At 43.4% G+C, this 41190-nt stretch carries 37 protein-coding genes and 1 pseudogene; 18 read left to right on the top strand and 20 right to left on the bottom strand.

Annotation, left to right across the window (positions count from 1 at the left end):
• The first annotated feature begins 863 nt into the window (after positions 1-863).
• From ACPK8D_RS12780 to ACPK8D_RS12760, 5 genes are all read left to right on the top strand, one after another.
• A complete protein-coding gene (locus tag ACPK8D_RS12780; protein WP_424718240.1) occupies positions 864-1484 on the top strand; it encodes a hypothetical protein in 621 nt (206 codons plus the stop codon).
• Positions 1485-2574: 1090 nt separating this feature from the next.
• Positions 2575-2697 carry a desulfoferrodoxin FeS4 iron-binding domain-containing protein gene (locus ACPK8D_RS12775; RefSeq protein ID WP_424718239.1) on the top strand — a complete coding sequence of 41 codons (123 nt, stop codon included), beginning with the start codon at positions 2575-2577 and terminating at the stop codon, positions 2695-2697.
• Between the two features lie 110 nt (positions 2698-2807).
• Positions 2808-3038, top strand: a complete 231-nt coding sequence (locus ACPK8D_RS12770; protein WP_424718238.1) for a DUF2180 family protein — start codon at positions 2808-2810, stop codon at positions 3036-3038.
• An 11-nt stretch (positions 3039-3049) separates the two neighbouring features.
• Positions 3050-3271 carry a DUF2180 family protein gene (locus ACPK8D_RS12765; RefSeq protein WP_424718237.1) on the top strand — a complete coding sequence of 74 codons (222 nt, stop codon included), beginning with the start codon at positions 3050-3052 and terminating at the stop codon, positions 3269-3271.
• Between the two features lie 123 nt (positions 3272-3394).
• Positions 3395-3742: a carboxymuconolactone decarboxylase family protein gene (locus ACPK8D_RS12760; RefSeq protein ID WP_424718236.1), complete on the top strand. Its 348-nt coding sequence runs from the start codon at positions 3395-3397 to the stop codon at positions 3740-3742.
• 350 nt (positions 3743-4092) lie between these two features.
• Here ACPK8D_RS12760 and ACPK8D_RS12755 read toward each other — a convergent pair.
• A pseudogene (locus ACPK8D_RS12755) lies at positions 4093-4206 on the bottom strand (type I restriction-modification system subunit M N-terminal domain-containing protein); the annotation flags it as partial.
• Between the two features lie 785 nt (positions 4207-4991).
• On the opposite strand from ACPK8D_RS12755, the gene rnhB reads away from it, so the two are divergent.
• Entirely contained in the window at positions 4992-5654 is a 663-nt protein-coding gene (gene rnhB, locus ACPK8D_RS12750; RefSeq protein ID WP_424718235.1) for a ribonuclease HII, read from the top strand.
• Positions 5655-5870: 216 nt separating this feature from the next.
• Here rnhB and ACPK8D_RS12745 read toward each other — a convergent pair whose 3' ends face one another.
• The 4 genes from ACPK8D_RS12745 to purS form a co-directional block, all read right to left on the bottom strand.
• Positions 5871-6932 carry a right-handed parallel beta-helix repeat-containing protein gene (locus ACPK8D_RS12745; protein ID WP_424718234.1) on the bottom strand — a complete coding sequence of 354 codons (1062 nt, stop codon included), beginning with the start codon at positions 6930-6932 and terminating at the stop codon, positions 5871-5873.
• 430 nt (positions 6933-7362) lie between these two features.
• Positions 7363-8556, bottom strand: coding sequence for a right-handed parallel beta-helix repeat-containing protein (locus tag ACPK8D_RS12740; RefSeq protein WP_424718233.1), 1194 nt, complete (start codon positions 8554-8556; stop codon positions 7363-7365).
• A 349-nt stretch (positions 8557-8905) separates the two neighbouring features.
• Positions 8906-9604 carry a phosphoribosylformylglycinamidine synthase subunit PurQ gene (purQ, locus tag ACPK8D_RS12735; RefSeq protein WP_424718232.1) on the bottom strand — a complete coding sequence of 233 codons (699 nt, stop codon included), beginning with the start codon at positions 9602-9604 and terminating at the stop codon, positions 8906-8908.
• A 62-nt stretch (positions 9605-9666) separates the two neighbouring features.
• Positions 9667-9918 (bottom strand): phosphoribosylformylglycinamidine synthase subunit PurS, encoded by a 252-nt coding sequence (gene purS / locus ACPK8D_RS12730; RefSeq protein ID WP_424718231.1) that lies wholly within the window; start codon positions 9916-9918, stop codon positions 9667-9669.
• A gap of 413 nt (positions 9919-10331) precedes the next feature.
• Here purS and ACPK8D_RS12725 point away from each other — a divergent pair, with 413 nt between their 5' ends.
• The 3 genes from ACPK8D_RS12725 (at position 10332) to ACPK8D_RS12715 (ending at position 13305) form a co-directional block, all read left to right on the top strand.
• Positions 10332-10586: a hypothetical protein gene (locus ACPK8D_RS12725; protein ID WP_424718230.1), complete on the top strand. Its 255-nt coding sequence runs from the start codon at positions 10332-10334 to the stop codon at positions 10584-10586.
• Between the two features lie 214 nt (positions 10587-10800).
• Positions 10801-12303: an asparagine synthetase B family protein gene (locus ACPK8D_RS12720; protein WP_424718229.1), complete on the top strand. Its 1503-nt coding sequence runs from the start codon at positions 10801-10803 to the stop codon at positions 12301-12303.
• A gap of 213 nt (positions 12304-12516) precedes the next feature.
• Positions 12517-13305 carry an AAA family ATPase gene (locus ACPK8D_RS12715; RefSeq protein WP_424718244.1) on the top strand — a complete coding sequence of 263 codons (789 nt, stop codon included), beginning with the start codon at positions 12517-12519 and terminating at the stop codon, positions 13303-13305.
• 324 nt (positions 13306-13629) lie between these two features.
• Here ACPK8D_RS12715 and ACPK8D_RS12710 read toward each other — a convergent pair whose 3' ends face one another.
• The 3 genes from ACPK8D_RS12710 to ACPK8D_RS12700 form a co-directional block, all read right to left on the bottom strand.
• Positions 13630-14238: a tetratricopeptide repeat protein gene (locus tag ACPK8D_RS12710; RefSeq protein WP_424718228.1), complete on the bottom strand. Its 609-nt coding sequence runs from the start codon at positions 14236-14238 to the stop codon at positions 13630-13632.
• A 396-nt stretch (positions 14239-14634) separates the two neighbouring features.
• Entirely contained in the window at positions 14635-15990 is a 1356-nt protein-coding gene (locus tag ACPK8D_RS12705) for a tetratricopeptide repeat protein (protein ID WP_424718227.1), read from the bottom strand.
• Positions 15963-16481, bottom strand: coding sequence for a PASTA domain-containing protein (locus tag ACPK8D_RS12700; RefSeq protein WP_424718226.1), 519 nt, complete (start codon positions 16479-16481; stop codon positions 15963-15965). The genes ACPK8D_RS12705 and ACPK8D_RS12700 overlap by 28 nt, the downstream gene beginning before the upstream one ends.
• A gap of 427 nt (positions 16482-16908) precedes the next feature.
• On the opposite strand from ACPK8D_RS12700, the gene ACPK8D_RS12695 reads away from it, so the two are divergent.
• Positions 16909-17205 (top strand): DUF169 domain-containing protein, encoded by a 297-nt coding sequence (locus tag ACPK8D_RS12695; protein ID WP_424718225.1) that lies wholly within the window; start codon positions 16909-16911, stop codon positions 17203-17205.
• Between the two features lie 9 nt (positions 17206-17214).
• On the top strand, positions 17215-17526 hold the full coding sequence (locus ACPK8D_RS12690) for a DUF169 domain-containing protein (protein ID WP_424718243.1): 312 nt from the start codon (positions 17215-17217) through the stop codon (positions 17524-17526).
• Positions 17527-17537: 11 nt separating this feature from the next.
• Here the strand turns inward: ACPK8D_RS12690 and ACPK8D_RS12685 are convergent, their stop codons facing one another.
• From ACPK8D_RS12685 to ACPK8D_RS12670, 4 genes are all read right to left on the bottom strand, one after another.
• Positions 17538-18938, bottom strand: coding sequence for a tripartite tricarboxylate transporter permease (locus ACPK8D_RS12685; protein ID WP_424718224.1), 1401 nt, complete (start codon positions 18936-18938; stop codon positions 17538-17540).
• A gap of 698 nt (positions 18939-19636) precedes the next feature.
• Complete coding sequence (locus ACPK8D_RS12680) at positions 19637-19888, bottom strand: hypothetical protein (protein WP_424718223.1); 252 nt, start codon at positions 19886-19888, stop codon at positions 19637-19639.
• A gap of 86 nt (positions 19889-19974) precedes the next feature.
• Positions 19975-20280, bottom strand: coding sequence for a hypothetical protein (locus ACPK8D_RS12675; RefSeq protein ID WP_424718222.1), 306 nt, complete (start codon positions 20278-20280; stop codon positions 19975-19977).
• Between the two features lie 172 nt (positions 20281-20452).
• On the bottom strand, positions 20453-21154 hold the full coding sequence (locus ACPK8D_RS12670; RefSeq protein ID WP_424718242.1) for a pirin family protein: 702 nt from the start codon (positions 21152-21154) through the stop codon (positions 20453-20455).
• 429 nt (positions 21155-21583) lie between these two features.
• Here ACPK8D_RS12670 and ACPK8D_RS12665 point away from each other — a divergent pair, with 429 nt between their 5' ends.
• Entirely contained in the window at positions 21584-22492 is a 909-nt protein-coding gene (locus ACPK8D_RS12665) for a TIGR00269 family protein (RefSeq protein WP_424718221.1), read from the top strand.
• Positions 22493-22507: 15 nt separating this feature from the next.
• Here ACPK8D_RS12665 and ACPK8D_RS12660 read toward each other — a convergent pair whose 3' ends face one another.
• Positions 22508-23467 carry a hypothetical protein gene (locus ACPK8D_RS12660; RefSeq protein ID WP_424718220.1) on the bottom strand — a complete coding sequence of 320 codons (960 nt, stop codon included), beginning with the start codon at positions 23465-23467 and terminating at the stop codon, positions 22508-22510.
• A gap of 338 nt (positions 23468-23805) precedes the next feature.
• On the opposite strand from ACPK8D_RS12660, the gene ACPK8D_RS12655 reads away from it, so the two are divergent.
• Positions 23806-24315, top strand: a complete 510-nt coding sequence (locus ACPK8D_RS12655) for a hypothetical protein (RefSeq protein ID WP_424718219.1) — start codon at positions 23806-23808, stop codon at positions 24313-24315.
• A 12-nt stretch (positions 24316-24327) separates the two neighbouring features.
• Here ACPK8D_RS12655 and ACPK8D_RS12650 read toward each other — a convergent pair whose 3' ends face one another.
• The 3 genes from ACPK8D_RS12650 to ACPK8D_RS12640 form a co-directional block, all read right to left on the bottom strand.
• A complete protein-coding gene (locus ACPK8D_RS12650) occupies positions 24328-26406 on the bottom strand; it encodes a COR domain-containing protein (RefSeq protein ID WP_424718218.1) in 2079 nt (692 codons plus the stop codon).
• A 245-nt stretch (positions 26407-26651) separates the two neighbouring features.
• On the bottom strand, positions 26652-27323 hold the full coding sequence (locus ACPK8D_RS12645) for a molybdenum cofactor guanylyltransferase (RefSeq protein WP_424718217.1): 672 nt from the start codon (positions 27321-27323) through the stop codon (positions 26652-26654).
• 68 nt (positions 27324-27391) lie between these two features.
• Complete coding sequence (locus ACPK8D_RS12640; RefSeq protein ID WP_424718216.1) at positions 27392-28243, bottom strand: molybdopterin synthase; 852 nt, start codon at positions 28241-28243, stop codon at positions 27392-27394.
• A gap of 183 nt (positions 28244-28426) precedes the next feature.
• Here ACPK8D_RS12640 and radC point away from each other — a divergent pair, with 183 nt between their 5' ends.
• From radC to ACPK8D_RS12615, 5 genes are all read left to right on the top strand, one after another.
• A complete protein-coding gene (radC, locus tag ACPK8D_RS12635; protein ID WP_424718215.1) occupies positions 28427-29116 on the top strand; it encodes a RadC family protein in 690 nt (229 codons plus the stop codon).
• Positions 29117-29521: 405 nt separating this feature from the next.
• Positions 29522-30481: a methanogenesis marker protein 11 gene (gene mmp11, locus ACPK8D_RS12630; RefSeq protein WP_424718241.1), complete on the top strand. Its 960-nt coding sequence runs from the start codon at positions 29522-29524 to the stop codon at positions 30479-30481.
• A 264-nt stretch (positions 30482-30745) separates the two neighbouring features.
• Positions 30746-32491: a thiamine pyrophosphate-dependent enzyme gene (locus ACPK8D_RS12625; protein ID WP_424718214.1), complete on the top strand. Its 1746-nt coding sequence runs from the start codon at positions 30746-30748 to the stop codon at positions 32489-32491.
• A 374-nt stretch (positions 32492-32865) separates the two neighbouring features.
• Positions 32866-33030, top strand: a complete 165-nt coding sequence (locus ACPK8D_RS12620) for a hypothetical protein (protein WP_424718213.1) — start codon at positions 32866-32868, stop codon at positions 33028-33030.
• A 417-nt stretch (positions 33031-33447) separates the two neighbouring features.
• Positions 33448-35841 (top strand): DUF3160 domain-containing protein, encoded by a 2394-nt coding sequence (locus ACPK8D_RS12615; protein ID WP_424718212.1) that lies wholly within the window; start codon positions 33448-33450, stop codon positions 35839-35841.
• Positions 35842-36008: 167 nt separating this feature from the next.
• On the opposite strand, the gene ACPK8D_RS12610 is transcribed toward ACPK8D_RS12615, so the two are convergent.
• The 4 genes from ACPK8D_RS12610 to ACPK8D_RS12595 all read right to left on the bottom strand — a co-directional run bounded on the left by ACPK8D_RS12610 (position 36009) and on the right by ACPK8D_RS12595 (position 40533).
• On the bottom strand, positions 36009-37226 hold the full coding sequence (locus ACPK8D_RS12610; RefSeq protein ID WP_424718211.1) for a homocitrate synthase family protein: 1218 nt from the start codon (positions 37224-37226) through the stop codon (positions 36009-36011).
• A 468-nt stretch (positions 37227-37694) separates the two neighbouring features.
• Positions 37695-38522 (bottom strand): NAD(+)/NADH kinase, encoded by an 828-nt coding sequence (locus ACPK8D_RS12605; RefSeq protein WP_424718210.1) that lies wholly within the window; start codon positions 38520-38522, stop codon positions 37695-37697.
• 1 nt (position 38523) lies between these two features.
• Positions 38524-39330, bottom strand: coding sequence for a bifunctional fructose-bisphosphatase/inositol-phosphate phosphatase (locus ACPK8D_RS12600; protein WP_424718209.1), 807 nt, complete (start codon positions 39328-39330; stop codon positions 38524-38526).
• A 195-nt stretch (positions 39331-39525) separates the two neighbouring features.
• On the bottom strand, positions 39526-40533 hold the full coding sequence (locus tag ACPK8D_RS12595) for a type II glyceraldehyde-3-phosphate dehydrogenase (RefSeq protein WP_424718208.1): 1008 nt from the start codon (positions 40531-40533) through the stop codon (positions 39526-39528).
• Between the last annotated feature and the right edge of the window lie 657 nt (positions 40534-41190).

Below are 41190 nucleotides of genomic sequence, written 5' to 3'. Positions count from 1 at the left end.
CAATTTTGATTTTGGTAAAAAATAAGATGTACTTTTTTTGGGAAAACTACCAGTATCCTTAATTAATGGAATAAAAGAGAAATAGCCTTCAGTTTGATGATGAATTTAAGAGGACCCTAAAGAGAAAATAACAGCTTAAACGAAAATGCGGCACAGATTGGTCTGGAACGCGTCTCCGAAAGTCAACTTCAGACTACCGTTTGTCTGCAGGGTCGTTGCAAAGATCTGCTAATACTTCGCTGATTATTGTAAAGTTGATCTCTGGAGTTAACGAGATATTAAGCGCCAATAATATGGATAAAAACTTTTCAGTTATTCGACAAAGGCGAACTTTCTCCGCATCTTATATTTCTCCCAGTTGGGAACGGTAAGGCACGAAATTCTCCACGCCAGGCGGGAAGCAGAAAGCCTTCTAAAATTATTTTTCCTTATCGCTAAAAGCTACATAAAATAGCTTCTTCAGACTTGATGGCAATATACAGGACAGATAATCACGGGAACCTGCTGGCTGCTCGACCAGCAAGATTTCGCTGATTTGCATTACTACGGGCATAAAAGCAGCCGCAAGTAACTGGTCTATTTGAAAATACCATATAAGGTAATCTGCAGAAAACAATTCAACAGCATATCCTAATATATTAGACACATATAATTCTAAGCATATTTTCAAGTGGCATTATAATATATTAAAACCCATAAGTGGCATTATAATATATTAAAACCTATAGAAGAAATAAATAAAGTAGATAGTATACAAGCGCCAAATTATCTTACAATTAAAGCTATGAATAAACTTGAAGCTCTTGATCTCTCTTTTCAAGTGCGTAAATCTTATATTAAATATAATTTGTGGGGAAGACGAGATGGTTACGGGATTACTTTGTAAGTTGCACAAAAATGGCTCGATCTGGGTATACTCGGAACTGGCTCCTTTAAGTGATAAGTGGAGGATGCTCGATAACAATCCGAAAACTACAGCAATTGCAGCAAATGAATGGGGTGAGCTATATCAATTGCGCAACGATGGCACTATATGGAAACTTACGGCAACACCAGCTATTGGATGGCAGATGCTCGACAACAACCTTACAAACACTATAATTGCAGGTGCTATAATTCCTTCAATTTCAGCGGAGGGACTATATCAGTTGCGCAAAGATGGAACGATCCTGGCTTTTACGGGGATACCAATGACAGGATGGTTGATGCTCGACAGCAACCCGGCAACCATTGCACTTGCTGCAGGCAAGAAATTCTACCAGTTGCACAACAATGGCAAGATCTGGGAATTTACGGGAACACCAATGACCGGGTGGCAAATGCTTGACAACAATCCGGCAACCGTTGCAATTGCGACAAATGAATTAGGTGAGCTATATCAGTTGCACAACGATGGCAAGATCTGGGAATTTACGGGGACACCAATGACTGGGTGGCAGATGCTCGACAGCAATCCTAAAACAAAGGCGATAATCACATCATGACCAGAAAAGTCTGAACGAGCCATTCCTGTATATGGTTTATATGGAAGAAGATAACGCTCTATGGATTCCATAGAGCATCGTCAATTTTATGAAAAGAAAAGATCTCAAAGTAAATTTATAAATCAGCCTAATTTTTGTTTCTGGATAGGCTCGAATATAAAACACGTTGAAATGTACACAGCAAAACACAACATAGAAGCTGGATAGAAGTCTGGCTTTCGATCTTCTAACCAGAAATGATATCAAATTAGCCTATAAAAGAGTATTGCTTATTGCAACTTTCTCAACGACCATAGAAAGGAATTTCCCGACATTTTCTAAATTTGTGTTTAAAAAATAGTGCTTTAAATCTAAAGGTTTCCAGGAAATCACAGGTTGAATATCAAATGCTTCCCGAAACTCAATTCTTATTCAATTAAAGATCCCTTTGAACTGAATGGATATTGCTTGTAGCTAATGTGGTAAATAGGCTTCAAGCTATGAGAATCTTTAGATATCGTATCTTAAGTTCACTGCTTTTGACCTGGCCTCTCTTCGCAACATAGAAGAGTAAACAGGATTGAAGAATCAATGTAAAACGTTTCCGACTTCAAGACTGTAAAACCCTTAAGAGCCTCTACAAGGAAGAAAGAGCACGACAGGGAGTTATTTTTAAATAGCTAAAGTGGAAGGGTGAGGCCTGCAATCCTCCTGATCCTTACCGGCTTGAAATTGACGATATCAGGGAATTAAGCAGAGAGGCGCAGGAATTCCTTTCTCTTTCGGCTGAAGGGCAGGCAGGGCAATAGAGCAATATACGCAGGCTGTTTGAGATTGAAGCGGGAGAGATTAAGGACTGCCTGCTGGGAATTCCTTTTCGTACTTTGATTGGAAGCTGGTTAGAGGAAGGTAAGATTTACGCGGTTGAGCGGAGAAATCAATAGCATTCGAACCTGGGACTTTGCAGATTTTAGTTTCAACTGCAACGTTTATAATGTTTGATTTTATATATAAAGTGAGAAACTTCTGTTGACAAAAACTATGAGTGAAATTGAGCAACAGGGAACAAAATTGCTTTTAGAGACTAAAATTGAGGAGGAGGTGGCCGTTTATGGGTGTATCTGCTAAAGGAGAAAGATACCGCTGTGAGATCTGCGGCAACGAGGTTGTCGTAGAAAAAGTAGGGGGCGGAACTCTTGTTTGTTGTGGGGAAGATATGACTCCTGTAAATTAATAATAGGTGTATCCGTAAGACCCTGACTATAAAGGATAAAAGTATATGCAGGTATTTTAGGCCCGTAAATGCTCGGACAAAGAAATGACTTTATGAATGGAGGAAAACCGATGAAATGCTATGAATGTGCCAGCGAAGGTAAAGATACAGACGCCGTTGGAATTTGTATTGTATGTGGGAGAGGCGTTTGTAAGGAGCATCTTCTTCATGAGGAGACCCCTGTGTGGGAAGGAAACTATCCAATAGAGCTGAAACCCGACGTTGAACATATCAAAAGAATTGTCTGCCTTCCCTGTCATAATTCACTGAAGGAGAACTGCCTGTTTAATGAGGTTTGTTGAGGTGGCCAAAAATGTTAAAATGTTTCGATTGTGCTGAGAAGAACGAAGTCAGTGAAGCAGTAGGTGTTTGCATTGTCTGTGGAAAAGGCCTCTGCATGGAGCATATTAAACAGGTAGAATTCCCCATGAAAGGAGGATATCCACTGCCCCATGTGACACTGAAGAAAGATCTTCCCAGGATGATGTGCCGCGAGTGCATTGAATCTACTCTTGGAGAAGACTTCTGCGTTTAAATCCAGAAAGTCTATTGAAGAATACTGCAATTTGTAGAACCCGTAAATTTAGCAGTTGATACTTGAATATTAACTGGAAACAATTAATATTGGTACTCATTCTGTAATGGTAGGTGACCTGATTTGGAAGAAAATAAAAAAGTCGTGGAGAGCATAGAAAAGAAAATGGGATTCAAGCCCCATATCCTGGAAACTCTTGAGGAACTTGACCCTGAATTTCTAGGAAAGTACAGGCGTTGTGATGGAAAATTATTATCTGATGGAGCTCTTTCCGCAAAAACAAAAATCCTTATGGCTCTTGCAGTTGTGGCATCCAAACAGTGTGAAGCCTGTACGGTAGCGCAGATGAAAAGCGCTCTTAATCATGGAGTGACTAAAGAAGAAATCATGGAAGCCATGGATGTTATCTTTATTACTTCAGGAGCCCCCGCTGTTGCTGCTTGCAGAGATGCACTGAAGTTATTGAAGTAAGATATTTAAAAAAGCAATTTCTTCATTTACTTTTTTTGCGTGGAATATTTCTTCAATACTTTTTTTGTGTGAAATTATACTTTCCATCTGGCTCGTTTAGCCAGCCTTTTTATCGGTTGCTTCTTCAGGAAATGGGCGAGTCAAATTTGTTGGAAAGTTTTATAGGCACCCTTTTGGAATCGTCGTGACGGTCTTACCCGCTTCCATGCATATTATTTCAATCCACACACCAGCGAAGGGTGCGACTGTGGGCGCATCACTACAACCAATTATAATTGATCTGGTTTCTAAACTCGAAATTGTCAAGAATATCCTGAACATTGGGGGAAAAACCGTCGAGATAAGCTTCGAATTATGTCCAGGCGTCTCAAAACAGTCATTGGCAGGACTACATCACGGTACTTGCCACGGACATAGAGATCTCGCAGAACGTCATCTGCAATTCCCCAGATGAAGTTGATGATCCAGTTTAAGTGTTTTCATTCATTTTATAGCCTTAAAGTATGTCCTCAGTCCTTATTTTCAATGAAAATTCCATTTAACCTTTGACCTTACTGTTTGAGGATTTCCATTCAGGTATATCCAGTAACCGTTCTACTTTTACTTTATTTTATTGATTTCCGGAGTTCAGAGCATATTCTTTATCCGAAACACTTTATTTCTTCAATAAATTTCTAATGCAGATTATATCAGAAATACAGATTCCTTTAATTTATCCCTTTAAATTTAGGGAAGATTGATCATATATAAGCGGAAGGCATGAGACCCGAAATGGATAGACTCCGACAGCATGACCGAAGAGGAATATCAGGCAGCTATGGATAAAATGTGGCCGTAGATGGCCGAACTCGGCAAGGAAGGTATAGATCTTAACCCGAAAGACCAAAGACGGCAGTTTATAGCAACCAGCTAGGGCGTAATCTTCACCCAGGACGAAACGGTTACTGGCAAGAAGAAGACCGAAGTTGAAGCCATGTGGGAGAAAATGACCGGCGGGAACTACAGCCCGGAAAAGAATAAACAGCCGGGTAAAAACTAATAGTGCAGGGGGTAATTATCCTAAAACCGGCCATACCCTTAAAACAGAATTAAGGGGTGGCATTCGAACCCATGAATAAGTCGTAAACGGATTTTCGTTATTTTAAAGATTCTCTGTAGAATCCTGTTTAATACTTTGCGAGTAAAATACTTCACCTACTTTTATAAATGATAAAAAGCTCTTTTATCTCAATCAGGAGGCAGCCGGAAAATGATGATCGCAGGAATAGACGAAGCCGGAAAAGGTCCTGTAATCGGGCCAATGTGCATAGGAGGCGTAAAAATCGAGGAGTCCAGAGCCCATATCCTTAAAGTGCTCGGGGTTGCGGATTCCAAAAAACTGGCTCCAAAAAAGAGGGAGCAGCTCGCAGCCCAGATCAAAAAACACGCAGATGGTTTTTTCGTACTTGAGGTCAGCCCCTCTCAGATCGACGAACTCCGGAGGATCATGAGCATGAACGAGATCATGGTTGTCTGCTTTGCAAAAGTGCTTGAACAGCTGAAACCGGATATCGTGTATGTAGATGCTGCTGATGTAAAAGCCGAACGTTTTGCCGAAAATGTTTGCAGGCAGTACTCAAAAACCTGTCCCGACCATGCAAAGGAAATAAAGATAATTTCCATGCACCAGGCGGATGCAATCTATCCTGTAGTCTCGGCAGCCTCGATCATTGCAAAAGTACGCCGGGACGAACTCATCGAAGAGCTCAAAATAGAATGGGGCGTGGATTTCGGCAGCGGTTATCCCTCAGACCCGAAAACAAAAGCATTCCTGCTGAAATGGGGAAAAGAACACTCAGGAGAGTTTCCCGGGATAGTCAGGCAGTCCTGGCAGACTGTAGAAAATATCAGGGAAGAACTAAAAAAGGCCTAACCGAATGAAAAATCGGATAATCGTAAAAAAGAACTAAGAACTGAAGAATGGGAAACGTTACAGGATTATTTTTGAGAAAAAAACATTTTTGAGAAAAGAATATTTTTGAAATGAAAACGTTTTTAAAAAGATCTTAAAAAGGTTCTTTCTCTTTTTAAGATCTTAACAGTAAAAGTTTAACAGATCGCTTTATCGAATCACTTATTATGACATTCATTATGGCGTTCCGGAACTAGTGTTGTCACTCTCGTTCTGGGTATCGCCTGTGGAAACATTCTCTACGAGAGGCATGTAATCTATGCTTCCGGTTGTCTGGTTAACAACATAAGGCGTGTCTCCTATACCGTTTCCGTCAGTATCAGTTCCGTTATAATCACTCCAGGTATTGCCTGCTGAACTGCTGTTCCAGATATTCGTTCCTTCGTCCTCGGCATTCAGGAAGTTGAAGAACGAGTTCAGGTAAATTGTATTGCCGGATGATCCGTTAAGGTACATCCCAAGCCCATTCATGTACAGGCTGTTATTAGCCAGAACATTGGACTCTGCCATATTAGCAAGGATTACCCCGTTACTGTTTCTTGAAATAAAGTTGTATTCAAGCATGTTCATTCTGGATGTGCCCAGGAAGAGCCCTATTTCGTTTGAGTCTACAGTATTGTTCATAAGGGTGTTGTTAGTGGAATTGTCCATCCAGATTCCTTTGCTGTTTGTAACTACAAAGTTATTTGACAGCAGATTTTCATTAGATCTGGAAAGGAAAATTCCGCTGGTTCCCAGGCCTATTACATTGCTGTCAAAGATATTACGTTGAGAATTGTTAAGTCCAATGCCCACATCATTCAATACCAGGGTATTGTTACTTAATGAGCAGTTCTGCACACCTTCAAGATAAAGCCCGGCTTCCTGGTACGTATCCATTCCTGAGGGGCCTCCTACAATATGGAAACCACTTATTCTCACGTTGTTTGACCTAATGCTGAAGACGTCGTTTGCCGGAATTGCGCCTATCACATAGGTACGGTTCAGCGTGTCGCCCGAGAGGTCAGTGCTCGAGATAATAGAAAGTTCCTTATTCACGTTTACGTTTTCCCTGTATACGCCAGGGCTTACAAGGATTGTATCTCCATTCTGCGCATTATTGACAGCTTCCTGAATGGAAGTATAGTTTCCCTCCCCATTACCGCCTACGGTAAAAACCGCAGCACCCGCCTGAGTAGCTGTTGCCCCAAGCACAAGAAGAAGAACCATGCAAATACTTTGGATTGATTTTCCTTTCATGAGCTAATACTCCCCTTAATTTTAAGTTATATAGACTGAAAGACAATTGTTGTTTTTATAATAACTCGTATGAATAATAATCTGAGATAATAAAAAGATTTTGAAATATATATTCTGAAAAATAAACCTGAACTTATATTTATCTGCATTGTCAATAGGTCCGTCTGCTATTGGAAATTCCACACCGTAGCAGAAACCTGAGACCTGAAGCCCGGTAAAACTGTCTCAGGAAAAAAAGAGAAGTTATAGGAAGAAAACCGAGATAGATAAAAAGAGATTAATATGAAATGTGGAATAAATTATCCTATATAAAGTGCCAGATAGAATATACGAAATGTAAAGAATAAATTATCCTATAAAATGCCAGATAGAATGTCAGATATAGATTTGCCGGAAGAAAAAATAGAAAAAAGAAAGGCTGGCATTGCTGTTACCAGTTTTCTATCTCTGAAGAGATTGCTGAGAAATTATCGACCGAAGTCGGGAAATAGTCTATACTTCCGGTTGTTTCATTGACAACGTAAGGTGTGTCTCCTATACCATTCCCGTCAGCATCTGCTCCGGTGTAATTATTCCATGCATTGCCTTCCGAGCTGCTATTCCAGAGATTCGTCCCTTTGTCCATGGCGTTAATGAGGTTAATAAACCTATTTTTGTAAATTGTATTGTTAGACGAACTGCCGGAAAGCCCCATTCCAATACCGTTAAGGTACAGGCTGTTGTTGGACAGAGTGTTCAACCCTGCCATGTCGCCAAAGATCCCAATATCATTTTTTGAGACGAGGTTGTCGGCAATCGTGTTTCTGTCAGAGGTATCCAGCATAATCCCCAGTTTATTTGCTTTTGCGATATTATTCATAACGAAATTACTGTTAGAGCTGTTAAGGCCTATTCCGATTCCGTCAGCGTTTGAACTTGCGATATTATACAGAAGGCTATTTCCTTCGGATACGTCCAGATAAATCCCTATCAGGTCTGACCTTGCAGTGTTATTTACGAGGGTATTGTTAGTAGAGCTATTCAGGAGTATCCCGATTCCTTCGGAATTTCCATCTGTCACTGCCAGGTTATTTGACAGTATATTTTCCGTAGAGCCAACAAGCACAATCCCGGAGCCAGGCCCTATCATACTGTTATTACCAATATAATTTCCCTGAGAATTGTAGAGGCCGACACCTATATTGTTCAGTACCAGCGTATTTTCACTTAATGAACAGTTCTTTACTCCCGCAAGAAGGATACCAATATCGTCCGGATCTGCTGTTGCTGAATATCCTCCTGAAATGTAGAAACCGCTTACTGTCACATTGCTTGCATTTACGCTGAAGACCTGACCTTCCGGGATCACACCTATGACATAGGCACGATTAAGCTGGTTCTCGGAAGAAACGGAATTGGACAGAATTGTGAGTTCTTTATCAACTACTACATTTTCCTGATAGATCCCCGGGTTTACAAGGATTACGTCCCCGTTCTGTGCGTTGTCGACAGCTTCCTGAATAGAACTGTAATTTCCTCCCCCATTTTTATCCACGGTAACTATTCCGGCACCCGCCTGGGTTACTGTGGCCGCAAGCACGAGGAAGAAAATTACACAAATACTTTGTACTCGCTTTCCTTTCATGAACCAATATTCCCCCTGATTAACTGGCTTATATAGTCAAATTTATACATGATTTTTTATAGCGAACTATAACAACAATATTTACAGATAATTAAAAATTGTGAAATACATATTCTTAAAAATAAACCTTAACTTTTTTCCCTATCAATCTAAGTATCTCCTGATGTCAAAAATCCGTCAGGTGAGAGAACTGAAATCCAAAAACCCGTAAAATGTCTGAAGAGTAATAAGTTAAAAGGAGAAGGGAAAAGTATAGGGATTAACGAATGGTGAAAAATAAATTAAAGAAAAAGTAAATTAAAAAAAGTAAGTTAAAGAAAAAGTAAATTAAAGAATAAAAGCGGACGAATCAGAAATTCTCAGTGATATAATCCGCCATGGACTCGAAAACCCGCAGACCATCATCAGAGCCCAGAATTGATTCGGAGGCTCTTTCCGGATGGGGCATGAGGCCGAAGATGTTTCTTGAAGGATTTACTATTCCTGCAATGTTTTCAAGGGAACCGTTAGGGTTAACGGCATCCGTTACTTTTCCGGCTTCATCAACATAGCGGAAGACAACCTGTTCGTTCTCGTCAAGTTCTGCCAGGGTTTTTTCTTCGGCGTAGAACTGTCCTTCCATATGGGCAATAGGCATCCTGATAACCTCGCCCTTCCTGAACTTCGAGGTAAAAGGCGTATCAACGGTCTCTACCCTGAGGTTTGTCCAGTGACACCGGAATTTCGGGTATTCATTGGTTGTCAGGGCTCCCTCAAGCACCCGGGCTTCCGTGAGAATCTGGAAACCGTTGCAGATTCCAAGGACAGGCTTGCCTTCGGCTGCAAGTTTTTTTACTGAGTTCATTATCGGAGTCCGGGCTGCAATTGCTCCTGCCCTGAGATAGTCTCCGTAGGAAAAGCCTCCAGGGACGACAACTCCGTCAAAACCTGTCAGATCTTCCTGTTTGTACCAGACAGTCTCGGCATCCACACCCACGACATCTTTAAGGACATGCAGGACGTCCAGGTCGCAGTTTGTGCCTCCGAACTGGAGAATGGCAATTTTCATTTTTTTCCCTCAATTTTCAAAGCTTTAGCTTTTCTGACACCTCAATCGTCTATCTACCACAGTTAATTAAGTTCTTTGAGCTCGATTGTGTAATTGTGGACGATTGGGTTTGCAATAAGTTTCTGGCACATTTCATCAACTTTCTGCTCTGCAATCTCGGCAGATTCGGCCTCAAGCACGATTTCGTACAGCTTTGCGGTCTTTACGTTACTGACCTGGTATCCGAGTTGTCCGAGAGCCCTTTTTGCGGTAGTGCCTTCAGGATCGAGCATACCTGCTTTCTGTTCAATTCTCACTGTTGCCTGGTATTGCATCTTTATAAGCCTCAATGTTAAATTTTGAAATTAACCGGATGTTCCCGCTTTCATGGGTTCCGAATGTGAGATAAAATGCGATTTAAAAGTAAATAACTATGAGTCTGCACCATAATAATTATAAGATGCTTAAAAACGTTGCGTATATTGTAGAACACGAATAAAAAGTTTCCTTAATAACAACTATTACTGTTTTCACAACTGGCTGCAGATTGAACATTCAGTTTTCTCTATTCTAATTCTCTCTATTCTGGTACATTCATCCCGTGCATTATAGAACTTTACTATTATAAAAATGAAGTACAAACCCAGAAGTTTTAAAAGTATATATAACGTAATATAAATGGGGTGAAATTCTGGATTTCAATGAACCGAACAGCCAGAAATACAACCAGGACAGCCTTGAATAGGAATTGCACCTTACAAGGCAGCTTGTCCTCTGCAAATACGGAGTCCTGCGAGGAAGTAACTGCTGCAGCACCTACAGGCCTGAAAATAACCTGTATCTGACTCGCTGCTGCTGTATTAACTGCGTAAACTCAATCTGGATAGGGGACGAGAAAAGCGCAATGAACCCTTTTGCCGCCCTGAAAGGAGATCCTGTATATGCAATAGAAGTTTTAAGGGAAGAATCTCCGGATGAAGCAGGGATAAAGGCCAGGATCTGAGATTAAAAAGCGGAAGTTAAAAAACGGAGTTTTCTTTTTTAAATCGCACTTTTTACGATTTTTGTATTCGCATTTTTACTATTCTTAATCCCAATTTTTATTATTCTTAACCCCAATTTTTATTATTCTTAATTCGCAGTTTTTACTATTCAGGGCCTGGTGTGCTCTCTTCAAACGTAAAAATGATAAAAAACGATAAATAGAGATAGAGCGCGTGTATACACCGAACAGAACGAAAAAAGGAGTAAAAATGTGCGGAATAGCAGGAGCAGTCGGAACTCCTGATACGAATGAAGAAGTAAAAAGAATGCTTGCAGCCCTTGGGCACAGGGGGCCTGATGCTTGCGGAACCTATCAGGCCGATGGACTCAGTACAGGAAATACCCTGCTTAAAATCACGGGTGACATGCCCCAGCCCCTTGTTGGAAAAGGGGCTCTGGTACTCAATGGAGAAATCTTCAATTTCAGGGAACTTGCAGCAGAGCATAGGATAAAAACCGATTCTGACACTGAAGTGCTTTTTACCCTCATAGAAACGAAAATTGAGCAAGGAGATGCGCCGATAAACGCGGTCTTTTCCGTGCTCTCCAGAGTAAACGGAGATTACGCCCTGGCCTATGCCCTGGATAGCGAGCTTGTACTGGCCAGAGACCCTGTCGGAGTGAAACCTCTTTTTTATTTCCTGGAAAAAGCGGCTGAAAAGCCGAAAATTGCCTTTGCCTCTGAAAGAAAAGCTTTTTCCATCCAGGGAAACGACATAAAGCCTTTCCCGCTTGGCAGCATAATGAGTTTCAATATCCGGAGCGGAAGGCTTGAAGAAAAATCCCTTGTGATTGAGCCTCCACAAGAAAGGATCACGGAAGAGCACGAAGCCGTTTCCCGCCTGAAGGCGGCCCTTGAAAAAGCTGTGGAGATAAGGCTTACGAAAACCGCAGGAATTGCGTTTTCCGGAGGCATTGACAGTACCTTTTTAGCGGCCCTTGCAAAAAGGATTGATCCTTCGATTTCCCTTTATGCTGTCGGGCTTCCGAATTCCCATGATCTTGCCCAGGCTGAGCGTGCGGCTGGAGCTGCTGGCATGAGGGATTCCCTCAAAACTCGCACTCTTTCTCCCGAGGAAATCGAAGCTGCAATCCCGGATGTGATCTATTCAACGGAATCGACAGACCCCATGAAAATTGCAATCGGGCTTCCTCTCTACTTTGTTGCGAAAACTGCAAAAGAAGACGGGAAACGGGTCCTTCTTACAGGTCAGGGCGCTGACGAACTCTTTGGCGGTTACAGCAGGCACGAGGGTTTTATTGATCAGGGGCCTGAGGTCCTTGACAGTGAGATCTACTCAGACCTCAAAAAGATTTCAACTATTAACCTTGAAAGAGACGATATGGTTACTATGGCCAACTCCGTGGAGCTAAGGGTGCCTTTCCTGGATAAGGAAGTAATAAGAACAGGGCTTGCAATCAGCCCCGAACTTAAAGTCCTTAAAAGAGACAGCCTCAACATAAGAAAGTACATCCTTAGAAAAGCTGCAGATGGCCTGCTTCCACCGGAACTTCTCTGGAAGGAAAAGAAAGCAATCCAGTATGGGACAGGAGTTCAAAAGGTACTTGACAGGCTTGCCCGCAACGCAGGGTTTTCAAAAAGTGAAGGAAACCATATCGAGAAGTATCTAAAACAGGTTGCTGCAGACCAGGGGTTCGATTTCATAGCCAGGTAAACGAATCCTTATTCGATAGACAGGTAAATGCATTTTAATTCACAGTCAGGTAAATTAATTCCTCAATTCACATAAAACGAAAAGACTTTAAATGATACTATATAAGGAATAACGGGATGAAGCCAGGGATAAATGAGTAAGTATAAACAGTTTGATGCTTATATCCCTGCTTAGAAAACCACTATAGTTAATCTGAATAAATGTTCAGGGGGAATCCTCATAAAGATAGCAATTACCGGAAAAGGCGGCGTTGGAAAAACAACTCTCTCAGGCACTCTGGCCAGACTGCTTGCAAGGGACGGATACGAGGTACTGGCAATAGATGCGGACCCGGATATGAACCTGGCATCTTCGCTTGGGATAGAAAATCCCCCAAAGCCCCTGACAGATTTCAAAGACCTGATTCAGGAAAGGGCAGGTGCCGAAGGCGGAGCCTTCATCTACAACCCAAAAGTCGATGATATTGCAAGTAAATACGGGGTTATAGGGCCCGATGGAGTAAGAATGCTTGTCATGGGCACCGTGGACCGTGGAGGAAGCGGGTGCATGTGCCCTGCCTCGGCTTTCCTGAGGGCTCTTCTCAGGCACCTTATGTTCAGGGAAAAGAGTGCAGTGATCCTTGATATGGAAGCCGGGATAGAACATCTCGGAAGGGGCACTACAAGAGGAATGGACCTCATGATTGTGGTAGTTGAGCCAGGGGCAAGATCGCTTGAAACGGCTGAGAGAATAAAAAGGCTCTCTTCCGAAATAGGGATAAAACACCTTGCCGCCGTAATTAATAAAGGAGGCTCGGGAAAAGTTGACGATAAGCTTGAAGAGCTGGGCATCCAGGTTCTTGGAGAAATTCCCTTTGACCCTAAACTGATGCAGGCTGACCTGGAAAAGCGGGCTCCCATTGAGGTAGGCGGCGAAGCTGTAGACGCCATAGTAAAAATTAAGGAAAAACTTATGGAAATCGTAGAAGAGATCAGGAAGGAAGAAGAAGCGAGCAAAAAGTAAAGGCCGGTTCCCGGCCCTGCACTCTCTTCTCACAGTTTTTCAACCTTTTTTGACAATATCGCATTTCTCCTGGCGATTCCTGCAATTCTTTCTTACCTGCAATTCTTTCTTATCTATGCAGGCCTCTTTTGACGATGAAACCATTTTTTTGACGCAGTTTTTTGACGCAATTGTTTGACAATTCCCGTAACTCTTTTTTAACAATACTCCATTTATTCTGGTGATCCCGTCAATTATTTTTTGACCTGCTTCGACTTATCTCTGATTAGAAGTCCTTTTTATCCATCTCAGATCCCTTCTCTAAGATCCTTTAGATCTTTAAGTTCAGTTAAAGCCGCTGTCTGGAGAATCCACTAAAGTTCCTTTTTTATAAATTAATTCAAGAAGTCTCATTTGCTTCTCTCTGATAAGAACGTCAGTCGGATCGATCTCAAGCGCGCTATCATAACACTTCATAGCTTCCCCATATCTGCCAAGGCTTTCCAGAGCCATGCCTTTCTGATATAGTGAGAATACATCGTCAGGTTTTACTCTCAGGACTTCGTCGTAAGACTCGATCGATTTTTCAAACTCCTTTAAGTTATTGAAGGCAAAACCCTTGAGGCACCTGATACCCAGATTTTCAGGATCGATTTCTAGAGCCCTGTCATAGCAGGCAAGAGCCTCTTTTGATTTTCCCATCCTGTCCAGGGCGAAACCTTTCTGGATCCACGCATCGAGATATAAAGGGTCCAGAGCTATGGCTTTATCATACAGCCTGAGTTTGTCTTCGTAATTGTCAGTCTCGCCAGCCTTTATAAGGAGCTGCCTGGGATCCTCTGGTTCTCCGGTTATTTCTGCCGCTTCCGACTCCTTTTGCTTCGCCTTCTCCATTTTCGCACTCGCATTTTCTTCTGTCATATCGGAATCCTCGCTATTCCAGTGAAAGCTCATTCCGGACCCCTTCCGGGCTTTTACCACACCTGGCCATTTTTACATTTCACGCATGGAACCAGAGCTAAAACTGGTATTCTGCACTTTTGTTTTCAATGAAATATACCTTTTCTGATTCGAATTTTACCGAATATGAAAACTGCCCTTTAATAAAAGTACAGTTCATCTTAAGCTTAAAGCACTAGGGACAGCACAATATTGCGGACAGTACAATATAAAGGGTAGTAAAGTACAGGCCAAAAAAGAATATAAATGAAAGGTACACAACGGCAAAAACAAAGAAATTAAGGAAAAATGGAAAGAAACGGAAAAAATGGAAAGAATTGGAAAAAATGGGAAAATGAAAAAAATGGGAAAATGAAAAAAAGAATGGCGGGAAAAATATTAAAGAAGATGTTACTGAGAGGATGGAGCCTTCTGCCTGCGGATTTCCGAAAGGATTTTTACCTTGGTTTCAAGCGCAGGAACGAAACCGGGTTTCAATTCGAGGGCTCGGTTGCAGTTTTGAAGTGCTTCTTCCTGTTTATCCATCTCGGAAAGGACGAAACCTCTGGCTGCCCAGAGGCGGGGATCTGTTGGAGCGAGCTGAAGTCCCCTATCATAAGTTTTCAGGGCTTCTTCAAACCTGCCGATCCCTGTAAGCAGGCTTCCTGCCGATGTAAGGGCTTCAAGGTAATCGGGCCTGATTCGGAGGGCGGATCGGTAGGCTTCAAGGGCTTTTTCTTCTCTGCCGAGGGTCGAAAGTATAGAGCCTTTTCCTGCCCAGGCTTCAGCGTATTCGGGATATTTCAGAAGGATTTTTCCATAGGTTTCGAGGGCTTCTTCAAACCTGCCAAGCCTGGCAAGAGCAACCCCTTTATTGTCCCAGGCAACTTCAAAAGCCGGTTCAAGTTCAATTGTCCTGTCATACGCCGCAACCGCTTCTTCAAGCCGGCCCAGTTCCGAGAGGATAACACCCCTGTTATACCAGACACGGTGATCATCAGGAGCAATTTTTAGAACCTGCGCAGTAAGTTGCAGGGCAGTTTCAAACCGCCTGGCTTTATACATGAGCACAGCCTCCTGAAAGAGGGCTGTGGCATCCTGAGGATTCGTTTCAAGCCGCTCAGCACAGGCCTTAAGTTCTTCGAAGAACGGGAGGGAGGCATAAAGGTCTCTTACAGACAGGAAAAGAGGCAGAATTTCATAGTTTCTCCCATGAAACGTAAGTAATTTTGTTCCCATATTATATGAGAAAGCTGCCGACTTTCTCTCGTCGGTATCTCCTTCCGGTACACCTTCCTCTCTTTCGTCCCTGAAGGTTTTTTCTATTCCTCCAGTTCTTTCTGTCCCTACAGTACTCGGTACTCTTTCAGCTTTCTCTATTCCCATATTCTTTTCTTTTTCTACTCCTTTACCTGCAGTTTTTTCTTTCTCAACTCCTTTAATCACAGCTCTCAACCCGGAGAAAGCTGCTGGAGAAAGAGCAGAGTTGCTGGAGATCAAGAGTACGGATCTGAGATATTTCCCGAGTCTTCTGTCGCTGTTGTTCCATAAGACTGCTGAAGCGCCCTGGCATTCGTTGAGGAATTTCCCCCAGCAGAGCCTAAGGGATGCCGGGCTTCCGGATTGTTCAAGCGCGCTAAAGGCTGAAATTGCTGCTCTGCAGTGTTCCCGAAGTTCGTTCAGGGAACTGTTTATTCTGGATGAATAAGCCTCCGTTTTAATCCCTCCTTTGCCTTTGCTCAGATGCGGTCGGAAAAGGTTTCGCACAGTGAGTCTTTATTAGGTGGCACTAACTTGCCTTTTACCGCAATTACGAGTTTTACGGCCGACCCTACCGGAGATTTTGTCCCTGGCCTTGGCTCCTGCCTGATCACTCCTCCAATCGTAACCCCTATTGGAAAAACTCCTTTTTGCTCGACAATCTCTCCTGCTACAAGCCCGGCTTCTTCCAGAATTTTCACGGCTTTTTCAGGGAGCTGTCTTATAACATCCGGAACCTCTACACTTCCGGTTACAATTCCGGACTCTTCCCTAGTTTCTGGCCCTGCCCTGGTTTCTGGTTCCTGCGTATCCTTTTTCCTTTCCAGCACTTCTTCGAGCAAGTCAATTGCTCCGCTAATGCGGAGAAGGGTTTCGTTCAGGCTCTTTTTCCGGTCTTCGAGTTCTGCAAGCTTTAACTCGATGTCTTTGAGGATTTTCTGCCCTGATTCGTATTCTGCCTTGAGCTCAGTTAAACGCTGTTCAAGTTGTGTTTTCATACTCCTGCAAACCCCTTGGTAAATTGTCCCATTTATTGGAAAGTTCCCATTCTACTCGCCATTCTACTCGAATTCAATACCAGTTAGTTCAAACCAGCTGTTGTCTACTTATTTAATTTATTTTTTACTTTTACTGGCTGGCTTAATACTTTTAACTTCATAGCCTGGTTTTACCTTTTTAACTTTGTCTATTGTTTTATTTGTTATTCTCCTCTTTATATAAAGCAGTTTTTTGCTTTCTGTATAATTCCAGCCCAATACATTTTAAGTTTTATATTTTTACACGCCATCGGATTAAAGAAGTCAAACTTTTGGAGTATGGGAAAAATCTTTCCGGATGTGAAGAGGAAAGAGAAATATTGCTTCGGAGTCCTATTAAGCCATCAGGGTTACACTATGTATAATAAGGTTATATGAGGGTGATTTTGTGGAAACAGCCAGTCCCGAGCAAATTAAGGAAATCAACGAGTACGGTAGAGAAATGATTGAGTTACTTAAACTGGAAACCTATCCTGTAGCAGTTGCCCTGGTTCCAAAAGATGCAGAAGTTCCGGAGAAAGTCCAGAGGATTGACAAAGATATGAGGCACTGTCAGATGGTGGACCGTGTGCGCAAAACCGGAGAGGAATTTTATGCCACGCTTGAAGACGAGACCTGCAAAGGAGGAGCCTCAGCCCTTGGCTTGGGAAAGATGCCTCCCAAAGTTGCAAGCGGAGAGTTCTAATACGAAACCCTGAAGCACTTCAAGACCCTTGAGGCCTCCAGAAAGACCCTGGAGAAGGTTCCCAGGCTCGAAGCCGAATTTGCAGGCAAGCAGAGTCTCTGTTCAGATGCCGTTGTCCAGCCCTACCTGACAGGCAAGATGGGGATAACAGTGGGCTGTTCAGGGAGCAGGACCTATACGGGCATTGAAGAGTCGGAACTGACAGTCGGAATTCCTGTAAATCTGCTCAAAAACCTGATCGAAGGCTTGAGGGGATTGCCGGAAAAGCCCCTGCAAAATAATTATGACTTTAATAGGCTTTGTTGTCGGATATATAATTGAAAAAGTTATTTTTACAAAAAATACAGGATCACAGGCAGTAAGATAACTCCCATTGCATGCGATTTCCTGACATTCATAAAGGAGGCGAGCATGCCTATTGGAGTCGATATCACAAAAATAAAAAACCCGAAGAGCCCTGTGAAGAGGTAAACCATTACTGCAAGCCCGATAAGGACACCTGCACAGAGTTTACTGTAATCAACTTTTTTTAAAATAAGATGGGCATTGTTTCCTATCCAGACTGTAGAGAAGTAGGAAAAAAGGGCAGTCAATACCATGGCAGCAAAAAAGAGCAGCAATACAGGCAGATCGAGTGTATTCGTTCCGAGGATATCTTCTACGGCAACCATTGCCCCGCTTCGGGTCCTTCCTATCACCACAAAAGCTACCAGCCCGAAAATTGCGTTAGAAGTGTTTACTCCGGAATTTGAAACTATGAATTCCTTCGAACTTTCAAGTGTCTCAGGGTTACTGGCATAAGGGTCAGAGTAAAGAGAGGTTTTTAACCTCCCCAGCTCAGGTTCGGGAGCTTTTTTCTTAAGGGGAATCCTGTCAAAATCGACTTTTGCAACGAGACCTGTGAGAAGTGCCGCAATTGCTGAAGAGAGGCCTGGCAGCCATGCTACAAGCGAACCTGCTGCGCTGCCTGTCAGGATTCCCCGTAGAATTCTCTTTCGGGAAAGCTTTAGTGCCGATACGGATTCCTCGGGGATTTTCGAGCTTGTGAGAAGGCTTATAATTAGCTGGGATGCTCCGAAAAGCCCGCTCAGCAGGGGCAGGAGTATAGAAGGCTCCCCAAAATTAACAATCGGAACCATAAGTGATTCCCTGGCAAAAGCGAAGAGCCCAAGCACACCTGTGATCAAAAACAAAACCAGGCCAAAAGCTTTGTATTTATATTTGGCAAATGGGCTTTTTTTCTCTGAATCCTCTCCTTTTTCACCTTTTTCAGTTGCAAGCATCAGAAAGACGATTAAAATCAGAATACCTGCCATATGTTCTTCAATATACGGATAAACAGCCTTGAAGAAAAGAGAAAAGGGCAGCACGAAAACCAGGGAAGCAACTACCGAGCCTGCGCTTCCGAGTGCTGAAAGGCGTACTGCCTCAGCTCCTGCCCCCTCAATCAGAAGCCTGTGCCCTGGAAGGACCGTGAGCGCGGTATCCCCATCCGGCGCCCCTAAAAACACCGACGGAATTATATCATGAAAAGTTTGAGAGAGTGCATTTGAGAGGATAATCACGGCTATATAAAGAGGAGAAAGCCCTTTTTCAGCCAGGAAAGGCGCAAAGGCTACGAGAGCAAGAGCAAAATTATTATTATGTATCCCGGGCAGAAGCCCGGAAATTATACCAAGCAGGTAACCGCCTAAAACTGAAAAAAGAAGTAAGAGTAATGAGAGATCTTTCATTCAGCTAACCGCCAAGAACTTATCTAAGACTTTAGAATTTATACCCAATAATTACAATTATTTCTATTTATAGATATTTTAGATCTTAGTGTGAAAAGAAATTATTTCTTACTCAAGATTAGCGTTGATGTGTTGGCATTCGACATAGCATTGAGAATTTGAGAAAAGAGATAATATGAGAAAAAAGATAACAGTAGAGAGAAAAGGCATAATATAAAAAGACTGTCTGTGAAAAAGAAAAATGTTGGGCAAGGACAAATGAGAAAAAGAAAAAGTAATAAGTAATATGCCATAAAAATAGTGTACCGGTACAAAATCTGTATTTTATTTTGTAAAAGAAGGTATTACATTGTAAAAGAAGGGAAAAATTAAGTCAAAAAAATTAAATTAATCTAAATAATGCAGAAGAATGTAACCTAACTGCTTTGAAATTTATAGCATAAATAGTTTCTGCCCAAATTCGGACAATTTTCATAGATATTGACTGCTCGGGACAATTATAGTCTGCCCGGACGATAAGCCGCTTAAAAATTTTGAGTGCCTTTTATTACATCAAAGTAAAAGAAAAATCATTTCCACTTATGTTTTATATGTGACCGATATTCTATATCATGCAGTTCTAAATGCTAATTTTGAATGGGGTTCATGAGTAGCATTTAGCGAAAACGCAGAGCAAGGGAAACGAGGTTCGCCATTCCTCAACCCTGCCCTCCATAAATCCGAAACCCCGCCTGAGTAAGAAGACATTGAGGTTTTTGCCATTCCTCAAGCTTTAGTTCGGGAGAGGTTTCAAAGAGGAAACGGAAATGAGGTTCGCCATTCCTCACTCCGGATTCCCTGAATATCAGAAGCAAAAGAGAAGTGAGAGGCAAATCCCTCTCTAAACTATTTTTACCTCTCACTTCAATTACTTCTAACTTTAACTGACTTCTAACTTCAACTCTTTTCAAATGCAGTCCTGCCTGCAATACTATCGTTTCCTCTTGAGTCTGCCTTTGATTTATAGCCAATTCTCTCTTATGGCTAATATTGTCTATCAGCCACTCCCTCTTCCTGGTTGTTCTTGTTTTTTGTCACTCCCTCTTCCAGGCTGCTCTTCTTTTTTGTCACTTCCTCTCTCAGGCTGTTCCTGTTCATCCCCTTCCGACTGCTCCGACCTCCCGTCACTTCCTCTCTCAGGCTGTTCCTGTTCAACCCCTTCCGACTGCTCCTGCCCCCCATCACTTCCTCTTCGAGGCTGCTCCTGTTCAACCTCCCCAGATTGCTCTCGCCTTCCATTACTTCCTCTTCGAGGTTGTTCCTGTTTTTTGTCACTTCCCCTCTCAGGCTGTTCCTGGTCCATATGATGCCTCTTTTTCTTTGTTTTTCATTTTATTTTTATTCTATTTTTACTATATTTTTTACTACATTTTTTATTCTATTTTTTATTCTATTTTTCATTTTATTTTTATTCTATTTTTTATTCTATTATTTCCATGATTTTTTTCCGTGATTTAGCTTTCTGTGACTCACTTTTATATATTTTCGCGATTTGCAGGTATATCAATCAGCACTAATTCCGCAGAAGAAGCGGTCTCCAGGTGAATGGTTTTTTCCTCATCAAGACGGGCCTGGTCGCCCTGCCCGAGCCTTTGCCCATTGACAGAAAGTTCTCCAGCCGAGATATATATGAAAACAAATCGGCCTTCTTTTGAATTAAAGTGGAGCATATGCCCTCTTTCAAGGCTGGCACGGTAAATGGTTGCATCCGCGTTAATTCTCAGGGCACCCTCGAACTTCTGTCCTGACGCCAGGGGAAGCAGCCTGTTATTCCAGTCTGAGGGCTCGAACTTTTTTTTGGAGTATGCCGGTTCCAGATGGGTGCTGGACGGAGAAATCCAGATCTGGTATAAACGCAGAGGTTCTTTTCCCCTGTTAAACTCCGAATGTTCGATACCCGTGCCTGTGGTGATGCACTGTACATCCTCTTTCCTTAGAACTCCCCTGTTACCCATATTGTCTTCGTGAGTAATTTCTCCTTCAAGCACTATAGTTGTTATTTCCACTTCGGCATGCGGATGAGACGAAAATCCCTTGCCTGGCTCGAGAATAAATTCTTTAAAAGCGCGCAGGCTCCCGAACTGAAGATTTTCCGGGTCGTAATAGTCCGAATAGGAGAGAAGAAAATAACTTTTGACCCAGCCCTCATCCGAATAGTACCTTGCTTCTGCCGGAATAATTCTGATTTTAAAACCCCCTTGCTGCTGCCTAAATATTATATAGTTATTTGAATAATAAGTAGATTTTACTGGCTGAAAAGGATAATACCCCTGGAAACAGAGATTCTGAACAACGTTTATAGCGCCTCAAAGGAATAAACAAAAAACAAATAGAAAATGGATAGGAAATAAACAGAAAATAAACAGGATATACCTAAAAAGGATATACCTGAACAGAACATACCTAAACAGAAATACCCAGAAAATAAGCAAAAAAGCTGTAAAAACTGTTTTTCTGTAAAAACACATAAGAAGCCATATATACGAGCGGTTCCTTTCCTAAAAGAATTCTGGCACAGTACAATTAAAAATAATTTAGTTATATATCCGTTTATCAGGTTTCAATTTTCAGTTATTTCCAGTTAATTGGCAGAAAAAAGGATTTAAATGACAATCAAATGCAAAAAATGCAATCACGAAGCTATCATTTTTCAGAAATATTCCGGGATGCACCTTTGCAAGAAACATTTTGTGGAGGATGTTGAGAGGAAAATTAAACTGACAATCCGAAGAGAGTACAGCATCCGCAAAAATGAAGTAATAGCTGTCGCCCTGAGCGGGGGTAAGGACAGCTCGGTTGCCCTCTATGTGATGCACAAAATTCTGGGAAACAGGCCTGACATCGAAATTGTGGCAATTTCGGTGGATGAGGGAATACACGGGTACCGTCCGCATTCCCTCGAACTTGCAAAAAGCCTCACTGAGACGCTCGGGGTGCGGCATGTTATAAAGTCCTTCAAAGACATGCACGGAGTAACTATGGACGAGCTGGCAGCAATGGACCGGGAAAAAGGCACATGCAGCTACTGCGGTGTCCTCAGGAAAAATATTCTCAATAAGGTCGCACTTGAAATAGGGGCAACAAAACTCGTTACAGGGCATAACCTGGACGACGAAGCCCAGACAATCCTTCTCAATCACTTCCGGGGGGATATGGAGCGCATGGTCAGGCTTGCTCCGCCGGCAGCGGTTGAGGGGCTGGTCTTGAGGGCAAAACCCCTTAGGAATATCCCTGAAAAGGAAGTTGCACTCTACGCCCTGGTAAATTCCCTGCCTGTAGACTTCAGCGAATGCCCGTATGCAGGAGAAGCCCTGCGAGGGGAGATAAGGGAACTTTTGAATAACTTTGAAGCGAACCATCCGGGGACCAAATATTCCCTGCTAAGGGGTTTTGACAAGCTTGTGGGGGCTCTTGCAAAGGAAATGCCTCCCGCAAAAATCGAAAAGTGCAGGGTCTGCGGGGAGACCTGCACCGAAGAGTTATGTCAGGCCTGCAAATTGCTTGGCCGGGCTTAAAAAGAAACCAGCCTTTTAGATGCTATCCGGGTCGGAAAGCAGATCTGAAGGGTTATAGAGCTTTTTTCCTTTTCTGGTCAGATAGAGGCGTGTCCACAGGACTGCTGTGAGAGGCTGCAGAACCACAACCGGAACCAGAGATGTAACTGCTGCGACCAGAATGTTTCCCGAGCCTGCTAATTCGCCGACGAAACTGTTGATTAAAGCCAGCCCTATAGTGATTACCCAGATAAAGAAAACGTCCAGCTTATTATTCATAAAGAAACCAAAACCCGTACTCAAAGCCTCAAGAGGCCCAAGCTCATCGATCACAAGGGCATATGTGCTGAGGGAAAGCACGAGATTGACAATTATTATGTACACTGCCCAGAGAACGGCTCCTATAACCAGCGCGGTCATGCCGTGCACCGAAGCTTCCGGATTTTCGACCAGCGAACTCAGGCTCCCTACTGCTAGGGCTCCGGGCACCAGAAATATGATCCCTACAAGCAGGAGCAGGGCAATTAGCAGGACTGCCATGAAAAGCCTGAAGATATTTTTCGAACCCGAAACCAGCATGTCCGAGAGTACGGTATCCCCGGTCTCGGAGGCCTTTTTCGCCATTCCAATTGCTCCTGCTGTGAAAAAGGACTGCACGAGCATCGCAAACAGGAAAAACCCGAGAAGCAGAGATACGGATAATGTGAGGTTCTCAGAAAACCCTCCCCACATCATGGCAAAAATTTCCTCGTCGGAAAGAGAAGCAGGGTCTATAATCGTTCCTGTGCCTGAAGTAAAGAGCAACAAGCCCATCAGCGCAAAGAAAAGGAAATAAAGAATCAGGTTAATAAGGAAATTAAGGATGTACGGAATACAGATATTTAAATTTCTAACCCAGCTTTTGAATCCTCTGTTAAGTAATGTTCCAAACTCTTCATGCATATGCCGTGACCTTCCAATGTAAAGGCAGTGCTCCTGCACCTCTTTTGCAATCATATCCTAACAGGTAGCAAAAGTATAGCTGGTATGCAGGCTCACAGATACCATTTTCGAATACATATGCAGAAGATAAATATAAAATCTCTTGTTTTCGTACAAAGAAATATACAGGTGGATACCAGGTGGATACCAGATTAATGTCAAGTTAATACCAGAGCTGAATAGAAGGTGGCCAGCGAACGTGTATAAGGCGAAGAATAAAAGTGTACCAGGCGACTGGTAGACATATAGAAGGCGAACAGTAGACATATAGAAAGCCAACAGTAAACATATAAAAGGCGAACAGTAAACATATACAAAGTAAATACAGGCAGAAGCCGAATACAGGTGGTGACATGAAAAAGCTGGAAAACTGCGAATATCCCCAGGCTGCCGAAAATCCCGCTGCCGGCGACGATAAAGAAGAGGTTCTGGTCATAGGCCACTGCCTGCTTAACCCCCTTACAAGGGTGAAAGGCGTAAAACCCGCCCGGCCTATCGACACGCAGGGCGCGAACGTTATCCAGCTTCCCTGCCCGGAAGCCATGTTTTTCGGCATGAGGCGTCGGGAAATCACTAAAGACCAGCTCGACCACCCTGCCTACAGGCGCTTTTGCCGGGAAATCTTTACCCATATTGCAGACCTGCTTGAAGGCCTTTCAGCCAGGGGCGTGAAAATTAAAATTCTCGGCGTTCCGAAAAGCCCCTCATGCGGCGTGGAAATCACATCCGTCGGCGGAGAGCCAGGTAAGGTAAAAGAATTCCACCATAGACATGAGCCGGGGCCCGGGGTGTTTATGGAAGAAATTATTAAAGAGCTTAGGAAGAGGAATGTAAAGTTTGAGATAGAGGATGCGGGGAAATAAGAATAAAGAATATTACTTTTTATGTTTTAAGTACAGTCTGACTATCTCATTGAAATTAATACCTAATCCGTTCCAATTGGGATTCAATGTAATAACACTATTTATCTTTTCGAGTAAAGTATCTTCTGTATCAAATTCGTTTTCCATTTCCTGAAGAGCCATCAGTATATTCAAAATCTCTTTCTCATTACTTCCATTAGCTTCTGTTATTCGCAATATTTCTTCCAGTAATGCCCTCTCTCTGGTTCTATTGATAACGGTTCCGAGAAGGTCACTTACCCTGTACTCATAATCAGAGCCATCAGGCATATACTCCTCGACTCCTTTCAGTTCTAGCTTGATAAGATGCTTATAACTAACAGTTACTTCAGGTTTATCAGAAAGCGGAATTTTTTCTGTAGCCTTTAGTTTTTCAAAGCTTTTATTTATTTCCCGGAATTTTTTAAGGATAACGGCAAAATAATCTCTTCTTTGCTTCCCATTAACGTAAATACTTATTTTCTTTGCCTCATTATCAGCTCTAACCACAGCAGAAGAATTTAAGTTCTCATCTCCCAGAACCACACCTGTACGCCAGCGAAGATCGTCTTTTATGTCCCTGTTCATCTTCACGATGAAACGCGGCATTACTGAAGGAGGAAGGAAATCATAGTCAATTATAAACCTCAGAGTTCCTTCATAATCAAATTCAAAATTAGGCTCCTGAATTTCCAGTAAGCTAGGGAGGAGTACAGTTTGATCATCAAGACCATAAGAAAGTTCAAACTTTTTCATTAAACTAATAATAAAACCGTATTGGTTTGGCGGATAGAAGAAATCACCTTCGTTTCTTTGTTTCAGAATCTCAGGCAGCATATTAAGTTTTAAAACTCCTCTGGACTCAACAATATCCTTAGAATTGACAATTTTATATACGGCATTAGTTACCCATTCAGGTTCAAGAACATGTGTGTTCAAAAGTGGTATATCTCTAAAATGGACTATTACGCCTAAATCATGAAGGAAATCGACAAGAGTATCTTGTTCTGATTCGCTTTTGATCCCCTCGTCATCACATATTTGCTTATATTCTTTATATTCTATAAAATTAAAGTACTCACAAGCATTTTTATCCTCAAAATTAGATGAACAATTTGGACATATTTTTTCAAGCTTGCTCTTTACGTTGAACCAGCTTTTAGGCCACTTGATCTCAAGGTGTTTTACCTTCGTCAGCTCTTCTTGCAAAGATTTTGAGAACTCTTCAACCCCTTCGTTCGACTTGCAGGACAAACGGTAAAAACCTCTGACAGATGGGTACTTTTCCTGAAGGAATTTCCTGTTCAGTTCAAACGCTGGATTTTGATCTATTTTATTGATCACAACTAAAACAGGGGAATCTCCACCGAAATTTTCAATTAGCTTAAGCCAGTATTCGGGCTTCTCATCCTTTCTTCCATCCAACACCAGAATGTAAAGGCTCCTTTTTGACAAAAAAAATTGGTGAGTGGCATGCATGATCTCTTGCCCGCCAAAATCCCAGAAATTAGCCTTGATTTCCCGATCTCCATTGTTTACTATCAACTTCCTGATATTGATACCCTGTGTTTGAGGCTCATTTCCATCAACTTCTTCTCCAAAAATCCGCTTCATCAGCGAAGTTTTACCTGCTTCACCATCCCCTACTAGCAAAACTTTAACTTCATTTAATGGTTCTTTCCCATATTCAAGAGAGTTAAAATAGTTGATAACCGCCTCTCTGCCCTTTATTACAATCTCCACAGGAGGAATTTCAAGAGGGTTTCCTTCTAAAAATATTCCTTTTTCTCCCAATTGATACTTCCACGTAATATACAGACCTAATTCTAAGATTTCCGGCGGCAGCGAAGTCAATTGATTATTAGATATGTCAAGTGTCGTAAGATTTTTCAACTCTGAGATTTCCGGCGGCAGCGAAGTCAATTGATTATTAGATATATAAAGTGTCGTAAGATTTTTCAACTCTAAGATTTCCGGTGGCAGCGAAGTCAGTTCCTTGAACGAAAGGTCTAGTGTAGTCGCGTTATTTCTTTTAGCCTCTCTAATCAGATCTTTGATCTCATTCAGTTCCATATGATCCCGCCTTAAGCAAAAAATAATCGAAAACTCAATAAGCCTTTGAAATTACCGTCAATGAAGCTTTATTAAGCAGATGACAACTGATTCTAAAAATAGAAGGTATTGTTGTCTAAATAACTTTCGATTTTATGATGTCGGAGAGAAAAAGCCGCGCAAAGCGCGGACATGAACGGTAAAAGATGATATTACGGCTTTTCGGCAATTAAAAAACGATCAACAACGGTTACAGGAACTTAATATTATTTTTCGTTTCCCAATGTAGATCCGATTATAAATTCAATGTCCTCAACCGTATTAATATTCACAAAACTCCTTAACTCAGGATCAATCTCCCGAATTTCCGAAACCCCGACAAACACCACATCCTTCATTTCAAAAACCGGCGCAAGCACAGACCTCTTTCCTCTCTCAAAGGCTTTTTCGATTTCAGGGATCAGTTTTCTGGAATAAACTGCATGCAGAGGTTCAAAATTCCCATCTTCCCATTTCGGAAGGGCAGCATCATGTCCGCTTGCTTTCTCAAACAGCAGGTCTACAACCCAGGAATCCACAAAAGGCATATCGCCCGCGCAGACAAAAGAATATTCTGCCCTTGATTCGAGCAGCCCCGCCCGGATGCCTTCAAGGGGGCCGGCATCTTCCAGAGTGTCAAAACAGAAACGGATTTCACGGGCAGGGAACTTTTCAAGCACCGGCCTGAGCTTTTCTTCCTGGTTTTTGTCCCGGACCGAGAGAATAACCTCGTCCACAGCCCGGAAAAGGCTTTCAAGCAGGCGTTCAAGGATCGTTTTTCCTTCGAATTCGAGAAGGGCTTTTTCGACCATGCCCATCCGCCTGCCCCTGCCGCCCGCCAGGACGATAGCGCTTCTGAATTTCATTTGTTCTCGGTCTGGTTCTGTTTTTCCGCCCATCTGACCATTTCCGGAGTTTTTTGTAATTTCGGTTTCCTTTCTGCTTACCTGAGTTTTTCCTTTCGTTTTCAGGCATGTTCCCTGTCGTGGACCCAGAATTCCTCTTTTTCCGTGAATTCCTTCTTCCAGATCGGGGCTTCGGCTTTTATGCGTTCTATGGCCTCGCTGAGGGCAGGGAAAAGTTCGGTCCTGTGGGCGGCTGCGATAACGATGTATACTATGTCTTCTCCGGCTTTGATGATGCCTGTTTTATGGTGGATCAGGACTTCAAGGATGCCTTCTTTTTGTTTGAGCTCTTCCCGGATGCGGTCAAGGGCTTTTGAGGCTTCGGGTTCGTATTTTTCAAATTCGAGCCTGGAGGTTTTCTCGTCACCGGCCAGCTCACGGACGATTCCGGTGAAGGTGCCGATTGCGCCTGCTTTTCGGATGGCAGGGATTTTCCTGGCTTTTTTGATAAGGGCTTCCAGGGTGTAGCGGTCAGGCTGGGCAAGGGTCATTCCTACAAGGGAGGCTATAAGTTCCTCGTGCATATCGACATCGGGAGGCATTCTTAAAACAACGTTGGAAACGCCCTGGAGGTCGCCAATCACGATTTTCGGAAGATTGCTTTCCTTAAAGCCTTCCACCACGGCAAAATCAAGCCCCTGGTCACAGAGCAGGTCAAGCGCGTGCTCAAGGTCAGAGTCCCTGGAGAATGTGACAAGCTCGGTGCCGGTTGCTTCTGAGCCCGTTAATCCAATTACCATATCAGCTCCCGCATCGAAGTGCCTGCCCGTATCGGTATCTGCGGGATTGAGGCGTTGCTCCCCCATGTGTTTTACAGTGCCTACGGTCCCGAATCCGGAAAGATTCCGGACGAGCGCTGAAACAAGGGAGGTCTTGCCCGATTTTTTATACCCGACAACTGAAATGACTTTCATCAAAGAGCGTTATACACTTTCCGGTATAAGTAAGGGCCGGCACTTTTTATTTCTTATTTAATTTTACAGGGCGTTTTGTGAAGATTCAAATATTGAAACTTTGATATTATCTATAGAGAGTCGACATTGATAGAATCCATGGAGAGTTTGAGAAATTTAAACATGAGAAAAAGAGGGGTTAAATTGGAAATAAATAAAGTCAGGATTCATGATATACCTGAAGAAGAACGCCCAAGGGAGAGGCTTATTCGAAACGGGCCGGAATCGCTTTCAAACGCGGAACTGCTTGGAGTTATCCTGAGGACAGGGTCACGGGAAGAAAATGTTGTCAGCCTGTCCAGCCGGATATTCACAGAATATAGCATCAAACAACTCAGTCTTGCAAATATTTCAAAGCTTATGCAGGTTCATGGAGTAGGGAAGGCAAAGGCTGCCCAGATAGCTGCAGTTTTCGAGCTTGCTCGCCGGCTTGAGACTTTTGCGGAAGAGCCCAAAAGGAAAATCTGCTCCCCAAGGGACGTGTATGCCCTGATGTACCCTAAAATGCGTGAACAGAAAAAAGAAAAATTTATAACACTTTGCCTTGATACAAAAAACCAGATCCTGAAAGAAGAAGTCGTATCCGTAGGCAGCCTGAATGCGAGCATTGTTCACCCGCGCGAGGTTTTCAAGTCCGCCCTTCTGGAGTCCTCAGCATCGGTAATCATGGTCCATAACCACCCTTCGGGGGACCCGAGCCCTAGCCGGGAGGACATAATGGTCACCGAGAAAATGGTAGAAGGAGGAAAACTCCTTGGAATTGACGTGCTTGACCATATTATTATCGGGGACGGCAGGTATGTGAGCCTTAAAGACGAGGGCTTTGTAAAATAAAAGAAAGACTAAAGCGCCAGAACTCGAGAGATAGCTTTCAGATCGAAAGCTCTTAAAGAGCCACAAGGGCCATAAGAGCCATAAAAGCCAGATCTGCCCGGTAAATTCATAATATATGCTTTATGGGTTAGTTTATTCTATCAGAAGTGTTTATCGAAAGTAGCTTTATTTAATCAGAAATCAGGCTGAATATCACTTCCAGAGATTATAGTCAAATATATAACTGATAGTTTGTATTCAGCCTATTTGCACAATAATAATCCGCTTATATAACTTACAATATTACGATATTTATATATATTTACAAGAAATGGGCTTTTCGATTAAACAAATTTTTCCCTCCCAGTTCCTATTCCCTTTAAAAAGGAGGTTTTTTGAATTACAAAACATATAAATGCCTGTGCACTGGACAACAGAAATATTGAGGAAATAACCCTGGATGACCCGTATACTGTACCTTATAAGGGCATTTACGCTATCTGTGACGCGGCAAATGAGTATGCGGAGATCATTGAGCACTCCAACTGTTATAGTGGGGCCGCCTGGTCCCTTTACCATTATGCAAAAGCGCCCCTTGTCCTGAAAGCCCGTTCAACCGGAAATATGATCCGCTATTTCATGAAAACCGGGACTTCAAACCTCGAACTCAAAGCTTCCGTCGCAGCCGCGGGCATTGAATCCGTAATCGTGCAGGGGGACGAGGTAGAAATCACCTATGCAGGACTGGGAGGCGGAGGCGTGGGCGCAACCCGCTGCAGGGCATTTGCAGATGGGGTGCTTCGATACAACATCTCCGAGTCCGGGGGCGAGAAATGCGCAAAGGGGACGATTGTAGTTCCGCGCAGGGACCGTGTCCTAATAGGCATAGATGATACCGACTCAAAAGAAATAGGAGCCACCTGGACCCTGACTCACAATATTGCAAAGGAACTGGACTGCCAGGAAGCCGTTTATCTTTCCCATGCTCTTGTCCAGCTTTTCCCGGTTCCGGAAAAGACCCAGAACTGCATGTCTACAGTACTTGAATTCGGCTGTGTGGATGAGAAAGCAAAATCAAGGCTGACAAATGCTTTCAAAAAAGCGCTTGAAAAATACAGTGCCTCAGCCCAAACCGGAATGGTTGTCCTTTCGGATTTCTATGCAAAAGGGCTATACGAGTATAGCAACCGCGGTCGGACTGAAAGGATCCTTAAAGCCGAGGCTTTGCAGTGCGCCAGAGAAAACGGCGTGGAAGTCCTGCTTGACGGTAACGGGGTAATAGGTGCACTTGCTTCTCTTCCCTGGTTCGGAAGGCCTGAAGAATCTATAATTCCTGGCACTCAGATCAAGCCCCTTGAGATGGAAAAGATTAAAAGTGGCATTTAAGAAAACAGGGATCAATAAAGCAGGAATCTCGAATTAGAAACCTCAAATCGAAATTTAAGTAATCGGAACCTTAAATTATCGAATCTCAGGTTATACCGGGCTTGATTTGTAAGGATTTTAAATTATATGGAATCTTAAGTTATACGGAACTTTAAGTTATCCGGATTTTGAGTCATAAGGAATTTTAAGTGAGTCATAAAGAACTTTAAATTATACTGAACTTTGAATACGGCATCCTTTGAATTCCAGCAGCGGGGGGTCAGTTTGAAAGAAGAAAAAGAAACACCAGAGTGCACCGGGTTTGAAGCCCTTTACCTTGCAGCCCTTGACAGTGATATCAGCCTCATAACAGGCGTTCCCGGGTATCCTGTTACCTCCCTTATGGAGCTTTTTTTGAGAAAATCCGGGGAAAAAGAGCTTTTAGAAGCTTCAGAAGCAGAGGCCCCGCCCTCTGGGGCAGCAGTTTCTGGAATAGTGCGGGATTATAGCGCCAGGTGGCTAACAAACGAAAAAATTGCCCTCGAAATCGCTCTCGGGGCGTCGGTTTCCGGCAGAAGGGCACTTGTGCTTGTAAAGCACGTCGGGATGAACCTGCTTTCGGACCCTCTTATAACCTCGGTTACACACACCATCGGGGCTGGCCTTGTCATAATTGCAGGAGACGACCCCGGCGCAAAAGGCTCTCAGAATGAACAGGACTCCCGATGGTACGGCCGAATAGCAGAGATAGCTGTATTTGATCCGGCTAGCCCCGATACTGCATACAGGGCTTTGAGACGGGCTTACGAGCTTTCGGAAGAAACCAGAACGCCTGTTATACTGCGGATCACCGCAGACCTGGAAAAAAGCAAAGGGAAAATAAGGCGCCTTCCGGAAGCTTCAGCTCCCCATCCTGAATTCGATCGCGCAATCTGGAAGAGCCGGATGGTGGAAAAACACCGGCTCTTTCACTCCGAAACCTACCCCCTGCTGGAAGAGGAAGCTGAAAATACGGACCTGAATGAGGTAAAGGAAAAGACGACCGAAAAAACAGGATACGGATCAGATTCGGGGCATGGAAAAATAGGTATTATTTCCTCAGGTTTCATGTCCTCGGTAGTTGAAGAAATACTGGAAAAAAAGAAAGAGTTTCTTGTTGAGATTTCTTATCCCGAAATCTCCCACCTGTCCCTCAACCTTGTGAACCCGCTTCCTCTCGGCAAAATAAAGGCTTTTCTGAAAAGTAACCAGAGGGTACTCGTTGCCGAAGAGTCCGAGCCTTTTATAGAAGAGCAGATCCGGATTGCGGGTAATGTTTATGGGAAAAAAACAGGGCACCTTCCGTACGGGCAGGTCAGGCCCCAGGATCTTGAATTTGCCCTTGAGCATATCGGAGAAGAAATTCTAAAACCTGCAGGTGCTGCCTTCGTCAAGGCCGGAAGCAGGGCTTTAATCTGTAGCGATTGCCCTTATCTTCCCCTTTACCGTTTGCTCAGCACGCTTGAGGTGAGGGTTGCAGGGGATATGGGCTGTTCCGTCCGGAGCGCGCCCGAGCCCCTTGCGGCAGTAGATGTTAGCTTTGCTCTCGGCTCGGCAATCTCGGTTGCATGTGGTTTTGAGAAAAAAGGCATAGCCGTAATAGGAGATTTCGCCCTGGCACATTCGGGCATTCTAGGGCTACTGAGTGCCGCGACTACAGGTTGCAATGTGCTTGTGCTCGTGCTCCAGAATGAGGTTGCAGCCATGACCGGAGGGCAGGCTGCCCCAGAGCTCAGGAAAGTGGTTGAGGCAATAACCCCTGATGTTTCAGTTTTCGATATCGACACTGATGAAGAAAAAGTGCCGGATGAAACTGAGAAAGTAACAGATAGAACTGAAACAGCGGCAGATATAACTGGCAGTGAGAGAGAAACACGGTCTGAAATAGAAAAGCAGATCCTGAATCCCAAACTCTCGGAGCTGATCCGGGCAAAACTTGCGCTACCCGGGCTTTCCGTAGTATTTATAAAAGCGAAGTGCAGGAAATATTGATCCCGGCACCTCCCCTTTAATTTTATTCTTTATTTTTTAAATTCAGCAGCTTTTATTTCTTTTTAAGCCGATTGTTATTTTTTTAATTCTCGACCGGAGATTTTAATTCGATCCTGTCCCGATTAATTTTCGCGTTGCCTCAAGATATGAAATTAAAACCTTTCGTTTTACGATTGAGAAATTTATCATTCCAGGTATGCGAAATTAAAAATTTCTGATTTTAAAACTTTCAGGATTTATAAAATAAACATTCTGTGAAAAAATAAATAACGAAGAAAGATCAATTAAAAGTATGGAAAACCGGTTGGTGCTTTTTAGCACCTTAGCTGATGTTTGAGAGTTAACTACTCAAAAGGGAAATATGGGGGAAAAAATTGGAGAGAAAATTTCAGATATTACTGACAATCGGAGCTTTACTGCTGGTAATGGGCACGCTCCTGAATCTTACCAAAGACCCGCTTTTATGGGGAACAGGGACTGTAACTGCATTATTCATGATTCTGCTTTTTAGGATAGATCCTCTGAGTCCGAACGACTAACTGGGAAAAAGAGAAAAAAGGGAAGAAGAAAACGGCCCCTCTTTTCTTCCTCTCAATATAAAAAATCCAGCTGCTCGGATCTTAATTCTTATTATCGGATCGCTTCAAGCCTGTCTTAATTTTTATTTTCATAATGCTGGGAACGAATTAATTAACCGGCTCCGAATAAGTTAAAATATTTTGCTGAGATAACTATCAAAGGAAATTGATTTTTTAGATGTTTTAACCCTTTATGCAGGTCTTCAGTCACAAAACAGGAATAGTCTGAATCAATCGTAGAAAATCCTAATCAGTAGCAGAAAGCCTGTATCTGTAAAGGAAAGATCCGAATCAATAAGACTGAGAAGATAAAAACCTCACCTTCCGGGCAGGCAAGCTCCGGTTTAACATAGAATCTAAAGCGAGGGGAATGAAATAATGAAGCATCGAACAAAGCTAGTTGTGACTCATTTAATTCTTCTAACTATTTTAGCCTCTTTCCTTACAGTAGGATGCCTGGAGCAGAGTTCCGGGTTAAGCGGAGAAAATCGGACAGAAACGAAAGGAGAAATTAATTCCAGCGTATCCTCTCCAGTGAACCGCCTGGAAACCGAAGAAGTAAAGCTTTCCGGCACTGAGGCAGGAAACTCCGCCGTTGCAGGAAATTACAGGCTTGAAGCTCTCGATATTGAGTTAAAAGCGCCTTCTTACGAATTACCCCTGCAAAGGGAAGATATTTCGAATTATGGAAACTTTTCCGGCAGAATTCCTCTGAATGAGTCAACCCTCAAAATATTGGAAAGTAATGGTTTCGTGGTAATCGAAAATCCTTACAATCCCGAAGAAGAGGACATAACTTCAATGTATGCGACCCTTAAAGAACATGAAATCCCTGTTTTCATTACCACGGATTCCCTGCTGCATCTCTACCACATTCAGTTTGATGAAACCCTTCGCCAGATCGAAGAGAAGGAATTTTACGATACTCTCTGGGAGACCGATCTTGCCCTGCTGAATGCTTCTGTCGAGAAATATAATACCGCCGCAGGAGAAGAACAGGAAGCTGCAAGAAGAAACGCAGCCTACTTTGCTGTCGCCCTGAGCCTCCTTCAGCCTAAACCCGCACAGGTACAGGGAGCAGAAGATCCTTACGGTTTTATTGACGAGTCCCTTTTCCCTGCAGGTTCGGAAAAGCAATATCCGTTTGAAGTTCCCGGATTCGTTAAAAAAGACGTTGAAGCCGAACTTGCCCTGATCGAAGCTCACGAGGGTTTTAGACTTTCTCCGATTTTCCTTTATGAGGAAGATTATTCTCAGTATGTGCCAAGAGGCCACTATACTCGCTCTGAGAAACTGCAAAACTATTTCAGGGCGTTTATGTGGCACGGCAGGATGAGCATGCTCCTGAAAGGTGAACTGATTAAATCCGAAGATCCTGCAAAAGATGCCCGCATCCAGACTATCCAGGCAAGCCTGATTTCTTCCCAGTTCCAGAGCGAACCTGAACTTCTTGAGCACTGGGACCGGATCTATGGGGTTACGGCTTTTTATGTGGGTTTTTCCGATGACCTTGGGCCCTATGAGTATATGGAAGCTTTGAACTCGGTGTTTGGCAGCGAAGAAAGGGAATTTAACGAAACAGCAGTTGAGGAACTGAAAGTTAAGCTTGCAGAGTATCCGGGGCCCCAAATTTATGGAGGTACCGGAAATTGTGTTCTTGAGCCGCCCTTTACCCCCGAGCAGGCAGACCAGTGCCTCGAAAATACCACAGGCTTCCGCTTTATGGGACAGCGCTTTATTCCTGATTCCTATGTATTTTCAAACCTGGTCGGAGCTTATACGGGTGAATATATGGGAGAATTAGAGGGAGAATATACTGAAAATAAAACCACGTTTACTCTGGTGATTTCAGGAGCCGGAAGGCCGATTCGCGGATTCCCGCGCGGGCTTGATGCGATGGCCCTCCTTGGGTCGGAAAGGGCAGTTTACTGGCTCGACGAACTGAACGATTCCAGTTATGAGAACTACAGTGCCCAGTATGGAAAAATAAAATCGGAATTCTCGAACCTCAGCGCAGCCGAATGGAACAGGAACCTCTACTGGTCCTGGCTTTACTCCCTCCAGCCCCTCCTGAAAGATGAATGGGCAGGGTATCCGACCTTTATGCAGACCGCTGCCTGGCAGGATAAGGCATTGGGTACTTCACTGGCTTCCTGGACCGAGCTCAGGCACGATACTATCCTCTACGCCAAACAAAGTTACACCATGCAAGAAACCTCATGTATGCTTCCTGAAGAAAAACCAGTGGTCGGTTATGTGGAACCTGTCCCTGACTTCTACGCCCGCCTGCTTGCCTTAACAAGAATGACAAACCAGGGCCTGGACGAGATGGGCGTGCTTGACCCGGTTTCAAAGACAAGGCTTGCAAACCTTGAAGACGTCCTGTCGAGGCTTCAGGCTATCTCTGAAAAGGAACTCGAAAACCAGGAGCTGACAGCCGAAGATTATGAGTTTATCAGGACTTTTGGGGACCAGCTTGAAGGCACCATAGAGGATGTTGACGAGAAAGCCAGGAAAACCACAGTCGTGGCTGATGTCCATACCGATGGAAATACGGAAGCCGTGCTTGAAGAAGGAGTCGGGTATGTTGACATGCTGGTGGTCGCGTATAAGCTTCCGGACGGCAGGATCCTTATGGGAGCCGGGCCGGTTATGAGCTATTACGAGTTCAAGCAGCCCATGTCCGACCGCCTGACCGATGAAAAATGGAGAGAAATACTTGAGGTGAACCCGCCGGAGAGGCCCGAGTGGGCTTCCACCTATATTTTTTAATTTTTACTGAATGGAAATGGTATAAGGAGAGTGAGAAAGAAATAGAAAAGAATGCAAAAAATAAAAAGCGACAGGAAATAATTAAAAAATAAGTAAAAAAGTAAGGGTTTTCAAATAGGTAAGGAGTTTTTAAACAGGCAAAGAGTTTTCAAACAGGTAAAGAGTTTTCAAACAGAAAATTTCTCCTCTCCTTTTTCTGTTATCTTCTGTTCCTGCCTGACCTGGGTAATCAGCCTTTCAAGCTGCTCCCGTGAGATGCTTTTATGCTTTTCTTCGGTGCAGACCTTGACTTTTTCGATCAGGGCGCAGAGTTCCTCCCGTTCAAGGCAGAGGCCTATGCTGTTAATAATGCCTTTAAGGGCTTTTTTACCTGTGTGCTTCCCGACAACGAGGTTGCGCTTTCCGCCAACCATTTCCGGGAGGAAGAGTTCATAGGTGCGCGGCTCTTCCAGGATTGCGGCAACGTGGATTCCGGATTCGTGGGTAAAGGCATTCTGTCCGACAACGGCTTTGTTTACAGAGGGTGTGATGCCCGAATATTCCGAGACCATCCTGGAAAGGGAAGTCAGCTTTGTAGTATCATAACGGTCTATGCCGTACTGCACCCTCAGGGCTACCATTACTTCTTCAAGGGAAGCGTTTCCTGCTCGCTCTCCGATCGCATTAACGGTTGTATGGAGCTGCTTTGCCCCGGCTTCGGCAGCAGCAAGGGTATTTGCGGTAGCCATACCAAGGTCATCGTGGCAGTGAATGCATATTGCAGTGTTCACTGATTTGTAAATCTCACTCACAAGGTACTGAGTCGTGGTCGGGTTCAGGATACCAATCGTATCCGCAAGACTTACATACTGTACCTTATATTCGGTTTCAACTTCCTTAAAAGCCTGCTTGAGACGGTCAATTGGTGTCCGGCTTGAATCTTCAGCTGCAAAACGTATTTTCAGTCCGTGGTCAGTTGCGTACTCAATGGTTTCCTTGGCGCAGTGAAGCATTTCCTCAAAACTTCTGTGATATTTATATTTGAGGTGCAGATCGGACATAGCAATGAAAATGCTCACAATATCAACATCACATTCAAGGGCGGCATCCACATCCCCCTTTACCGCTCGTGAAAGGCAGCAGATTCTTGATTTAAAACCCTGATTTGCAATTTCCTTTACAATTTCCTTTTCGTTTTCCGAAACCACAGGAAACCCGGCTTCTATAACCTCAATACCCATGGAATCAAGCTCACTGGCAATTGCCAGCTTCTGTTCTTTTGTAAATGCAACGCCTGGAGTCTGTTCCCCATCACGGAGAGTCACGTCACAAATTTCGATATCCAGGGGACGATATTGTATAAGATCCATAAGATTATTTCTGGAATACTGCTCGCTCTCTAACATGGTTAGCTTCCTTTAGTTTCTTATTACCGTGAGATTTTTGATTATTTTTAATGATATATAGGTAATACAGCCAGAGACCAGCTCAAGGCTTGAATAAGGAGGTACCAGGGTTCAAAAGCCCCTAAAAATCAGAAAATCTTGTATCTCGTCAAAATTAAGCATAGCTTTACCTGCACATGTATAAATGTTTTCCTTGGAGGAAAAGAATTTCCGGCAACGGCGTCTTGAAAATTAAATAGAAGATAAACTTAAATTCGATAACCTGATCTCTACCAAGAGACTTCATATTGAAGCCTGATTAAATGATTTGAAGTTATTCAGATAATAGAAAAATATTGAAATTAATGGAAAAACTGAACTTTAAGTAAAGGCATTTTTCAGGTGATAAATAAAGGCTTCTTTCAGATAATGCATAAGGCTTCTTTCAGATGATTCATAGGCTTTTCTCAGATGATTCATAGGCTTTTCTCAGGTAAGTTTCCTCTGGACCCTTTCATAAAAGCAGGTGTCCGAAATCTTAACAAAACGGGCAGGAAATTTGGATTTTTTAAGTTTGACGATATCATCAGGCCTGATCCTGTAGGATTTCTGTCCGTCAATTGCAATGACAGCCTCTTTTTTCGGAGCCGACAATCTTACTGTGAGCTCGCTGTCTGACGGAATAACCCAGGGCCTTGAGGAGAGTTTAAAAGGAGCGACAGGGACAACTACTATTGCATTTACCCTGGGGCTTATAATGGGGCCGCCTGCACTCATCGCATAGGCGGTAGAGCCTGTAGGGGTTGCAAAAACCACACCATCCGCACGCATCGAGTCAAGAAGGCAATCCCCCACATAAACTTCAAACTGGATGATCTTAGCGGGCTTTGCAGACATTATTGCAATCTCGTTCGTCGCGGTCTCAAGCATTTCCCCGTTAAGGAAAACGTCCACTCGCATTCTTTCGATGTACGAAAAACCGTAAAGTACTTCTTCTATGGTTTCAAGAGCGTCTTCGGGCTCGACATCTACAAGAAAGCCGAGCGTACCCATATTAATTCCGAGTATAGGAAGAGGGTCTTTCATCTTGGCGATATTCCGGAGGACAGTGCCGTCGCCTCCTACACTGATAATGAGTTCCACTCCCCCTTCCCTCATTTTCTCAACCGGAACCCCTTCTATTCCGAGCACATCAGCCGTGGGAGTGGCAACAAAAATTTTAACCTTCGAGCTGAAACGGGCAAGGATTTCCCGGACCATTTCAATTACTTCAGGTCTATCGCAGCGTGAAGAGATTCCTATTTTCTTTATCGCCAACTTATCCTCCCGAAAGCAATTTTAAAAGCTTTTCGTGCACAAGTCCGTTGGATGCGACCATTTCCACTCTGGCTGTAACATTATCGGGAAGTCTTAAAGAGTTTCCGTAACCGTCCGTAACAAGCCCGCCGGCCTCCGCCAGAATCAGTTTCCCTGCTGCCACATCCGTCACGCGCAAAGCCCTTCGAACATCTACAAGAGCGTCAAGCCTGCCTGAAGCTACATAGCACAGCTCAAGCGCTACACTCCCGAGTAACCTGACTCTCCGGACACTGCTATAGATCTTACGGGTCCTTGCCACGTTTTGCCGGTAGCCGTACACGCTGACACACAGCTCTTTCAGATTCGAGTTAAGGGAAGTCCGGATCTTTTTCCCGTTAAGGTAAGCTCCCTTTCCGGCGTCTGCATAATATTCCTCGCATGACGCAAGGTTACTCACATACCCGAACCTCACATCTGAGAGGTCGTAAGAAGAAACTGCCAGTGAGAGGCTGTAAAAAGGAATTCCTACGGAAGAATTATAGGTGCCATCAAGCGGGTCCAGAACGATAGAAAATTCCGGAGAGTCTCCCAGAATAAGCTCGCCAAGTTCCTCGCTGATAATTCTCATGGACCTGCCGTCGTTTCTAAGAACTTCGACAATAGCGTTCTCTGCTGCAAGATCTATTCTGGAAGTCGGGGTTCCGTCAGCTCCCATACAAACAAAGCTACCTGCAGCATCCGTACCCCTGAGGTCTGCAATAGAGTCGGACGTAGCTTTAAAAGCTTCCCGACATAGTTTCAAAAAGCCTGAATCTGCTGAATTCATATCCGGGTCAGTTCTTTGGGTCAGTTCTTTTAAATTAAGCCAGATTCTGTTATCCAGACATGGAGTTATCAGGATTCAATTTCTGGTCTTTTGTATTTCAGAATTTCTGATATAAATATTCAGACTTCAAAAGCCGGACTCCGGAAATTTAAAATTAAACCCGGAGTCCTGAAAGCTTCAGTCTTCTCCAGAGCTTTACAGCCCAATGGCTTTATTTGTCTTTTCAATTGACTTTGCACCGTCGCTCTCCAGTTCCATCATGGCCCTTATAGCATCCACGTTTTCCGGAACTACAATAGATTCCTGATGGACAGCCTGGAAGAAGTAAAGTTCCTTTTCGTGTACGGTTATGGATTCAGGCCAGATACAATTCTCCCACATATCGTTTCTGGGGCGCCCTATATCCCGTGCAAATTCCATGATTTCCGCTGTTGATGATATGCCCTGCCCTACGAAAAGAATTCTCGGCTGAGAACCAAGGATATTCTTAACGTCTTCTGCAGTACAATCGGTATTGACTTCCATATTTACGGTGTGTACGTGCATAAGAGTTGTCGGAATCTTCAGGGCTGCACTTGTAATATTGATATGTGGAAGCACACTTCTTACATCAGGCCCATGATGGGACGGAAGTTTGGTAGGATCGGGTACTATTGCGTTAATTGGCCCTTTCTTTACATCGTTAGGGTCTGCCGCCCTCCTTGCAAGAACTGCCCTGACCTTTTTTACCCCTAATTCCTTATCTATCGGGTAGATAGCCCTGCAAAGCGCTGTAGTATTGCATGAGACAACCCTTACCAGGTCACGACCCACAGCCTGCTCGTAATTGCAAGCTGCATTAAACGAGAAACCTGCAAGCGGATGACTCTCGCCGCCCTGCCAGATTGCCTTTACTCCGGCCTTTTCATACATAGGCTTATTTTCTTCCCCGACTCCCCCAGGTGTGCAGTCCACAACAAGATCAGCCTTTTCGACCATCTCTTCAATTGTTCCGGCGGCAGACATTCCTGCTTTCTCAAAAGCTCCGAGATTTGCGGCCGGTGCATATATGTCATACCCCAGCTGGTGGGCCACTGCAGCTTCATAGTTCGGCTTTGTTTTGGAAACTCCGATAATTTCCATATCGTCCTGAGCCCGTACGGCATCTGCAACTCTCTTTCCGATGGTTCCATAACCGTTTACTGCGATTTTTGCTTTAACCATTTATATCCTATCCTGTTCAATCCTCTTCTACCCAAATCGAGATATAGCCTAAATCACTGAAAATTTAAATTATTTCCGGATATCGTAATTCCGGACAGCGGATTATATAGGTCCATAGTGTAGGCATAAATTTAAAGTGTATTCACAGATTATAACTTTTTCTGTAACTTTAGCGGGTGTGTTGCAAACTGCCCGACGCGTAATCCAAGATACTGTTTTGATACTGTTTTAGCAGAATTTCTTCGAATTTATTGACCTGAGCCTGAACCTGGTATCTTAGATCACATTGAGGTTATAGATAAGAACAGATAAATGCTTTTCCCGGGTAGATCTTATTAATTAAAGAAACTAAAAGAGAGATTCAGAACTTCGAGAGCTTACAGACCCTTTTTCGGCGGGTTATGCCCGAAAATTGAGCAGTAAAGTGACTTTTAACCGCAAAAAAGTTGATTAAGAATCACAGTAGAAGCTTATGGCAGAAAAGTGATACTTCGTAGAGACTTCATAAGCTCTCTGCCATACTTATCCTTATTAGGATTTACGCAGTTGCCTGCTTTGCAGGCAACTTTTATTTCCGTAAATTTTATCCTAAGTCATAGATTGGATTTCTTATAAATTGACTGACAGCATTTCTTGTAATACTCAATTTTGTTTCAA

Origin of the sequence: Methanosarcina sp. (genome assembly GCF_049706645.1) — an archaeon.
Taxonomy (GTDB): domain Archaea; phylum Halobacteriota; class Methanosarcinia; order Methanosarcinales; family Methanosarcinaceae; genus Methanosarcina.
The sequence above is the reverse complement of the archived record's forward strand: the minus strand, read 5'-3'. Positions and strand labels throughout refer to the sequence as shown.

Excerpts from the sequence above, each read along its gene's own strand:
- ACPK8D_RS12780 (WP_424718240.1), top strand. The coding sequence starts at position 864 with ATGGTTACGGGATTACTTTGTAAGTTGCACAAAAATGGCTCGATCTGG.
- ACPK8D_RS12775 (WP_424718239.1), top strand. The coding sequence starts at position 2,575 with ATGGGTGTATCTGCTAAAGGAGAAAGATACCGCTGTGAGATCTGCGGC.
- ACPK8D_RS12770 (WP_424718238.1), top strand. The coding sequence starts at position 2,808 with ATGAAATGCTATGAATGTGCCAGCGAAGGTAAAGATACAGACGCCGTT.
- ACPK8D_RS12765 (WP_424718237.1), top strand. The coding sequence starts at position 3,050 with ATGTTAAAATGTTTCGATTGTGCTGAGAAGAACGAAGTCAGTGAAGCA.
- rnhB (WP_424718235.1), top strand. The coding sequence starts at position 4,992 with ATGATGATCGCAGGAATAGACGAAGCCGGAAAAGGTCCTGTAATCGGG.
- ACPK8D_RS12745 (WP_424718234.1), bottom strand. The coding sequence starts at position 6,932 with ATGAAAGGAAAATCAATCCAAAGTATTTGCATGGTTCTTCTTCTTGTG.
- ACPK8D_RS12740 (WP_424718233.1), bottom strand. The coding sequence starts at position 8,556 with ATGAAAGGAAAGCGAGTACAAAGTATTTGTGTAATTTTCTTCCTCGTG.
- purQ (WP_424718232.1), bottom strand. The coding sequence starts at position 9,604 with ATGAAAATTGCCATTCTCCAGTTCGGAGGCACAAACTGCGACCTGGAC.
- purS (WP_424718231.1), bottom strand. The coding sequence starts at position 9,918 with ATGCAATACCAGGCAACAGTGAGAATTGAACAGAAAGCAGGTATGCTC.
- ACPK8D_RS12710 (WP_424718228.1), bottom strand. The coding sequence starts at position 14,238 with ATGAGCTTTCACTGGAATAGCGAGGATTCCGATATGACAGAAGAAAAT.
- ACPK8D_RS12700 (WP_424718226.1), bottom strand. The coding sequence starts at position 16,481 with ATGAAAACACAACTTGAACAGCGTTTAACTGAGCTCAAGGCAGAATAC.
- ACPK8D_RS12685 (WP_424718224.1), bottom strand. The coding sequence starts at position 18,938 with ATGAAAGATCTCTCATTACTCTTACTTCTTTTTTCAGTTTTAGGCGGT.
- ACPK8D_RS12675 (WP_424718222.1), bottom strand. The coding sequence starts at position 20,280 with ATGGACCAGGAACAGCCTGAGAGGGGAAGTGACAAAAAACAGGAACAA.
- ACPK8D_RS12665 (WP_424718221.1), top strand. The coding sequence starts at position 21,584 with ATGACAATCAAATGCAAAAAATGCAATCACGAAGCTATCATTTTTCAG.
- ACPK8D_RS12660 (WP_424718220.1), bottom strand. The coding sequence starts at position 23,467 with ATGATTGCAAAAGAGGTGCAGGAGCACTGCCTTTACATTGGAAGGTCA.
- ACPK8D_RS12655 (WP_424718219.1), top strand. The coding sequence starts at position 23,806 with ATGAAAAAGCTGGAAAACTGCGAATATCCCCAGGCTGCCGAAAATCCC.
- ACPK8D_RS12650 (WP_424718218.1), bottom strand. The coding sequence starts at position 26,406 with ATGGAACTGAATGAGATCAAAGATCTGATTAGAGAGGCTAAAAGAAAT.
- ACPK8D_RS12645 (WP_424718217.1), bottom strand. The coding sequence starts at position 27,323 with ATGGGCGGAAAAACAGAACCAGACCGAGAACAAATGAAATTCAGAAGC.
- ACPK8D_RS12640 (WP_424718216.1), bottom strand. The coding sequence starts at position 28,243 with ATGAAAGTCATTTCAGTTGTCGGGTATAAAAAATCGGGCAAGACCTCC.
- ACPK8D_RS12615 (WP_424718212.1), top strand. The coding sequence starts at position 33,448 with ATGAAGCATCGAACAAAGCTAGTTGTGACTCATTTAATTCTTCTAACT.
- ACPK8D_RS12610 (WP_424718211.1), bottom strand. The coding sequence starts at position 37,226 with ATGTTAGAGAGCGAGCAGTATTCCAGAAATAATCTTATGGATCTTATA.
- ACPK8D_RS12600 (WP_424718209.1), bottom strand. The coding sequence starts at position 39,330 with ATGAATTCAGCAGATTCAGGCTTTTTGAAACTATGTCGGGAAGCTTTT.
- ACPK8D_RS12595 (WP_424718208.1), bottom strand. The coding sequence starts at position 40,533 with ATGGTTAAAGCAAAAATCGCAGTAAACGGTTATGGAACCATCGGAAAG.